This window comes from Lentilactobacillus sp. Marseille-Q4993, assembly GCF_951230165.1.
Lineage (GTDB): Bacteria > Bacillota > Bacilli > Lactobacillales > Lactobacillaceae > Lentilactobacillus.
The window spans coordinates 1-57,671 of record NZ_CATNVB010000004.1 but is presented as its reverse complement, the minus strand read 5'-3'; the positions used below and the strand labels follow the sequence as shown (position 1 = coordinate 57,671).

Below are 57,671 nucleotides of genomic sequence, written 5' to 3'. Positions count from 1 at the left end.
GACCTTCACGCCCAATAATTCTCCCCTTCATATCTTCACTGGGGAGACTTACGACCGTAACAGTTGTTTCAGAAACAACATCTGCAGAACTTTGTTGAATAGCCTCGATTATTAAGTTTTTAGCGTTTTTGTCAGCTTCGACCCTAGCCAATTCGTAACTCTCCTTGACCATCCGGGCTCTTTCATCTGCTAACTTTTCACTGGTTTCTTGTAATATCGTTTGTCTGGCTTCTTCTTGACTCAAGCCAGCGACTCTTTCAATTTCAGTTTGTCTTTTTTCAATAAGTGAGTTTACTTCCGTTTGTTGCCTTTGAATCACTTTTTGCTCTTGGTCTAACTTATGTTCCTTCCGATTCAAGCTACTCTCGCGTTTTTCAAACGAGGCATCTTTCCGATCCAGTGCTTCTTCACGTTGCAACAGCCTATCTTCTTGCTTTTGAATTTCCGATCTGCGTTGCTTAAGTTCTTTTTCAACACCACTTCGGTACTTGTGAGTTTCTTCTTGTGCAGTTAAGTTTGTTTCCTTCACAAGAGTTTCCGCTTTTTTCCGAGCCTCTGATATGATTCCGGCTGCAGAATTCTTCGCAGAATCAACTTCACGTTCATGAATCTTCCGTTGAGAAATTTTACCAATAATAAAACTAAGTGTTCCAACAACAACGATAGCAACGATAGCGATGATTGCGAGGATTATTCCAGCCATGTTCATGGCCCCACCTCCAAATCATCATAAAATGATTATAATTTAAACCAATAATAAGATGTTATTTGATTATTGACACAACCTTAATTTTAATGTGTCTAAGCAACCGTGTCAACAATGTTATCACACCAATGATAAACATTTAACACAAAAAAAGGAAAGTCCTTATCCCGCCAATCTAAAATTAGATTTTAGGCACCGAAAACTTTCCTTTAATCGCTATTTATTGTCAATTCCAAGGTCAAGGGTTTCCTCGTCTTCAGATTTACCCTTTGCTTTTGAATCTTTATCCTCAGTCTTGTCTGCACTATCATCAGGAATATCATAAGCATCCCTAACTTTAGCTTCAACTTCTGAATACATATCTTTATGCTCTTCCAGATAAGCCTTGGCGTTTTCACGACCCTGACCTATTCGCTCATCACCATATGAATACCAAGATCCGGATTTATTGATGATGTCTTTTTCGACAGCCATATCAACAAGTTCTCCTGATTGAGAAATTCCTTGGCCATACATAATATCGACTTCAGCTCGTCTAAATGGTGGAGCAACTTTGTTTTTAACAACTTTAATTCGAACACGGTTTCCGATAATATCAGTTCCGTCTTTGATTTGCTCTGCCCGTCTAACTTCAAGTCTAACGGTTGAGTAGAATTTAAGAGCGCGGCCACCAGGAGTGGTTTCAGGGTTTCCAAACATAACCCCAACTTTTTCACGGATTTGATTGATAAACAGTGCAATCGTTTTTGTCTTATTAATTGTTCCTGATAATTTTCTAAGTGCCTGAGACATCAACCGAGCTTGGAGTCCAACGTGTTGATCACCCATTTCACCTTCAATTTCTGCCCTTGGAACCAGTGCTGCAACTGAATCAATAACAACAATATCAATTGCTCCACTTGTAACCAATGCATCAGCAATCTGCAATCCTTGCTCACCAGTATCTGGTTGTGACAACAACAAGTCGTCGATGTTAACACCAAGGTGAGTTGCATAAACTGGATCCAAAGCATTTTCAGCATCAATATACGCTGCTGTACCACCACGCTTTTGAACTTCAGCAACCGCATGAAGAGCCACAGTAGTCTTACCAGAACTTTCAGGTCCATAGATTTCCACGATTCTTCCTCGTGGGTATCCACCTACTCCAAGTGCTTCATCCAGAGCAAGTGAACCGGAAGGAATTGTTGAGATTTGGGTATCTGCTTTATCCCCCATCCGCATAATAGATCCCTTACCGAATTCTTTTTCAATATTTTTAAGGGCTTTATCTAAAGCCGCTTTTCTTTGGTCAGCCATTTGCTACCTCCATTTCATAATGGAAAAGTTTACTAATTTACTATACTAATGATTTTACAAAAAATCAACAAAAACACGAACAAAAGTTCCCTTTTTATTTTATCATTTCAATCGCCATTTGTAAGCCCGCTTCAACGGCCTCTTTACGGACCTGATTACGGTCACCTTTAAATTCAAACCGCTTGGCATAGGTGTTATCCATTCCATATGCAATTCCAATGTATGTTACGCCTGCCTCATTGCCTTCAAGGGAATCGGGGCCAGCAACCCCAGTGAAAGAAACTGCCAAGTCCTTATGCAGTATGTCTTTAGCCTGATTTGCCATCCAAATTGCCGTTGGTTCACTAACCACCCCATGCTCAATGATTACCTCTTCAGGGATTCCAAGTAACTGTTCCTTAACCTTATTAGAATATGTTACGAATCCTCCTTCAAACACTTCAGACACACCGGGAACATCTCCTAATGTGCTTTGAAACTTACCTGCCGTTAAACTTTCAGCAGCCGTAATTGTTATATGCTTTTCAATCAATAACTTAACTAATTCCTCTGCTAACATTATTTACCCTCCAAGTTTTAATTACGAAAAAAGAAGATAAACTTATTTATCTTCTTTAGAAAAAATCATTTAAAATGAATCAGCAAATATTGAACCGTTCTTCACAAAATAATCAATTCCAGAATAGACTGTAAAGAACAGGCAAATATAGAGCATGATTTGTCCCAGTGGTAGGCTGATCGCATCAAATAGGATGTTATTCAACAGTAAGATAATGATTGCCAACATCTGGGTCGTAGTTTTAATTTTACCAGGCCAAGCCGCGGCAATTACCTCACCATCATTTTCAACAACAATCAATCGTAGCCCAGTTACGGCTAACTCGCGACAAATGATAATGGCAATTACCCAAGCGGGCGCCATGTTTAATTCAACTAAAAACACAAAAGCAGTAATTACAAGCATCTTGTCAGCCAACGGATCCGCAAATTTACCAAAGTTGGTGACTAGATGATTTCTTCTAGCAATCTGGCCATCAAGAAAATCAGTTAATGATGCAACCACAAAAATGATTGCTGCAATCAATCTTTGAGTGGTTAAAACCGTACCAGCCACAGTAAAGCTACCCAACATAGATGGTAATGCCAAAACAAGAATAAAGAACGGAATCAAAATAATTCTGAAAATGGTTAATTTATTTGGTAAGTTCATTTAATCGCCCCGTTATCTTAGTACCCGGTACCAGTGTCAGTACCCTGAGTATTACTTTGATCAGTCCCAGTAGTACCCGTGGTGGTATCCGTTGTTCCAGTTTGGTCATTAGTACTTTGAGTTGTGGTATTTGTTGATGCTGAATTTGACGAAGAACTATTAGTATTTGCAGAATTACCACCAAGTTGTAACGTTACATTTCTAACTTGATTTGAGGAACCATCCGTAGGTTCTGGAAGATTCAGCTTCTTATTGCCAACATAAATTTGAGTTGCTGTAGCGTTCCCAGTGTTAATTACAACAGAAGAAGTTCCACTAGGAATCTTCACAGTTTGAACTTTGGTCCCGCTAATTGATTGTTGGAAGAGACTACTTCCATCTGCTGTAACGGAAACCCAGGCACTAGCATCACCAGTACCTCTTAGCTTAATTACCCGGTTCGTTTTGAATCCAGTAACGTTGTATGTTACATCGCTACCTGAAGTACTTGCCTGCTTAATTTTAAGCGTATCATTCTTCTTAGCAGCTGGTTTAGATTCTTTCTTTGAACTAGAATTTTTATCCTTGCTACTTGAACTTGAAACGGAAACCTTGCTAGTTTGAATATCTGTGTTTGACTGGTTGTTAGCACTTCTTGACGCAGCCACCCAAATAGCAATCAAAATAATCAATACCACGACCGAAACGGTAGCGATCGGAATGTACCGACGAAATTTATCACTCCGCTCACTGGCTTTACGTTGAACAGATCTTGTTTGGGGATTATCGCTATTTACTCTATCGACATACTCAGGATCCTCAGTGTCTGGCAACTTATTATCAAATTCAGACATCAATTCAGAACCGTCTAGACCAACTGAATCAGCGTATTGCTTAACAAATGCCCTAACATAAAACTCACCTGGCAAGGCATCAAAATCATTATCCTCAATCGCAATTAAATAGCGTTTTTGAATTTTAGTGTTTTTTTGTAAGTCGTCGAGTGTATATCCTTTTGCCACTCTGGCGTCATGTAATTTTTGTCCAATTGTTAATGTTTGGTTTTCGTCATTCATACTAACTCTCCATCATCTAATAAATTCACTACTTCAAGTATATCATAGTATTACCTTGGATTTTTTAAGACATTTATTAAGATGTTACGGTTTGCTTTCCATAACCACAGTAACCGTTTCAAAGTTGGAAATCAGTTGCTTGCTGGCATTGATAACATCATCAAGGGTCAACTCTCCCATGACTCTTAGCTCATCAAAAATTGAAAACACCGGACTGGTAGAGCCACTAAACTGATTAGCAATAGCATCAACCGAATCCATCGACCTGACGTATTCGCCCAGCATTTCTCTCTTTTGAAGTTCAAATTCCTCATTCTTATCCGTTATGGTTTCTGTTACACTATTCAGAATGTTCATTAACTCAGTTTTAAGCACTATAGGGTCAGTGGTATCACCAGCTAAAATTACATAGTGAAAACTACGTTCATTTTCAAACTCAAACGAAAAAGAATCATCAATCAGACCTTCATGGTAAAGTTGATCATATTCTGGTGCGTTTTCAGAAAAATAGAGATTGAGCATAACTGTAATCGCTAACTCGTACTTCAATTCATCCTCACCCGCTGGAATATCATCATTTCCTTTTAGTCCAAGAGCTAGTTTGGAATGGGAAACCTCCATATCCGATTTAGTGATTGTGTCGAGAACAGTGCCACTTGTAAATTTTCTTTGAACATCGATATCCCGCCTAGGATACTGAGCCTGATTTTTCCGGATCCACGCGATGGTTGTATCTGGATCAAGGTTGCCCGATACAAATAACGTCATGTTATCAGGACGGTAGAAAGTGTCGTAGGCAAGGTTAACGTCATCAACTGTAATTGAGTTCAACGAATCAATTGATCCGGCAATATCAGACCCAAGTGGTGACTTTTGATACATCCCTTGAATTGCTGAAAAATAAAGCTGGTTATCAGGGTCATTTTTGTACATGTTTATCTCTTGACCAATAATGCCCTTTTCTTTTTCAACCTTCTGCTTTGTAAAGTATGGTTGCATAACAAAGTTAAGTAAGATATCTAAATTTTCATGGGCATTGCTTGTGGCAGTGAATAAATAATTGGTTTTTGTAAACGAAGTAAAAGCATTAGCCCTAGCACCAGTCTGATTAAAAAGCTCAAAAACATCATAATCTTTCTTATCAAACATCTTGTGTTCTAGAAAGTGAGCAATGCCCTCTGGTTGGCTATAACTCTGTCCATTAACTTCAAATTTAGTATCAATTGATCCGTAATTTACGCTTAGCACCGCCGAAGTCTTTGAGAATCCAGGCATCGGGTACATATAAACTCTCAACCCATTTGGCAATGTTTCGTAATACAACTTCTCATTAAATTGAGGATACTTGATTATGTCCATTTGTCTAATCCTCTCCAGTTAGGGCAAATGTTGCCCGTAATTTTAACTTACCTGCAACTCTCGAAATAGCTGCTTTATCAACTTGGTTGATCATCTTAGCATATTCTTCACTCGAAACTGAATAGTTAGTTAATTCTTCGATGAATTGACGTTCCATAACACTGGAAAGAAAGTCACTTTCTGATTTTCGTTGGTCTAAGACAGATGTCTTAATTCCAGCCAAGATTTTATCTGAAAAATCGCCATTAATTATTTTCTGGATTTGATCCTCAATGCTTCGCTTGACTTTTTCTTTGTTTTGCTTGTCAATCCCAGTAGCTATCGTTAACATTCCAGTTAATGAGTTGTAGGTTGAAGAAATATCGTACGCTAAGCTTTGTTTTTCTCTCACATCATTAAAAAGTAACGACTGAGTGGAACCACCTAAAACCTGATTCATTACAATCGCTGCGGCGTAATCTTCATCAGGGTAGTAAACTGGGAATTCATATCCCAACATGTAAACTGATTGACTGGCATGAACCTGTTGTTCCTTATTGATTATTGAGTCAACGGAAGTAACCGTTACATATGGTTTGTTAATTTCAGCTTGATGACCACGACCAGCAAAAATTCTTTTAACCTGGTCAAACGTACTATCGTCATCAAAATCTCCCGCCGCAACAACCGTTACAGCGGCATTTTTCATCAAAAAATCATAAGTGTCTGCCAAACTTTTTGCAGTCAACTTTTGCAAATCACTCACTGTTCCGTACAAAAAAGTACCATGATTCTTATCGTCTTGGTAGTACGTTTCTTGTAATTTAATTGTCGAATAATAATCCTTATTATCCTTGATTGAATCCATGTAGTTTAACAAATTCTTTTTATGCAAATCGAAAAACGATTGGTCAAACTGCCCATTTGTAATTAGTGGCCGATTGATAACCTCATTTAAGAATTCAAAAACTAATTCATTCAGACTTGCTTGGGTCGGTAAATAATCATCGTTGGCAAACGTAATTCTCACCCGCAATGTGTGAACATCACCATACCGTAACACCGTTACACCAAAACTTGCACCATACAATTCAGATAGTTTTCGGGAAACTTTCATCTCTGAATCATACTGTTTAGTTCCATTGCCGATTAACTCAGCTAAAAGTGCAAGTTCAGAATATCTTGATGAATCGGATTTGGTATTAAAATAAATCGATACTTTAGAATTCTTAAACTTTTCTGTTTTGTGGGTAATTAACTTTACGCCATCAACTATATTAATGTTCACGCTAATCCTCCTATTTTAAAACACAAACTTCATACTAAAGGACAATGCCAAAAATCTCAATAGATTATTTACAATGAGCCCCAAATGTAAACCAAGATACTCATTTTCTGATAACTAAAGTTTCTCCGATTCAGAGTAAGCCTTAAAACAAAAAATAAGCTAAAAAATGCAACGAGAATTATTTATTAGAAATTCTCATTGCATTAATACGATTTACCAAGACGTTATTTAGTTATCTTTTCACTTATTCACTTCGTTTACCAATGGTGATGAGACTTTATTGCCAAACCACTTCTGATCGATCTTTTTCAGCTGACCATTTTTCGCTAATTTGGTGAGGCCCTCATCAATTTTCTGCTTCAACTTGGTATCACCTTTTCTCATTCCGACTGCATATTTTTCCTTTGGAAATTCACTGGGAATCGTTTGATAACTCCCTTCATTGGCTTGGTGCGCAATATAATAATCTGCATATATGCTATCTATCAACAATCCCTGAATTCGATTTGAATTCAAATCAATAAATGCGTCTGTGAACGAGTCGTAAAGCACCGGACTGTGATCCTTGATTCTATTCTTCAAAACCTTTGGTTGATTATCGATATCCATTGCCCCGGCGGACCCAGCTTGAACTCCAGCAACTTTCCCCTTCATATCAGCAAAACTACTAATGTTCTGACTTTTTTTAGTGACCAGAATTTGATCATTTACTAGATATGGTTTACTAAACAGAACTGATTTTTCGCGCTCTGGAGTCATTGAAAAACCATTCCAAATTAAATCAATCGTCCCATTTCTTAGTTCAGTAACGTTCATTGACCAATCAATCGGCTGAAAGTCAACCTTGATTCCATATTGTTTAAATACCGCTTTCGCAAGGTCAACATCGTACCCAACAATCGACCCCTTTTTAGTTTGAAAGCCCATTGGGACAAAACTATCATCCAGCCCAATCACAATTTTTTTACTCTTCGTTACCTGCTGCCAAGTGTCAGGATTACTTGCCATTTTTTTAGGGGACTCTATTCGACAACCAGATAGAATTACTGTAAAGGCGATAAGAACGATAATTCCAAAGAATCTGTTTACTTTTTGATTCATAAATTATCCCTCCTAGCTTAATTGTTCAACCTTTAAGATATTATCAGCAATCTTTTCAGCAAACTCCATGTCATGAGTAACTACAATTTGTGTCATCTGCAATTCACGTGACTTAAGGTCAACAATGATCTTTGCAACTTCATCACGTAATTCGGGATCCAGAGCAGATGTTGGTTCATCATAACAAAGAACTTTCGGATCCATAGCCAATGCTCTTACTAACGCTACTCGCTGCTTCTGACCACCGGATAGTTGGTACGGATAAAGGGTTTCTTTTCCTTCCAGTCCCAGTCGAGATAGCAAGTCTAGAGCCGTTTTTTTAATTACCTCATTATCCATTTTTTTAACCAATTTTGGGGCTAACATAATGTTATCCAAAACCGTCAAATTAGGAAATAATTGGTAGTCTTGAAACACAACTCCGACCAACGAATTTTTTTGGTCCATTTTAGAAGGATCAAATTCCTCACCATTCCAGAAAAACTTTCCAGAATTAACTTTTTCAAGGCCAGTGATACACCTCAGTAGGGTCGTTTTCCCGGCTCCAGAAGGTCCAACAACCGCTAAAATTTCATTATCTTCTACCCGAACAGACAAGTTATTGATAATCGTTCTATCATCAAATTTTTTAACAAGATTCTTAATTTCTAGCATTGAATTTCCTCCTAACGCCAAACGCTTGAACGTTTTTCAAGCACTTTTAACACAATCGTACATACCGCAGTAAGAATTAGGTAAATTGCACCAACCATAATTAATGGCACCAACGTTACGTCTCTTGCAGTGGCAACATTTCCGGCTCTCAGTAAATCACCCAGACCGATAACGTAAACCAATGATGAATCCTTGATCAAGTTGATAACTTCGTTTCCAATTGATGGCAAAACGATTTTAAACACCTGAGGAATAACGATGTAACGAATTGTTTGAGGATAACTTAGTCGAAGAACCCGAGCACTCTCAAACTGACCATTTGGTACTGATTGAAATCCACCTCTAAATATTTCGGCGAAGTATGCCGTGTAATTTAAAATAAAAGCAAACAAGGCTGCGTCATACCTTTGGAAGATAATCCCAACAATTGGTAATCCATAAAATACGAAAATTAATTGCAACAACAATGGCGTTCCACGCATTAACCAGACATATAGATTAATGATCCACACTAGTGGTTTGAACTTACTTATTAATCCCAATCCAACAATCGCTCCAAGTGGAATGGAAATAATCAATGTCCAAAAGAAAATTGATAACGTCATTTTTGTTCCCGACAAAAGCGCTGGTAAAATTTGACTCATATAATCTAACATTTTAATATTCCTCCATAAAAAAAGTCCCCTTGAGAAAAAACTCAAGAGGACGATGGTTTTCGCGGTGCCACCTCAATTTTTCATCAACTCACATTGACGAACTCATGAAGTTTAGCTACAAAAAAATCCCCTTAGGCCAAAAGCCTAAGAGGACGACTTTTCAGTCGTGGTTCCACCTCATGTTTGTTTTTCACTTGCGTAAAAAACCTCATCGAGTTTAGTAACTAAACTTCAGCAATAACGTGCTAACCGCTTTTTCTTACTCTAACGTTCAGAAAAATGACTCCCGGATGTGAATCAATAATAACGACTGCCCTATTTCCACCAACTAGAGCTCTCTGTAAATCATTAACTATTGAACTTCCGTTCTTCGTCTTTATTCGTATCAAATTTATATGAACATACTACTCGACACGCCGAATCCTGTCAAGAATTATTTATTCTTAAACCAACCACTAACTTTTTCCCAGAACGTTGGTTTGGATTCATCCTTCATCTCCATCAACGGAACAGACTCACCAGTAATTCTTCTGGCAATATCTCGATAACCCTGACCAGCAGGATTATCAGTATCAAGAACTATCGGTTCTCCTTGGTTGGACGTTGAAATAACCTTATCATCGTCAAACACGATTCCCAATAATTCTACACCGAGATGATGAGTAATTTCGTCAATATCCATGACGGTACCATCCTTCATCATGTGCGTCCGAATCCGGTTGATAATCAAATGGGGTTCTTCTTTTAGCGGATGTTGTTCCAAAATACCAACCACCCGGTCAGCGTCCCTAACTGCAGAAATCTCTGGCGTTGTCACAATAATAGCACTGTCAGCGCCTGCGATTGCGTTCAAGAATCCCTGTTCAATCCCAGCTGGACAATCAATCAAAACATAATCAAAATCAGGCTTCAATTCGTCCACAATTTCAACAACTTGGCCTTCATTAAGAGCGGTTTTGTCTGTATTTTGAGCTGCTGGTAGCAAATATAGGAGATCATCAAATCTCTTGTCCTTTACTAAAGCTTGGGCCAATTTAGCCTTTCCCGTAGCAACGTCAACGATGTCATACATGATTCGGTTATCAAGGCCTAAGACAACATCTAAGTTTCTAAGACCAATATCTAAATCTAATAAACACACCTTTTTACCCATCATTGCAAGTGCGGTACCAATATTAGCTGATGATGTTGTTTTACCAACACCACCCTTACCCGAGGTAATAACGTAAGCCTTACCCATTAATTATTCCTCCAATCTGATTAAAGAACTTTGGGTTGATTTGATTCAAATCTTCAACATTCCCATAGTCCAATACATGTAGAGCATTAACATAAGCAATTGAACTACTGTTGATTTTGTCAGCGCTTTTTGTATCATCCAAGATTTCAAACTGCTCGCCAATTCGAATTTGTTGAGCGTTATGTACATCCCCAAAAATCATTTTATCTTCGACATTTGGGAATCCTGCCTGAATAATTCCTTTAACCTCACCAATTACGTAAAGATTACCAGTTACTAGAAGTTTGCCACCCTCGTGGACCTTCCCTAAGAACAAAACGTCGCCAGTAACGTTAACCTCCTGGCCATTTCTAATCACCCGATCAATTACATGAACTGTTTTTTGATCAATAATTTGCGCAGATTCTTCCTTTGTCACTACATCAGAATTAATCTTATGGATTGAAAAGTCAGAATATTTTGAAAATATTTGTTCAATTTCCGAACGTTCCTGGGCATTGAATAATCGTCTTTGCGTTTGAATTTCAAACGCGATTTTTTGTGGCGTCGTTGACGCTGTCTGCGTCTTCAAATTATCCAGTAATTTTGTTAATGATTTAAAAATTTCATCATACTCCGCTTTATCATTCAGTATGATTTCATACCCATCTTTTGTCCCTTTTAGTACAGCTGCTTCAGGCATTAGCCCTACCCCCTTCGCCGATATTTAAGATATAGCGATTCGATTGGAAAATACAAAACAGCAAAGAATAGCAAATTGATTGCCAACGTCGGTGCTAAGGTATTTACCAAGAAGATAGTAGCTGATGGTTCAACCTGGCCGATAAAAACGTTTGCTAGAAAATCTAACCCAATCGTTAGTGTGATATCAATAAAGTAAACTAAAAAACCACTTAAAAAGTTTCTGGGCATTGTTTCATAAATTCCCTGTCCTAAATATATCACTAATGGGAACACAAAAACATAAACCCCTAAAATTCCAACATAGTACATATCAAAGATGAATCCAATAACAGCAGCCCACATTAACAGATGAAGCTTGCGACTGTTGGTGAAAAAGTCTGTCAAAACTAACCAAAGTACAGTCAGGTATGGAACAAGTGAGTTTGGTGCTGCATACAGCAATCCGGAGCAGACCTGGCTAATTGATCCATCCAAGAAAAAGAAAATAAACAGACCAATTGCAAACACGGCCGCAACGGGAATTCTTCTTCTCATCAAAATTCCCCCTTATTATTGCCTAACAGCGACTGATACGGCTTCAATATCATGCAGATCAGCGGCCGGCTTAACATAAACTTTTTTAGCGAGACCATAATCGTCTTGGGCAACTTTAGCAACTTTACCAATGTAAATTCCCTTAGGAATAACCCCACCAAGACCAGAAGTGGTTACTTTATCACCTTTTTTAATACTCATTTTAGCCGTAATGTTTCCCATGACAACTTCATTGGCATTTTCATCATAAGACGTAATGATTCCGTTAACGGTTTTGTTTTGAGAATTTATTAATTGCACCGCAAACCGATTTGAATTTTCTGAAGTGTTTGAAATCAAAACAACTTTACTATTCGTTTTGTTGACCTCAACAACAGAACCAATTAAACCAGCTCCAGCTATTACCGGCATGTTTTTCTTGATCCCAGCAGCAGACCCCTTGTTAATGATAATCTGACTTGTCCAAGACGAAGGCGTTCTGGTAATAACTGCGGCGTTAATTTTGTCATAACTGGTCAAAGTGTTTCCAATCTGTAACTGTCGTTTTAACTGACTGTTTTCTTTCTCAAGCACTTGATCCTTAACTTGAGTCTGGGTTAGTTGCTCAACCTTTGACTTCAGTTTCTCATTCTCTTGATAAGTATTTACAAGATTTTTTACAGCTACAAACCCACCAGAAATTCCATTCATCGGTACAGAAACAACTCGGTCCGCGAACCCAGTGATATCGTTGCCAAATTGTTGTATCAGATTAGGTGATCCCTTTCGATTGCGAACTGTAACGGAAAGGGTCATCAACCCCAGACTAATTATCAAACAAACAACGATGATAACTAGCTTCCGATTTGAGAAGAATTTTTGCATACTAGCCTCCATTCGCAAATTTCAATCAATAAATAAGCCCAAGGGATTACCTAAGGCTTACTATTGGTGCTTATTTTTTCTTGATAACGTTAATACTCTTAAGCGACTCACCGGTTCCAATGGCAACACAGTCAAGTGGGTCTGGAGCAATCGTAACGGGAACTTGGGTAGCGTCAGCAATTACTTCAGTAATGTTTCTTAGTAATGCCCCACCGCCGGTAATTACAATACCGTGATCGATAACATCAGCAGCAATTTCTGGTGATGTTTCTTCCAACGTCTCCTTGATAGTAGCAATGATTTCTGCCACTGACTCACTGATTGCTTCGTTAACGTCTGAGCCACTAACATCAACAGTGGTTGGTAGGCCCGTAACTAAATCACGACCCCGAACGGGAACTGGATCGATGTTTTTAGCAGCTTTCTTTGAGGCTGAACCGATGTCCCACTTTAACTGTTCAGCGGTTCTCTCACCAATCAACAAGTTGTACTTTTGGCGAACAAAAGCAACAATGGCATCATTTAACTTGTCTCCTGCCATTCTAACTGAACGACTTGATACGATTCCACCAAGTGAAATAGTAGCAACGTCAGTAGTTCCACCACCTATATCAACAACCATGCTACCAGTTGGATCCATAACAGGAAGGCCGGCACCGATTGCAGCAGCGAAAGGTTCTTCGATAACGTATGCATCACGGGCACCAGCTACTCTCGTAGCATCAATAACGGCCCGTTTTTCAACTGCAGTAATCCCAGTAGGAACGCAAACCATAACATATGGTTTGCCGGATGAATGACCCAATGCTTTTTCAATAAAATACTTCATCATTGCAACGGTAGTATCGTAATCAGCGATAACCCCGTCCTTCATTGGCCGAACTGCAGAGATGCTTCCAGGGGTTCTACCCACCATATCCCTTGCTTCAGTACCAACGGCGATTATTGAACCATCTTTGGTGCTCTTGGCAACGACAGAAGGCTCTCTAAGAACAATCCCCTTGCCCTCCACGTATACGATCGAGTTGGCCGTTCCCAGGTCAATCCCGATGTTCTTTTCTCCTAATCCAAACACTACATTCATCCCTTCAATTTGTGTATTACAATTTTTAATTTTTATTTATCGTTTAACGAAACAAGTATAGCATACCAACGGAAAAAATAAATTACTTCTCAACAAATCTAACCTTGATTTAAGAGATTATTTGAAAACTATTTTTGATTACCCAAAATCACAGGTCTAATTTCCGAAATAAAATACAGAGACCCCGTAATTAACAGCATATCGTCATTACCCATTTTAGCAGTTATTGTACTTAAAGCTTTTCGATAATCTTCAATAATATCAACCTGCTCATGCTCTATTCTTATTTTTTCTCTAATTGAGTTAAAATCAAACAATTTCCTGTTTCCCGGAGTATCAAACCCAGTTAAAACAATTCGAGCGTTGCTGACCTGTTCTAAAATTTCTACAATTTGAAGCGCCTGCTTATCCGCCAAAATAGAAAGTAAGATATAGGTCGTCCCAGTTTTAAAGCTCGTCTTCAACAGACTCGCGATTTGCGTAGCAGCGGGAACGTTATGGGCCCCATCAATGTAAATTTTTGGTTGTTGACTTAATTGCTCAAATCGCCCTGGCCATTTTGTGCTGGCAATTCCATCAATAACATTCTGTAGCACAACTGGTTCTTGTCGCACTTCTTTAAATGTTAGGTACGTTTGGATAGCAACAGCCGCATTACTTGCCTGATATTTTCCGATTAACGTTGATTCAATTTCATTTATTTCAATTAAGTTATTAGAAAAATCAAGCTTTTGATTAGTTTGCGTTGTCGACAACCTTCTGTAATTAAAATCATTCGGTTCGATGGAGATTGGAGCATGTTTCTTACTAGCTGTTTCTCGAATCACGGCAAGCGGCCCAGGCTTAACCTCACCCACGACTATCGGCACTCCTTCTTTAATGATTCCAGCCTTTTGAGCCGCAATTTTTTCAAGAGTGTCCCCAAGGATATGCATGTGATCCATCCCAATAGACGTAATCGCTCCAACTACTGGAGTGACGACATTAGTCGAATCAAGCAAACCACCGAGGCCTACTTCAACAATCACAACGTCTGCATGACCCTCCGCAAAATACGAGAACATCATGGCGGTAATGATTCCAAACTCCGTTGGTCCACCTTCAGGTAGCTCTTTATCAAGTTTAGCAACGATTGGATAAACCTTATTAGCCAGTCTCAAAATTTCATCATCGCTAATTGGTTGCCCATCAACACTGATTCGTTCATTAAACTTGATCAGAAAGGGAGAGGTAAACGTACCAACATGCTTACCTTCCGCCATAAACATCCCTCTTAAATAAGCAACGGTAGATCCCTTACCGTTTGTACCTGCAACGTGAATCGCCGTAATTTTTTTGTGGGGATTACCCAATTCACTAAGAAATCTTTCCATCCGTTTAAGGGTTGGAATCTTTTTAAACTTAGTGCGTCCGTGAATAAACTGTAATGCCTCGTCGTATGTTTCCAAAAATATCCCTTCCATTTCAAAATAAAAACGTGGGCTGTTCATACGCCACACGTCTTTACGTTCACTAATTAAAGTTGTGATTCAATTTCTGAAAGTCGTTCCTTAGCAGCTGCCAACTTGGTTTCGTAATCAGCTTGCTTTTCCTTCTCTTTAGCCACCACATCATCAGGCGCGTTATCAACGAACTTCTTATTAGATAACTTCTTCTCAGAGCGGGTAACTTCAGATTCGAACTTAGAAACTTCCTTCTCAATTCTGGATTTTTCTTCGTTTAAGTCAACCAATTCAGCAAGTGGCACATAGATAGTTGCATCCGTGATCACAGCTGACATTGACAGTTTAGGTGCTGTAATGTTTGATTCTATCGTCAGTTCTTGAGCATGAGTGAACCGATCAATATAACTACGATTAGATTCAAAAATAGCTTTTAATTCATCATTGCTAGTATCAATCATCATGTTGATTGGTGATGAAAGTGGAGCATTTGCCTCTGATCTAATATTTCTAACTGCCTTAATCAAATCAATCAATGACTTCATTGAGTTTTCAGCTTTTGGATTGTCGAATGCTTCGTTGGTCGTTGGATATTCAGCGTTTACCAAAGAGTCACCAGTATGTGGCATTTGCTTCCAAATATATTCAGTTACAAATGGCATAATTGGGTGAAGTAATCTTAAGGTCTGGTCAAGGACGTAAGCCAATATGTTTTGGGTGTTCTTCTTTAGTTGGTCATTGTCGCTTGAAAGAGCTTCCTTACTCATTTCAATGTACCAATCACAGAAATCATTCCAAATGAAATCGTAAAGGGCCCGACCAGCCTCACCAAAGTTATACTTTTCAAACTCGCGAGAAACGTGATCGATCGTTTCGTTTAAACGACTCATGATCCACTTGTCTGATAGTTCCCATTCACTTTGATCTGGGAGCTCAGGCTTTGAAATGCCATCCAAATTCATGATTACGTATCGACTAGCATTCCAAATCTTGTTAATGAAGTTCCAAGCAGAATCCATTTTGTCATAGCTGAACCGAATATCTTGACCAGGCGTAGTTCCAGTTGATAGGAACCATCTCAATGCATCAGCACCATACTTGTCAATAACATCCATTGGGTCGATTCCGTTTCCAAGAGACTTCGACATTTTACGGCCTTGCTCATCACGAATCAATCCGTGGAGAAGGACATCCTTAAATGGTCGTCTTTGAGTAAATTCAAGACTTTGGAAAATCATCCGTGATACCCAGAAGAAGATGATGTCATAGCCCGTTACCAACGTATCAGTAGGGAAATAGCGATCATAGTCTTCAGTGCTTTCAGGCCAACCCATTGTTGAAAATGGCCATAGAGCTGATGAGAACCATGTATCAAGAACGTCTGGATCTTGTTCCCAGTTTTCAGGATCCTTAGGTGCATCCACCCCAACGTAGGTTTCACCGGTCTTCTTGTTGTACCACGCAGGGATTTGGTGGCCCCACCAAAGTTGTCGTGAGATAACCCAGTCGTGAACGTTATCCATCCATTGTTCAAACGTTCCTTCAAACCGTTCGGGGAAGAAACTAACTTTATCATCAGTACTTTGGTTTTTGATTGCCTGCTCTGCAAGTGGCTTCATCTTAACGAACCACTGAGTCGATAACCGGGCTTCAACTTGTACCCCAGTTCTTTCAGAGTGACCAACACTGTGGACGATTGGATCAATGCTTAGCATCAGTCCCTCATCTTCAAGGTCTTTAACCATTGCTTTTCTGGCATCAAATCTATCCATTCCTGCATACTTGCCGGCGTTTTCATTCATGCTGGCATCCTCATTCATGGTATTGATTCTTTCCAAGTCGTGACGGTTACCCACCTTAAAGTCATTAGGGTCATGGGCTGGTGTAATTTTCACCATACCAGTTCCAAACTCAGGATCAACGTACTGATCAGCGATAATTGGAACTTCTCTGTTGATAAGTGGTACCAATACCTTCTTACCAACTAACTCCTTATATCTTTCATCACTTGGATTAACGGCAACCGCAGTATCACCCATCATAGTTTCAGGTCGAGTAGTTGCAATTTCAATGTAATCCTTACCGTTAAATGTCGTTCCATCAGTGAATGGATACTTAACGTGGTAGAAGGCACCCTTATCATCTTTATGAATAACTTCAATATCAGAAAGAGCTGTTCTAGCTTGTGGGTCCCAGTTAATAATATATTCACCACGGTAAATCAAGCCCTTATTGTAAAGGTCAACAAAGACTTTTCTAACAGCCTTAGATAGCCCTTCGTCAAGGGTGAATCGTTCCCGAGAATAATCTAAAGAAAGTCCAAGCTTGCCCCATTGTTTCTTGATAGTGGCAGCAAAGTCATCCTTCCATTCCCAAACCTTTTCGATAAACTTCTCACGACCAAGATCGTAACGAGAGATTCCTTGATCACGAAGTTTAGCTTCAACCTTAGCTTGAGTAGCAATTCCGGCGTGATCCATTCCTGGTAACCAGAGAGTGTCGTACCCTTGCATTCTCTTTCTTCTGATAATCATATCTTGGAGCGTTGTATCCCAGGCGTGACCTAAATGCAACTTACCAGTAACATTAGGTGGTGGTAAAACAATTGAAAACGGTTTGGCTTTCTTATCCCCACTTGGTTTGAAAACTCCAGCATCAAGCCACTTATCATATTGGCCAGCTTCAACTGCCGAAGGATCGTATTTGGTCGACATTTCTTCAGACATCTAATCAATCTCCTTTTTCTCCGGGTACAAAAAAGCACCCCGTCCATAAATTAGGACGAAGTGCTCGCGGTACCACCTAAATTGGGCCCCTAAAAAGAGACTCCACTTAAATACTTTGATAACGGTTATTACTAACCGACCCACTCTCATCGAATAGGCTGCTCCCAAGCTACCTTCACAACTTAAAGCGTAGGTTCTTTCACTTTACCGAACCCTCTCTGAAACTCTTTAAGAAGCTACTCTCTTGTTCATAGCAATTTGATACATTTAATATTAATCGCTTAATTTCTAATCGTCAATACGTTTTGTAATTTTATTTAAAGCTTCAATGGCCTTGTCGTAATCTGGCTCGTCAGTTAATTCGTCGACGATTTGCCGGTAAACGATTTTGCCGACTGGGTCTACAAGAAAAATCGTTCTTGCCAACGCACCAAAGTTTGGCATGTAAACTCCCATAGCATAACCTAGAGAAAGTTGTTCGTCTGACAGCATTTCAATGTTTTCAACACCCTCAGCTGCACACCAATCTTTTTGTTGATCAATCGTATTGTTGGAAATGGCTAGAAAACGAGCATCGGAATATTTATCAGCTTGTTGATTAAACTTTCTAGTTTCAAGCGAACAGACTGAGGTGTTAATATCCGGAATGGTTGAAATCAAAGTAACCTTACCGATAATGTCAGCGGTCTTAACTTTGTTACCATCTTTATCTTCTAACTTAAATTTAGGCAACTTATCACCAATTACTGGTGGTTCACCGTATAACTGTTCTTCTTTTCCTTCGATTGTAACTTGCATATCCAGCACTCCTTTGTACTTGAAAGGTTACTTATACTTTAAAATAAAATGACCAAAACTGCTAGTCTAAACCCTAAAGTAATTCAGCAAAAATATCAGCATCGGCGTTCATATAGTCTTCGTTTGGCTTGATATCAGTAATCTTGATGCCCTCAATTGACCGCTTCATCAATCCCTCAACATCGATATATTGTTCGAACTTACGCGTCTTCTCCAAGTCAGGTCTCGTTTTGGGCGAAGGTGGCGTGAAGATAGTACAACAGTCTTCAAATGGCATAATTGATAGGTCATAAGTCCCAATCTTTTTTGCAATTTCAATAATATCGGTCTTGTCCATTGAAATTAATGGTCGTAAAATTGGCAACTCAGTAACGTCGTTGATTGCCATCATACTTTCAAGGGTCTGGGAAGCAACTTGACCAAGGGCCTCACCATTGAAGATTCCCTTACAATGACGAGATTTGGTGATTTCAGCAGCGATTCTCAGCATCATTCGTCTTTGAATCGTCATCAAATAGCCTTCAGGAACCTTTTCCTTGATGGTTTCTTGGACCTCGGTGAATGGAACGGCAATAAATTGAATTCCACCAGAGTACTTTGCCAAAACAGAAGTCAGTTGTTTGGCCTTAGAAAGAGCCTGAACACTAGTGTATGGAGGACTGTAAAAATGAATCATATCAATTTTCACTCCCCGCTTCATCCCCATGTATGAGGCAACCGGCGAGTCGATTCCACCAGATAACATCATTGTTGCCCGACCACCAGTTCCAACTGGTAATCCACCGGCACCCTTGATTGTTTCAGATGAAAGAAAGACTCCGTTCATTCGAATTTCAACTCTGATCTCAATATCAGGATGCTTAACGTCGACGGTAATTCCCTCGACGTTTTCCAAGATATGGTCACCCAAAATATTGTTGATTTGATCAGTATGATATTCAAAATTTTTATCCTGACGCTTTGTTTGAATTTTGAACGTCATTCCCGGTTTAAACTGTTCCTGAACCATCGTCAGAGCAGTGTCTTTGATACTCTCGATGTCCTTTTCAACTTGAACTGATGGTGAAAAGTTTTCAATCCCAAAAACACGCTGCAAATCATCCATAACTGGCTTATCATCAGCACCGTTCAATGTAACGTGAAGGCGATCCCGTTGAGCTTTAACCCCAACTTCAGGATATTCAGAAAGAACCGCCCGAACGTTCTTACCAAGCTGCTTGATAAAATCTTTTCGGTTCTTTCCCTTCGTCGACAGCTCGCCGTAGCGAACCATTATTTCACTGTATCTCATTAAATAGCTCCTTAACTTAACTTATCAAATTCCTTGTATAATTCATCAAACACACTGATAAACTCGTGAGCTTCAGCAACCGTGTTTTGATCACCTAGTGAAATTCTAACAGCACTAGTTGAGACGTTTTCAGGCACATTCATCGCCGTCAACGTACTAGATGCTAGATGCTTCTTAGATGAGCAAGCACTAGTTGTTGAAATATAGATTCCATGTTCTTCAAACGCATGAACGATGGTCTCACCACGAACCCCAGTGATTGCAAAACACAGAATGTGGGGGGCGAAGCCATCAGTATTCTTAGAAAACGGTACGATTTTATCAAACTTCTGAATATGATCACTGATCAACTGCTTGATTTCCCGCTCCATTTGGTTTGCTTTAGATTCCTTGTCTAATAACAACCGAAGGGCTTTTGCCATAGCTGCAATTGCCGGAACATTCTCAGTTCCAGACCGTTGATTCTTTTCCTGACCACCGCCATTCATCAGTGGTGCGATTCGTCTGCCTCGTTTGGCATAAATAAAACCAGTCCCGCGAGGAGCATGGAATTTATGGCCAGAAAAAGTAACAAAATCAACCCGATCATTCATGATCAAGTCTTGGATTCCCTTTCCAATTCCTTGGACGGCATCAACATGAAAATGAATTTTAGGATGATCCCGTAAAATATCGGCCACTTCTTTAAGTGGTTGAATCGTCCCAATTTCATTGTTAACAGCCATAACTGAAACTAATGTTGTATCAGGCCTAATTGCCTGTTTCAACTCTTCAGGGTCAATTCTACCCTCATCATCAACCGATAAGTAGGTAACATCAAACCCAAGTTGCTTCAGCTGCTCCATTGAGTTGTGGATTGCTGGATGTTCAACGGAAGTCGTAATCAAATGCTTCCCGTACTCCCGCTTTTCGATTGCGGTTCCCTTGAGGACCCAGTTGTCCCCTTCGGTTCCGCCACTCGTAAAGTAGATTTCATCAGCATTAACGTGCAGTAAGTCAGCTATTTGCTTTCTTGACTGCTCTAAAAGATTAAATGCCTTCTCACCAAAATTGTGCAAACTCGATGGGTTACCCCAAATACTCTTACTAACTTTATCGTAAGTATCAACTACTTCAGGTAACGCCTGTGTCGTTGCGCTATTATCAAAATAAATCATCTGAAACCTTCTTCTCTGAATTTATTGGTTCGACTCCAATAAACTAACTCCAATGATAATACAACAAATGGCCAAAAATAAAAAGCCGGTTAACCACCGACTTTTATCTTTTTATTGAAGTTTCTTTATCTTGTCAATTTCTTGGTTGAGCTTATCAACGGCCTGACCATATTCATCAATCTGGTCACCATATTTATCGTTGAATCCATCCAGGCCATTTTCCGCAAACTCAGATTCAAATTTGAATACATCATCGTAAGCACTGGTAAAATCTGCCAATAATTGATGATTCTCGTCCCCAGACAATTGGAGTGCCATCTGAATCACCCGAAAGTCAGTATAAGCTAATTCAAATTGAATCGCGATGCGTCTCATAAATTCATGTTGATTCTTCACGTGAAGATAATGGTGGTTAACATCCCACGAAAGTTTTTCAATCGAGTCCTTAACATCCAACATGATACGTCCTCCTCGTTGTTTCTAGCTAAGTTTTAAGAAGATACCGGCATCAAGCATTGTCTGAACAAAGGCCGGCACAGTTTCCTTCCGGTTCCAGTCTCGCTGAAGCTCACATGCTAATTGGGCAATCGTTGTTAATTGAGCCCCCGCATTTTCCACCCTTCTTAATGCTGTTTCATGAGCAATCGTGGACGTCCCCCCAACTGCATCTACAACGGGGAATACTTGATAGCCTTCCTTCAGAGCATCTAGAGTTGGAAATGTTAAGCAGGCTTCTGTCCACAAGGCGGCAATAATTAGCTTGTGTCGTTTTGTATCCTTTACTGCTTGAAGGAAATCCTTGTCTTCCCAGGCATTGATCGAGGTTCTATCATAACTTTTAACCCCGGGTAAAACTTCTTTCAACTGAGGCACAGTATCTTGGTTTTGACCCGAAGCAACGTTAACCGTCGATAAAATAATCGGAATATCATAAGCTGCCACTAACTTTGTAGTCAGCACAATGTTCTTTACTAACTGAGCTCTATCCATTGAGTTGATTGAATTGATCTGCGTTGGTTGGTAATCAATAAGTAAAAACGCAGTATCGTCCGGGCTCATTAGTTCATCGGTTGTTCCTATCCGTTTGTCTAAACTAGTCATCGTATTATCCCCCGTTTACTTTAGATATCATGAACACCTATAAGTTACTTGAATTTACTATTCAATGCAATGAAAACGATTACCAGGCGTGATACCAACACTTTGAGTCAACAAAAAAAGGCCATCATCGGCTTAGCTGACGAATGGTCTTAGTCTTTATTAAATAGTTTATCTAAACTACCGGGCTTTTCTTCATCTAGTGCTGCTGTTATCACTTCTAGGCTTTTTTGATAATCATATTCATGATCAAACAAGTTTATAGCTTTCGCACTTGCTGTGGCAATCGCTTCATTACTTGCAACGTATCGATTCGAAAACTGCATCGCCTGTTCAGCCTCGGTTGCACTCCTAATCAAACTGGAAGTTGATTCCTCCAAGCTATCCATATCAGATTGAATCATAATTACTTGTTTAGTAATGTCATCCACGTTGACCTTTGGCAAGTTGATTGAATCATCTAATCGTTCGACTTCGCGAACAACAGCTGAAAATTCATTTCTGTAATCATCAGGAAGTCCAGGCAAATTTAAATTATCTACTCGGCGCTTCTTGTTTCTAAGCTCCAAGTCGAACTTCATTAAAGCCTCACGAGCAACTCTTTCTTTTTCCGGAATGCCAACTACTGATTCAAATAGTTGAGTTTGGGAAGATTCGATTTGTGACAAATCCTTTTTGGTTTGATCCTGTTTAACCGCAATTTCGGAGTAAACCGCCTGGCCGTTCTTAATGGCTTCGCTGTCCTGGTCATATTGTTTTTTAATCGAAACGACTTGTGTTTCGTACTGACGAGCATTCTCAATTTCCGAATGGTTAAGGTCAAAAGTAATTGATAGTTTCTTTAGTTTTTCATCCAAATCACTGCTTTGGCGGTTAACATGGTCAATGTACTCAGCCATAACTTTACGACGCTTCTCAACCTTTTTCCGGCTGTTTAACTCCAGCTCAAGTCGATCGTATAACTTATCGATTTCCGCTTCCATATCGTTGATGTTCTTTTGAGTTAAGCCGGTATCTAGCTTATTAAGAATTTCTAGATTGTCTTGGCGCTGATCCCGCAATTTGGCAACTCGTTGTAAGATATCATCCGGTTTGAAATTATAATGATCAGTTTTCATCTGACGGTAACCAGATTCAATTTCATTTAGCTGTTCAACCATTTCAGTGTTAAGGGTACTCATTAAAGATGGTACTTTATCCAAATACCCCTCAAGCTTGTTGGAATCGTCTTTTAACTGGGCAAGAACTTGCTCAGCACTATCAGGATCACCATTTTCGGTTAATTCCGTAAACTTATCATACTTGGTTTCAATACTATCAAGGACTTTCTCAAGCTCATCGATGCTGTCACCAAACTTGTCATTATCCTCAAGTAAAGTTTTCCTAAATTGTTGATTCTTATCTTCAATTTCCTTAACGGCCTGCTGATGTTGTTTATTTAAGTCATGTAACTGAGCAAGCTCGGCTTGAATTTCCTTCACTTCATCGCTAGCACTGTTAATCGCCTGATTAGCTGATTTCCAATCAGCATTGGTCCTAAAATAGTTGTATCCTTCGCTGTCTGTCTTAACACCGTCAACTTCAGCGTCAATGTTTGGTAACGTCCGATTTTTAAACACCTGATATTTACTCTTTAACTGGTCGTACTTCTTTTGAGATTCCCCGCTCAAATTCATCTTTCCAGCCAACCTAAATTTGTCATCAAGCGGGATCTCATTCAGTGTTTTTCGATTGTCGGCAACCTCCTGAGCCATCTTTACGCTCTTATTCTTGTATACCGCAAACAAAATATATGCAATTGCTACTACTATGACAATTCCTAAAAGAAGAAATACCATTAGCTCCCCATCCTCCAACAATTTTTTTAAATAAAATGCACAAAAAGATAGTAAAATTTGCGCAAACACTTTATTATGTATAAATAAATTAAAACCGCTCTAATGTGAATTATATCATAGTAGAACGTTAGCACCATAAAATTTTTAAAGCGAGGTTCTCTTATGCAAGAAGTTAAAAACTTAGTTAACCAGCAACTTGATGCTCTGTTAACTGACGAAACCGATTTAACTGCCAATATGGCCAATGCGTCCGCACTACTCAACCAATCCCTATCTGATATTAACTGGGTTGGTTTCTACAACTACTCAGAGGCCAATGATGAATTGATTTTGGGACCCTTTCAAGGAAATGTGGCATGTATGCACATCAAACCAGGTGATGGTGTTTGTGGCACTTCATTTGTAAACCAAAAGCCACTTCGAGTGCCAGATGTTAACCAATTCGCCGGTCATATCGCCTGTGATGCAAACTCAAAATCAGAAATTGTTGTTCCTATCTATAAAGACGGCAAGGGAATCGGGGTTTTGGATATCGATTCACCTTCACTTGATCGCTTCTCAGCAGATGACGAAAAGCAATTGGTTGAATTCGTAGAAGTATTTACTAGCCACATTGACTAATCAGTTTATTTTAGGTACAATGTTATTTGTGTAAAATAACGCAGCAGTAGACGGTAAGCTCGTCAACATGTTGGTGCCTTTATGGTTCTATTAGTAACCCATTCGGCTGCTTGGGCGAAAGTTGCAAAGCAACATGCACGAATACTAAATCTACATGGCTTATTTTACTCCAAAACAAAATTGGAGGATTTTATTTATGTCTAGATATACAGGCCCAAGTTGGAGAATCTCACGTCGTTTAGGAATTTCTTTATCAGGTACTGGTAAGGAATTAGCTCGTCGCCCATACGCACCTGGTGATCATGGTCAAGGTCGTCGCGGTAAGCTTTCTGAATACGGTTTGCAGCTCCACGAAAAGCAAAAGCTTCGTTTCATGTACGGTTTAAGCGAACGTCAATTCTCAAACTTGTTCGTTCGTGCCGGCAAGATTCGTGAAGGTAAGCATGGTGTTAACTTCATGATTTTACTTGAAAGACGTTTGGATAACATGGTTTACCGTTTAGGTTTAGCCACTACTCGTCGTCAAGCACGTCAATTAGTTAACCATGGTCACATCACCGTTGATGGTCAACGTGTTGATATTCCTTCATACGAAGTTAAAGAAGGCCAAGTTATCTCTGTTCGTGAAAAGTCCAAAGATCTTCAAGTTATCAAGGATGCTGTTGAAGCTGTTGTGGGTCGTCCACAATACGTTGAATTTGACGCTGACAAGCTTGAAGGTTCATTGGTTCGCCTTCCACAACGTGAAGAACTTGATGCTGATATCGATGAATCATTAATCGTTGAATACTACAACAAACTTTAATAATTCATTTAGAGAAGTCTTGCTTTTGCAAGGCTTTTTTATTTTACATATCAAGATTCTACCGTTTTTCCAACCATTGTTAAATGTTATAATTGGTTCAGACTTTTTAAGCGAGGAAGAATTATTTTGCAACAACCATTAGCATATAGAATGCGTCCCAAAAAAATTGAAGAAATCGTGGGTCAACAAGATCTTGTTGGCGAAGGCAAGATCATTAGTCGAATGGTCAAGGCAAAAATGCTATCGTCCATGATTCTATATGGTCCCCCCGGAACTGGTAAAACTAGCATTGCTAGCGCAATTGCGGGATCCACAAAATACGCATTTAGAATTCTAAATGCAGCTACTGACACCAAAAAAGATCTTCAAATTGTAGCAGAAGAAGCCAAAATGAGCGGAACTGTGGTGCTACTGCTTGATGAAATTCATAGACTTGATAAAACTAAACAGGATTTCTTGCTGCCCTTGCTAGAAAATGGGTCAATCATCTTGATTGGGGCAACCACTGAGAACCCGTACATCAATATCAATCCAGCCATTAGAAGTAGAACTCAAATTTTTGAAGTCCATCCCCTTCAGCCAGAAGATATTGTGACGGCCATCAATCGCGCCCTAGCAGACACCGAAAATGGTCTGGGTGCCTATCCTGTTGATCTTGCACCAGACGCACTTGACTTGTTATCAAAAGCAACTAACGGGGATTTACGGACAGCACTTAACGCGTTAGAGCTAGCAGTCCGGTCAACCGAATCAGATACGGATGGCAACATCAAGGTTACCCTACCAATTATCGAAGAATGTCTTCAGCGTAAGGCTCTCGTGTCAGATAAAGACGGCGACGCCCATTATGACGTTATTTCTGCCTTTCAAAAATCAATTCGTGGTTCAGACGTTGATGCTGCTCTTCATTACGCAGCTCGATTGATTGAATCAGGTGATTTGAATAGTTTGATGAGACGCTTGATGGTTATTGCATACGAGGATATCGGTCTTGCTAATCCAAGTGCCTGTTCACGAACAGTAGAAGCCGTGGCTGCTGCCAAGCAACTCGGGCTCCCTGAAGGCAGAATTCCACTAGCGGATTCCATTATCGAGCTGTGTTTAAGCCCTAAATCAAATTCGGGCTACTCAGCAATGGATGCTGCAATTGCTGACGTTAAATCTGGTAACTATGGTGATATTCCCAATCATCTTAAGGACGCTCACTATAAAGGAGCCTCCAAGCTAGGCCACGGGAATGATTATAAGTACCCTCACGACTTTAAAAATGACTGGGTAGAGCAACAGTATTTACCCAATAAAATCAAAAACGCTCAGTATTACCTACCAAAGGAAAATGGTAAGTTTGAAAAACAATTCAAGGAGCAGTACGAAAAACTCCGTCGCTCATCTCACAAACCAATTAAGGAGCTTCCTAATGATAATTAATATTCTAGTCATGATTCTGATCTTCATTGCATTCTTCATCGGTAGTTATTTACTGTCAAACTTGCGCGGTAAAATTTTCAACGTTGATATGAATGAAAGTGCTGGCTTTAGAAAGTACATTCAGTTTACTGCCTTCGCCTTCTTTGCTCTTGGCCTGATTGGCGTTATAACTGTGTTTATGGCTAACCAGATTTTAATGCTGATCGATATCATGTTGATTGTGATACTTGGTTCAGTTACCCAAGCAATTTTAGTCTTCAAAGTTACAAAACGTTAATTTATCAAGCACTATTCCTTTTTATTTTTTGAGAAGTAAAGTACAATTAAGGTAAATAAAGGAATTCGGGGTGATTTTCATGTTACAACAATACAAACAGATTCTAGTTCCAGTTGACGGCTCATATGAAGCAGAACTTGCTTACAAAAAAGGGGTTGCCGTTGCTTTAAGGAACAACGCTACTTTACATTTAGTCCATGTCGTTGATACACGGGCATTCCAAAACATTTCAAGTTTTGATACTTCAATGGTTGAACAAGTTACGGAAACCGCTAAAAAAACATTGGACAAATATATTACCGACGCTAAGGCAGCCGGATTAAATGATATTGACTACTCTATCGAGTACGGTGCACCTAAATCAGTTATCGCTAAGGATATTCCTGAAAACTTAAATATCGATTTAATCATGATTGGTGCAACTGGTCTTAACGCCGTTGAAAGATTACTTATTGGTTCAGTTACTGAATACGTGACAAGAACCGCTGTCTGTGACGTTCTTGTTGTTCGGACTGATTTGGAAAACAAACCAGCTGTGAACCCAAAGAAAAAAGCAGATAAATAACATATAGTTAGTAAAAAGCTAGTCGCAATCAAATGCGACTAGCTTTTTCTTATATAGTCATCGTTGGGTTTCCTTCCAACGGTTTCAAGTACTCCTTAACCAATTCAATGACTGTCTGTTGATCTTTACCCTTTATTCGTTCTTCAAGGTCACGATTCTTGTTAAACCCAGCAAAACACATAGCATACATCTGCTTCTCAGTTGCTGAAAATTGATTCCCTAATGCAAAATAACATTGTCCCTGCACCTGGTAGATTCAATCAACTCCGTAACAGTTACCTCCACCAGCAACCTTTTCCAAAACAAAGTCGCCTAAATCAATTCCCAACTGATATTCACCAAGCTCATAGTAAACACTAAGGGTATCAATAAAAATATCCATTTCGAGTTCTGTATCCGTTGATTCAGACTGTGAAGCCGACTTTAGAATCTTAGTTGCCTCATCCGCAAACAATAGTGATTGCTTCTTATCCCCTTTTGACTTATAAGCTAATCCTAATCCCAGATTTGACCAAGCACGATACGCCACTTCATCATCTGGCAAATACTGCATCAGACTAAGGTTAAAATTAAAAATTGCCTCATCAATCTCATCAGCAACAAATAAATTGCAGAATCCTGAATAACAATGATACATTCCCAGTTTTTCTTTAGGACTTTTTATATCAATACTAACTTTTTCCATTCTCTCAACAGCTCGGCGATAACAGTGATTCCTCATATCTCGTTCGAGGCACTTAAAAACATTACCCCCAAAGTTTGAATTAGACACAGCTTCGTTAACTTGCATATCAAGTCGCTTACAAATTTCTACAATTACATCAAAGCTAACTTTTTGATTTCTGCTTTCAATACCGCTTATCGTGGCTTGCGTACATATTCCCTTTGCCAATTCCGTCTGTGATAATCCTAACTCTTTTCAGCGTTTCCGAATTGTCTTGCCAGAAATAGTAGTAGTCATGGTAATATTCCCTTTCGTTTCTCGATTCAAAAATCATAGTAAACCGTTAATCATATGAAACAGAATTTATCATATATTCTAAAATTAATCAACCCACGCACTCTATTTTTTAAAATCTAACGAAATTCACAATCGATAATATGATCATTTACCACCCCAATAGCTTGTAAATAGCTATACAGTGTCGTTTTACCAACCCGCTTAAATCCTGACGCCTTAAATTCCTTCAAATATGGAGAAACAAATTCAGTAAAATTCACTGGAGCTGCCGTATCTTTAAGCAAATGATCAATGGTTTCAAAATTGGTCCGTTTCCAAGTTAAGTCGGTAAGTAGCTCCGGCTTCTGCCAAACAAGCTTAGCATTTGCGACAATTGCTTCCACCTTAGCTCGATTGCGGATAATCCTTGAATCTGTCAAGAAATTATCGATTTGATTCTCGTTACAGTTTGCCAAAAATTCTGGATCAAATCCATGAAACACTTCGTTCATCCCGTCTGCAAACTTAAGAACGGTCTGAAATGTAAGTCCAGCCTGCATTATTTCCAAACACAGTGCAATAAACTCCTTATCTTCTGATTTTTCTGGTTTTCCCCAAACGGTATCATGGTAAACCATAAGCTCAGGGCTCTTTGTTGCCCAATCACATCTTTTCATATTTTTCACCTCAGTTACTAACTCCGCAAATTAAATGTAATCCCACGCATTATTTATAATTAATATCCAACCGTTATCAGTTATATTTGGAGTGTATTGCTTGGCAAAGCTAGCTTTGTCAGTGACCAGGCCTTGAACCCCCATCACCTTCGACTTGAGCATTGCGACCCGAGAGTTATCCGTCCAGGTGTAGATTGGCTTACCTGCAGTTCTCACCTGTCTCACATAGGCATTTGATAGTGTTATATGCTGTAAAGTATAAAAATCAACGTGATACCTATTAATCGGCAAACCGTTCAGCATTGTCACTAATCCAACCTTTACCTTAGGAAAATGCGCATCAATTTGTCTTAAAGCGGGGTAGTCAACCGAATGAACTAGATGATGATTTTTCTGCACTCGGTTACCAAATTGGCGGGCAAAGTCCGTTCCAATCGCTGGATTAGTCTTAGTTGTGGCTTTAATTTCAATAATCAACTTCTGATTAAGTTTATCCGCCTCGTTCAAATAATCGCTAAACATATCAACATGAGTTGCTCTTTTTATTCTGCTTAATGGGGCTTTATTGATCAACACTTTCTTATCACCAATCTTAATGTAATCATCGTGAGCACAGATAAATTGGTGATCCTTGGTCTCCTGAATATCCATTTCTATGAATGGATAACCAAGATTACCATTTTTCTTTAAGGATTCAATCGAGTTTGGATGAGAGTTGTTATTGATTGCTCCTCTGTGAACAATTACCTGTTGATGGTTGTTAGCATAACTAGTAGCTGGAACCAAAATCCCCGCGCTGATACAAACAATAAGCCCAACCAGCACCGGTAAACTCTTCGGATAATTCAATTTGCCACTAAGAATAGCCTTTACAAACGTCAACTGAACAAACACCATCAGTAACCCGGTAATTGAGTCTAATCCATTTATCGCCCAAATCAATGGCAACAATTTAGCAACTAGTCCCAAACAAGCAATTACAATCAGTTCAACAACCAGCATCCCAAAAATTGTGACCAGCCCATGAATAATAAACTTTTTCAGGTTAGCGGCCCGACTAACCTTTTTCGCCCACCAAATCAAAAACAAAATTAGTACAAGTATGTATAAAATGCCCAGCGTAATCAACAGCTGATAACGAATAATCGTCAGAGCCGTAAACTGACCACCATTTAACGGGAAAAAGTCCTTCAAATTTGCGGCCAGACCAAATAATCCGAGTGGAAGGAAAACGCCAAACGCAATAACAGCTTGAAATCCCTGCTGAACTTTATTCCCCTTCCCCAAATTGCCAACAATAAATAGCGTAATAAACCCCGCAAATAGAAGAACAAATTTAAATAGCGTCAGCCCACCAAAATCAGGAGCTTTTCGCCACCACAGGTTGAAAGCAACAACGATAATTCCCAATACCAATCCTAACCAATCGTTTCTTGTATTTCTTTTCATTTCAATCTCCGCTCCAAATCTAATAACTTAATTGTACCAATTTTTAAACAAAAAAGCCGACAAGCTAAAATTCAGTTACCTGAATCAGCTTCTCGACTTAACCTCGTTAAATATCTTGGTCCTTTGGATCAAGCGGTTTAAAATCATATAAAATCTTTGATTGGTATTCATGTTCATCAATCGCCAATTCGATCAACCTATCAATCAAATCAGTGTATGAAATACCAGATGCTTCAAATAATTGTGGATACAAACTAATGTTAGTAAAACCAGGCAAGGTATTAACTTCACCAACGTATGGCTTATCATCCTTTGAAACTAAGAAATCGATTCGAGCCATTCCCTTTAGCCCAAGTGCTTCATAAGCATCTAGAGCCATCTTGGTGATTTCATCTGCCAATTGGGTAGAAATCGCTACCGGAATATCAAACTTGACTGCGCTGGCATCAACGAACTTGTTATCGTAAGTGTAAAATTCGTCTGAGGCAGGCACTTGAATTGAACCAATTTTTGAGGCAATAGGTTGTCTATTTCCTAAAATTGAAATTTCCAATTCACGTGGGCCTTCAATTGCTTCTTCGACCAGGACTTTATCATCGTATCTGAATGCATCTCTTAAGCCTTCATTGAATTCTTCGGCATTTTCAGCCTTGTGGATTCCAACTGACGACCCCTGGTTTGCCGGTTTGATAAACAAGGTGCTACCAAGTTCCTTGGCAAGAGCATCATAAGAATAACGTTCTTGAGTTCTAGGTGTCAACAACTCATAACGAGTATTTGCCACGTTGGCAAGCGTTAAAATCTTTTTAGTGATGTCCTTATCAAATGACATTGAGGAACCAAGCACCGCACTACCAACATATGGCTTATTAAGTAATCTTAGCAATCCCTGAATCGTTCCATCTTCACCAAGATTACCGTGAATAATTGGGAAGAACACGTCCACATTATCCGCATGTTGTAAGTTGAAGATTGGTGCAATTGGATTGGCCATATCAAGCTTGGCCATTTCGTCCTTTTCAACAACTTCTTCTGGTTCCCCATCGAATACCCGCTTCGATCCTTCATGACTCATGAAGTAGCCTTCCTTAGTCATCAAGAATAGGCTAACGTCGTACTTGTCCTTATCCATAGCGTCATAAATATTATGTGCTGACCGCTTGGAAACATCGTGTTCAGATGAGTTGCCACCAAACAATAACGCAACGTGTTGTTTTCCATTATTTTTCATGATTATTCATCCCATTCGTATATATTTCAGAAACTTAAGTATACCATTAAAACTAGTTTCCCGCATGCTTGAAAACCGGTAAATGGCTTTTTTAGTCAATATCGTCGGTATTAATAACATTTTGAGTACCATGATCATTAATAATCGAAACAAACACATTATTGATCAACTTAAGTTTTTGATCTTGGGACACATCTAATTTCAAATCATCTTGCAACTGAGAAACGGCATCCTCTGATATTGATACAGCTCCATTTACGATTGTCTTTCGAGCGGACAAGATAGCAGTTGCCTGTTGTCGTTGTAACATTGCATTAGCAATTTCGGTGGCGTAAGCCAAGTGAGTTAACCTAGTTTCAACAACTTCAATTCCGGCTACTTCTAAGCGTTCCTGCAATTCACCCTTTAGGGCTTCCGAAACTTCAGTTGAATTACCACGAAGGGTCATCTCCTCAGTATCTTCATCAAAACTATCGTATGGATACTGACTAGCTATATGTCTGATTGCAGATTCACTCTGAATCTCCACAAACTGTTCATAGGCATCCACATTAAATAACGCCTTCGAAGAATCAACTACCTTATAAACAATCACAGCCGCAATTTCCACCGGATTACTTTTCAAATCATTAACCTTAATAATAGAACTGTTGAAGTTCCTCACTCTCAAGGACACTGATTGCTTATTGGTTAGCGGAACCGTCATATACAGTCCCGAATTTTTAATTGTACCGGAATACTTACCAAAAAAAGTTAAGACTTTTGATTCGTTTGGAGAAATAATTGTCAGTGAACTGGCAAAAACTAAGTCCAAAATAATGACAACAATGCCTAAGATGACTAATCCCACTGAATTGGCATTTGCTCCTTGCCATAAGATGTAGCCACCAATTATCAATACAAGAATTGCTCCTAGTAATCCAATATAACCATTTACGTGAAACGCATTTTTCTCTTTCATCTACAATGCCACCTTTCCTCATCATTATACCGCCTATCCTGTAATATTTAGGATTCAAAATTTAATAGGGCCAGAATTACCCTACAAAAAAGTCATCAATGGTAAAACTACCACCGATGACTTTTATGCTAATTTTCACTTAATGTGATTTTGTGAGAATTATTTGACGTTTTTTACAGGTAACACAGCACCCTTATAGTGAGTATCAATCCACTTTTGAGTACTCTTTGATTGAAGAGCCTTAACAAGTTTCTTGATTGCGGGTTTGTTTTGGTCACCCTTTCTAGTTGCAATAATATTTACATATGGTGATGACTTCTTTTCAAGGGCAATAGCATCCTTACGAGGATCAAGGCCAGCTTGAACAGCATAGTTAGCGTTGATAACGACAGCGTCGCCTTCCTTGTTATCATAAATCTGAGTCATCAATTTTGGTTCATAACTGTGCTTAAATTTAAGATTTCTTGGGTTTGAAGCAATATCATCAAACGTTGCAGTTGTGATATCGATTCCCTTCTTAACCTTGATCAAACCAGCGTCTTGGAGGATTTGTAGTACCCGACCATAATCAGCAGTGTTATTACTTACTAAAATTGTAGCACCCTTCTTAAGGTCCTTTAAGCTCTTAACTTTCTTTGAGTAAAAGCCAATTGGCTCCAAGTGAACGCCGCCAGCATTTACTAACGAACCATGATTTTCTTTATTCCAGTTCTTCAAAAATGGAACGTGTTGGAAGTAGTTAGCATCTAGTTCTTTGTCAGCAAGCGCCTTGTTAGGCAAAACGTAATCTTGGAAAGTGATGATTTTAAGGTTAACGCCTTCCTTTTTCAACTCAGGCGCCACATGACGCAGGATTTGAGCATGGGGTACGTTCGAAGCTCCAATCTTTAACGTAGTTGTTTTGTTGCTGCTGTTAGAAGATGATGAGCACCCAGCTAGAATAAAGATTCCAAACACTAATGCGAATAATCCCAAAATTCTTTTTTTCATTTTAATTTCCTCCAAATTTACTCAAATAAATTACAGTGTCCGTTTGTCTGTCCGTTTGACCAAGAAGTCACCCACCCCTTGAACGATAAAGACAAATAAGGTAATAATCACAACCGCCACTAACGTGATGGTATTATTGTTTGACTGGAAACCATCAAGATAAGCTAAGTTTCCAAGGCCCCCAGCTCCGATTGCACCAGCCATTGCGGTATAAGAAATAAGTGAAATAGCAGTTACAGTTGCCCCAGCAATCAATGCTGGCTTGCTTTCGGGGAGTAGAACCTTGTATATAATCTGCCAAGTTGAAGCTCCCATTGACTGAGCCGCCTCAACTACCCCGGAGTCAACTTCACGGAAGTACGACTCTACCATCCGGGCATAAAATGGGGCTGCCGAAATAATTAATGATGGTAAAGCGGCCTTTGGGCCAATAATCGTACCAACGATTGATTTCGTAATCGGTAGCAACAGCACAATCAGGATAATGAATGGTACTGATCTGAAAATGTTGACCAGGAGACCAACCACCCAGTTGAAAACCTTAACTAGTGGATTCTTACTATCCCGAGTTAGGTACAAAATCAATCCAAGTATAATTCCAAATACAATAACCGCAATCATTGAAATCAATGTCATCCAAACTGTTTCCCACGAAGCTGACCACATGTTTGGCCAATCAACATTGTTGAACTGAAAGTAAGACGCAAATCCAGTTGAATTAGTCATTAGAAATCACCTCCGTTTCAACTCTCAACGACTTAAGATAATCAAGAGACTCTTCAATAACTTCTGTTTTGCCAATAAATTGAAGACTAAGCGATCCAATGGCACCTTCCTGGGTTTGTCTCATTGAGCCAGAAATAATATTGACTTCAATATCTGGAAACTTTCGAATTACATTCGAAACAATTGGCAATTCTGATTGCGGGCCATGGAACGTCAACCGAATCAGCTTGCCCTCTGGATACCTGTCTGTCAATTCGGTAACCGTCAAATCGTCCTTTTCTTGTGGGCTTGAGAACTCTTCCGAAACAAACTTTCTAGTTACATCTTGCTTAGGATGCTTAAACACCTCAAAGACTGTACCACTCTCAACAACTGAGCCGCTATCCATAACCGCTACTTCGTCACAAACTTTAGCAATGGCATGCATTTCATGAGTAATAAGCAAAATCGTTAATCCCAGTTGTTTGTTGATCTTAAGTAATAAGTCAAGAACCTCATTAGTGGTATCTGGATCCAGAGCACTAGTTGCTTCATCAGAAATCAATATCTCTGGGTCATTTGAAAGGGCTCTAGCAATTCCAACTCTTTGCTTTTGACCTCCAGACAACTCTGACGGATATGAATTTTCCCGTCCTGATAATCCAACCAAACTAATCAATTCTTGGGCTTTCTTGATCCGCTCTGATTTACTAACCCCAGCAATTTCAAGCGGTAGCATAACATTTTGAATCACCGTCCGTGACCAAAGTAAATTGAAATGCTGAAAAATCATACCAATTTTTTGGCGTTGTTTTCTCAATTGCGAACCAGACAATTTGGCAATATCTGTTCCGTTGATATCAATCTCTCCGGTTGTTGGTGCTTCCAAACCATCAAGCATTCTCACCAATGTACTCTTTCCAGCACCAGAATAACCAACGATTCCAAATATTTGGCCATCCTTAACTTCAATATTGACATCGTTTACGGCAACTAACTCACCGTCCTTGGTGTTGTACTGCTTCGAAACATTGTTAAATCGAATCAATTTTCTTCCTCCTTAAAACAAAAAGCCCTTCGTCCGAATCACTTGGATTCAAAGGACGAAGAGCTTTTTTCGCGGTACCACCTTTACTTCGCTGCAAACTGCAGCCTCAGCGAACGCACAAGTGCGTTCCAACGAAATAATGGACGTTACCCATCGCAAGTTCGATTACTCACCCACGAATGATTTTTTCAAGACCATATTCGATGTCGTCAACCACTTCTTCACACCAACCAGAAGCTCTCTTTGGGTATCTAATCATCTACTCATCTTGTCATTTTGTTTTGATAATTATAGGAATAGTTTACCACATTCCAAATTGACGTCAAGAAAATTATTTTTCAATTCGAGCAATCCAAGATGTACTCTTGTCAGAACCGTTAAGTAAACTAGGATCATTCACTGCATCTGAGTTGATTTCAATAATTGTTCCATCAACTGGGGACTCAATATCAGAAACTGCTTTATCTGCTTCAACATTGAGTAAAGTGTCCTTGGTAGATAATTTATCGCCAACCTTAGGTAGCGAAACGAATGTAATATTACCAAGCTCTGACTTACCTTCTTCAGTAAGTCCAACCGTTACAACGCCGTTATCTTCGTCTAACCAATAATACTTTTCGTTCATATCATTCACTCCTATGAGAATTCTTTGTCGTCACCAAACATATAACTCTTATTATGGTACTGCATTGACATTATTAATCCAATTCCAATCATATTACCAATTAACGCCGAACCACCAGCACTAACAAATGGTAATGGAATTCCTGTCAGCGGAAGCAATCCGATACTCATTCCGACGTTTTCAAATACGTGGAATAAAATCATCATAACTACTCCTGTAGAAATATTAGCATAAAAAACATTACGAGTGTCAAACGTAACCTTGATCATTTGATAAATCAGTAGAAAATAGATAAAAATCAGCAACGCACTACCGATAAAACCAAAATTTTCGCCAATAACTGAGAATATCATATCTGATTCTCGAACCGGAACATAAACGTGTGAGTTGTTAAATCCAGTTCCAAAAATACTTCCCGAACCGATTGCCTTCATACTTTGCCATAGTTGATAACCCTGATTACTAGTATCAGCTGACGGGTGAAGCCAAGTATCTACCCGAGAAAACTGGTAAGCTTTAAACCCAAAATTTTCCAAAATCTTTCGGCCTGCATCCGAAATAACCAGCGTCAACGCAGTTATCCCAATTCCCGAAACGATAATAACCGTTGGCATGATAATTTTCCAAGTAATTCCGGAAACCACAACCATCCCAGCAAGAATCGCAAAGAATACAAGCATAGTACCAAAATCGTTTTGCAATTTAAGTAAAACAGTAACTGGTAAGGTCCACAAGGCCATTTTGCCCAATAAGAGCCAATCGCTCTTCATCGAACGAATTGGATACATATTATTATGGGCGACAATTACCCGGCCCATCATTAAAATGAACGCGGGTTTCATTACCTCAGAAGGCTGGAACGTTAACGGTCCTAACTGGAACCAACTCTTGGCTCCGGTATTAAGGTAATAGGATCGACTATAGAGAACTAACACCGCAGCCAATAGGGCTATCCCTAATCCATAGGCAATTGGTGCCACTTTCCATAGTTGTTCCGAATCAAACTGCATGATGATAACAGCTGCAACAGTTCCAATAGCGTACCACATCAGCTGGGATACTACCTGCTTCATAACACTGCTTCCACCTGTATCATGACTGGCTGCAACGTAAATTGATGCCAGCCCAACCAGAGCTAACAACAACACACAGAGAACAATGCCCCAGTCAATTCTTGATTCTGATTCCTTTGAATTTCTCTTTGTTGATTCCACAATATCCCTCCTCTAATGGTGAAGATGGAAATGCTTGATCAACATTTGGGCACCCTCGTCAAATGACTTGGTATGAAAAACATCATTATCGGTGTTGGTAACCTGGAATTTACCAGCTTCCAATTCAACGATTGTTCCAATCGTATCTTTTCCAATCACAAGCTCTGACACTTCTTGGCCCTCAGAATTTTTATAGTTTTTTGTTTCAACATTTACTGATTGTTTAGCTTTACTCATAAAATCTCCTAAGCTACTTTAAATTCATTTTGTCACGATATTCATCACGAGCCTTTTTGTTACGGAAAATCGTAAAGTGATCCGGAACAGGGTCGTAACCACCCTTAACAAACGGGTGACATCGTAAAATTCTTGCAATTCCCATAACCGCACCAAAAAAAGCACCATGTTTTTTTACGGCAGTAATCATGTATGAGCTGCAAGTTGGATAATATCTGCATGTAGGGGGGAACAGTGGCGAAATAAATCGCTGGTATCCTCTAACTAGCCAAATAACAAATCTTTTCAACCTATCCCTACTTTTCTTGGGTTTCCTTCTTAGGGCTCTTCACATAATGTTCAAGTAAAATTCCCGCTCCCTTTGCAACATTGTCAAGGGGACTCTCTGAGATAATAACGGGAACAGTGAGAGCATCAGCAATAACCGTATCGATATTCTTCAATAAAGCACCACCACCAGTAAGCATAACTCCTCGATCAACGATATCTGAGGCTAATTCAGGTGGAATCGTTTCAAGAACTTCCTTGGCGCCAGAAATAATCAATTGAACTGTGTCACCAATTGCTTCAGCCACTTCATCACTGGTAATGGTTATTGCTCTTGGCATTCCTGTAAGAGCATCGCGGCCCCGGACTTCCGTTTCCTTAAGGTTCTCAGGATCTTTCTTAGCGGTTCCAATTTCAATCTTGATTTTTTCAGCAGTATGTTCACCGATAACCAAGTTGTGTTTTTGCTTAATAAAGGTGGCAATTTCGGTGTTCATCTTATCACCAGCTACTCGGATGGACTTGCTTGCAACAATATCACCAAGCGAAATAACGGCGATATCACTAGTTCCACCACCCATATCAATAACCATATTACCACGGGGCTTCCAAATATCCATTCCAGCACCAACAGCAGCAACTTTTGGCTCTTCTTCTAGATAAACTTGGCCACCACCTGCTTTTTCAGCGGCTTGCATAATAGCATTTCTTTCAATCTCGGTAACGTTAGTTGGGGCACAAATCATAATCTTTGGTTTTGACATAAAGCCCTTAACATCAAGTTTGTTGATGAAGTATGTCAACATTTCTTCAGTAATATCGAAATCAGAAATAACTCCATCTTTTAAAGGTCTAATTGCTCGAATGTTACTTGGTGTCCGACCAACCATTCGGTAGGCATCGGATCCAACGGCTAGTACTTGGTTAGTTCTTGTATCGATTGCAACCACAGATGGTTCGTTTAGCACGATCCCCTTTCCAGCAACGTAAATCAATACGTTTGCGGTTCCTAAATCGATTCCTATGTCTTTTGCCATTATGAACTTCCTTTCGAAAACTTTATCTAATTGTGTATTATACCACACGGTTGAATACAAATTCTTTGGATTTTTCTAACCAAAATCAAAGGGAAGTTGATTTGAAACCAACTCCCCTTTACCGATTTATTTTATTAATGTTTCACTAAATTTTCTGCTAGTACAGTACTAGTTTTTTCAACATTAACTCGCTTAATTTCAGCACCTAACGATGCTAACTTTTTATGAAAATCATGATAGCCACGATCAAGATACTGAAGGTTACTTACTTGGGTATAACCATCAGCGGCTAATCCTGCAATCACAAGAGCAGCGGCTGCTCTTAGGTCAGTAGCAGCAACTTCTGCCCCAGAGAATTGAGTTTTGCCTTCCATAACAGCAGTTCTACCATTGATGGTATATTTTGCGTTCATTCTCCGTAGCTCTTCCATGTGCATAAATCTGTTTTCAAAAACAGTTTCTGTCATTGAGCTACTTCCGTCAGCCAACAATTGTAGAATAGTCATTTGTGGCTGCATATCAGTTGGAAATCCTGGGTGAGGTAGAGTCTTAACATCAACGGGTCTGATTGTATCTGGTCCAATAACTCTAATTCCATCATCCATTTCAACAACAGTAATTCCCATTTCTCTCATTTTTAAAATCAATGGTTGATTATGCTCTGCAATGGCACCATCAATAAAGACATCACCGTGAGTCGCGGCCGCTGCAATCATAAACGTACCAGCTTCAATTCTATCTTGCACAACAGCATGATTAGTACCATGAAGTTTATCGACACCAGTAACCTTGATTTGTTCTGTTCCGGCACCCTTGACAATAGCGCCCATCTTATTCAAGACGTTTGCCAAGTCAACTATTTCTGGTTCACGCGCAGCATTATGAATAACTGTCTTGCCGTCTGCTAATGTTGCAGCCATCATAATGTTCTGAGTTGCACCGACACTAGGGAAATCAAGGTAGATTTCACTACCCTTTAATCCGTCCTCGGCAACTGCTTCAACATAGCCATCGTGTTGGCTAATCTTGGCACCAAGTGCCTCGAAGCCCTTTAAATGCAGATCGATTGGCCGAGAACCAATTGCGCATCCGCCTGGAAGAGCAACTTTTGCCCTACCAAGTCTAGCTAAAAGTGGTCCCATAACAACGATTGATGCTCTCATTTTTGAGACATAATCGAAAGGAGCTTCACTAGAAAGATTTTTAGTGGCGTCGAAATCAATCGTATTGGTCTCTTCGTCAAAATTAACATCAATATTCAAAAAACGTAAAACTTCGTTCATTGTATATACATCAGACAGTAAAGGAACATTAGAAATGGTGGTTACCCCTTCGCTAGCCAGAATTGTGGCTGCTTGAATCGGTAACACGGCATTTTTTGCCCCATCAATATGTACCGTACCTTTTAATGGGTTCCCCCCATGAACAATAATCTTATCCAAAACCGCGACCTCCACTGTAATTAATTTATTTTACTAAGAAAATCAAATTTCTAATATTATCAATAACTGATAAGAAAAAACTACTACATGCCCATCCAATTGATACTGATAATAACACAATCAGTAACTTACCAGGTAATTCCCGGATTGGAATGAACCGTTCAATGTGAATCTGGTTGACAACCCAAAAAGTAAGCCCCACGAAAAATACGTATGTTACTAACGTAAGTAATCCTTGAATACCTATTGTTGTCATCTAGACTCCTCCCCAATATCAAATTCCATCATAACATAAATAGGAATAGAATGCCCGTTTTTTTGGCTTTTGCGGGCCCATCTAGACCATTTTTTAACATTTGCTTAACAAAAAATACACCTAACACTCTAATGTTAGGTGTACCAACGTTTTCTAACTAAATTGCGCCTCATAAAGCTCCTTGTATCTGCCTTCTTGACTAATCAATTGTTCGTGGTTTCCCTGCTGAACTACTTTACCATTGTCAAGGACAACAATGTTATCCGCATTATATATTGTTGATAGTCTGTGTGCAATGACAAGCGAAGTCCTTTCCTCAAGTAGTTGACTCATTGCGTGTTGAATTGCTTTTTCAGATTCATTATCTAAACTAGCCGTTGCTTCATCTAAAATCACAATTTGTGCATCCTTTAGCAATGCTCGGGCTATTGAAATCCTTTGCTTTTGCCCTCCAGACAACTTGATTCCTCTCTCACCAATCTGAGTTTCCATTCCATCCGGTAAGCTAGTGATAAAGCCATCAATGGCTGCTAATTTTGCTACTCGCCAGACTTCATCATTGGTAGCGGTCGGATTACCATAAATGATATTATCTCGAATACTGCCATCAATCATGAAAGTATCCTGAGAAACGATGGCAATGTTTTGCCTTAAGGAATTAATTGAAATTTTTTCAATTGGAACGCCATCAAATAGAATTTCTCCGGACTGCCGGTCGTAAAGTCGATCAATAAGTTTGGTAATCGTTGTCTTACCTGAACCTGAACGCCCTACTAAAGCGGTCATCTTTCCAAACTTAATGTCAAAGCTAACATCCTTGATAGTTGCATCATGAATATCTTCCTTGTGAGTTTCAGAGTATGCAAAAGAGACGTTTTTTAAATTAATGCCAGATTTTATTTTCGGAAATGCAACTGGGTTAATTGCCTCCTTGATTTGAGGAGTTAGTTTCAGAATTTCAGTGATTCGGCCGTATGAAACTAGGGACTGTTGCAATTGATTGAGCAGCATTGTAAATGAGCGAATCGGATCTTGCAACATTGCAACATAACTAATGTAAGCCACTAATTGACCGACCTTTAAGTCGCCCTTAACCACAAAGTATGCCCCAAATGAAAGGACAATTGCCGTCCCTAAATAATTAACAAACATAATGAGTGGTGAAAAAATTGCCTGATTTTTGTTTGCAGCAATCATGTTCTGGCGATTCTTATCTGCAAACGAAGCAAATCGCTCAGACTCAATTCCTTCACTGGTGTAGCTTTTGATTAATGATATTTCAGTTAAAGTGTTTTGCATCTGATTAGACATTTCAGCCTGGCTAAGTCTGGCGCGCCGAAATGCAGATCTGATTCTGGTTCTAAAAATTCGGTAAATCAAGAACATCATTGGAAACGTGACGGTCACCGCAAGTGCCATTTGCCAGTTAACGATAAAAATAAACACATACACTCCAATGAAAGTGAAAATGCCCCCAATCATGGACAGCATATTCGCAGAAATTAAACTTTGCAAGTTTCCAATATCGTTTGTCAGGCGAACCATCAGATCACCAGTCTTACTAGACTCAAAAAAATGAGTATCCAACTTTAAAATATATTGATACAACTGGTTTCTTAAATCGTAAATAGCTTGTTGACTCATAATGCTCATGTAATATGACGACAAAAAATTGAACAATCCAAGCACCACAGCACTCAGCAATAGTCCAACGACAGATTCGATTAATAGGCTCATATTTTTCTGAGGAATTACCGTATCAATAATGAACTGAGTAATTTGAGGAAGCACAAACTGAAGTCCCGTAATAACCAACAAAGCTAAAATGTTCACAATTAGAATTCGTTTATTATTAAGGACCTTACCAAAAACAAATCCAAACATATCAGACATTGAGGCATCAGTGGTTTCAGCCGTAGCAGCTTGCTTATTTTTTTGCAATTGGATCCCCCCTTGATTTAACCCACTTATTCTATTCCGATAATTAAATATCTCAAGCAAAATGCTCAAATAAAAAAAGCCTCAGAATAATCTGAGACTTTTGACGCTGAGAATAGGAAAGCTAAAAAGCTAAACCTATTTATTAGCGATATTAATTCGATTAATTGCCCGACGAAGAGCAACTTGTGCTCTAAGAGCAGAATCTTTATCTTGTTTTTCGCGAGCTTCTTTAAGTCTAATTTCAGCGCGCTTACGTGCACTTTCAGCACGAGCAAGATCAATATCGCTCTGATTTTCAGCACTATCAGCAACGATGGTAGCAACATTGTTTGAGAATTCAATAAAACCACCATTAACAGCGATTCTATCCTCTTCTCCGTCATGTTTAACTCGAGTTTCATCCACCGCAAGTGTCGCAATAACGGGTAAGTGATTTGCCATAATACCAAGTTGTCCGCCTTTAGTTGAAACAACTAGCATATCTGCAGAATGCTCATAAACTTTTCCATCAGGAGTAACGATACTAACGGTGATAACTGAATCATCAGCCATTTAGAACCCCTCCTTAGTTATTAGCAGCCTGCTTCATCTTGTTGGCATTCTCAACAACGTCTTCGATTGGGCCACAATTACGGAATGCATCTTCTGGTACATCATCGTACTTACCTTCCAAAATTTCCTTGAAACCGCGAACAGTTTCAGAAACAGGAACGTACTTACCTGGTAAACCAGTAAATTGTTCAGCAACCGCAAAACTTTGTGACAAGAAGAATTGGATCCGACGAGCACGGTTAACGATCGTCTTTTCCTCATCTGACAATTCGTCCATACCAAGAATTGAGATAATATCTTGCAATTCACGGTAACGTTGAAGAACGTGTTGTACTTCAGTAGCAACTTCATAATGTTCTTCACCAACAATGTTTGGATCCAAAGCTGATGACGTTGAAGCCAACGGATCAACGGCTGGATAGATACCTTGTTGAGTTAATGAACGTTCCAAGTTGGTTGTTGCATCCAAATGGGCGAAAGTTGTTGCAGGAGCAGGGTCGGTATAATCATCGGCTGGAACGTAAACAGCTTGAATAGAAGTAATGGCACCCTTTTTAGTTGATGTAATTCTTTCTTGAAGTTGTCCCATTTCAGTTGCCAAAGTTGGTTGATAACCAACGGCTGATGGAATCCGGCCAAGCAAAGCAGAAACTTCTGAACCAGCTTGGGTAAATCTGAAGATGTTATCGATAAATAACAGCACATCTTGACCTGCTTCATCACGGAAGTATTCCGCAATTGTAAGTCCTGTCAAGGCAACACGCATACGAGCTCCAGGAGGTTCGTTCATCTGACCATAAACCATGGCCGTCTTTTCAAGAACGCCAGATCCCTTCATTTCGAAGTACATATCGTTACCTTCACGGGTCCGTTCACCAACACCGGTAAATACAGAGATACCGTTATGACCTTGAGCGATATTATGAATCAACTCTTGAATCAAAACAGTCTTTCCAACACCGGCACCACCGAACAAACCAACCTTTCCACCACGAATGTAAGGTTCCAACAAATCGATAACCTTAATTCCAGTTTCAAGGATTTCAGTTGATGGGTTCAATTCTTCGTATGATGGGGCATCACGGTGAATTGGCCAACGTTCAGCATCTTTACTGAACTCTGGGCCACCATCGATTGGGTCACCAAGAACGTTAAATACTCGACCAAGAGTATCTTTACCAACAGGAACACTGATAGAAGCACCGGTATTGGTAACTTCCATTCCACGGCGAAGGCCGTCTGTTCCGTCCATCGCGATGGTTCTAACGACACCGTCACCTAAATCAAGGGCAACTTCGACAACAAGAGTCTTGTCATCGTCTTCGTTAATATCCAAAGCGGTGTTAATTTCAGGTAGTTTATCGTCCAAGGAGAACTCAACGTCAACAACTGGTCCAATAACTTGTAAAACTTTACCAGTACTCATGTTAGTTAACTCCTCCATTTATTGTTTATTGACTAAGTGCTTCCTGACCACCAGTAATTTCGGTGATTTCAGTAGTGATTGCGGCTTGACGAGCACGGTTGTATTGAAGTTCAAGACTTGAAATCAAATCATCCGCATTATCGGAAGCAGACTTCATAGCTGTTGAACTTGATGCATGTTCAGACGTCTTAGCATCCAAAATAGCACCATAAACCAAACTCTCAGAATATTGAGGCAAAATAACATCTAGAACATCTGATTCTGATGGTTCAACATCATAAGCAGCTGTAAGTTCTTTGGTTTCAATATCCTGACTAGCTTCAGATTCAAACGCTTCACTATCGATTGGGAGCATCTTTTCAGCTCTAAATCTAGATGTTAGTCGGTTAACAAAGTGTTCGTAACAAACGTACAGTTCATCAAACGCACCATTATCAAACATCTTAGTAGCAGTTTTAACGATTTCGCCAACTTCAACGAAAGTTGGAACATCGCTAACTCCACGGTATTCGTAAGAAACATTAACGCCTCGCTTCTTGTAGAAGTCGGCTCCGTTTCCACCAATTGCTAAAACTTGATAGTCGCTTGAATCTCCTGAATGTTTTTCGATGAACTCATTAGTTTCCCGAATAACATTACTATTATAACTTCCAACCATACCGCGATCAGAAGTAATTATCATATACGCAGTTCTCTTTGTCGATGATTCATTTTTAGCTGAATTACCGGAAGGTTTAGTCAATCCATCCAAAAAATGGGATTGAGCTAAGTGCAAAACTACAGCTTTTACCTGGCTTGCATATTGATCATAACTTGTCGTATGCTTTTGGATTTGGTTCAATTTTGCTTGAGAAACCATTTCCATGGCATTTGTAATCTGACGTGTCTTCTTAGTAGAAGTGATCCGATGTTTAACATCGTTTAGCGAAGCACCCATGTAAATTCACCCTCCTTAACTACTCGTTTGATGCAGCTTGTGTTTGACCATCTTTTTGAGTTGGTTGAAAAATCTTATCGAATTCATCAATTGCTGAATTCAAAACAGAGTCATCAGGAAGTTGACCAGTCTTAGCGATACTATCAAGGATATCTTTGTGTGATTGGTCAAAGAAATCGAATAATTCTTGTTCATAACGAAGAATATCTTCAACTTCAATCTTGTCCAAATGACCATGAGTCAAGCAGTAAAGAATAACAACTTGCTTTTCAACCGGAATTGGAGAATGAAGTGGTTGTTTCAAAACTTCCACAGTTCTAGCACCACGATCAAGTTTTGACTTAGTAGCCTCATCAAGATCTGAACCGAACTGTGCGAATGACTCTAGTTCATGATATGAAGCAAGGTCAAGACGTAAAGTACCTGAAACCTTCTTCATAGCTTTAACCTGCGCATCTCCACCAACCCGAGAAACAGAAGTACCAGCGTCAACGGCTGGACGAACACCTGAATAGAAACTATCGGCGTCCAAGAAAATCTGTCCATCAGTGATAGAAATAACGTTAGTTGGAATATATGCAGAAACGTCACCAGCTTGAGTTTCAACGATAGGAAGAGCGGTCATTGAACCACCACCCAATTCGTCTGACAACTTAGCAGCCCGTTCCAACAGACGTGAGTGAGTATAGAAGATATCACCAGGATATGCTTCACGTCCAGGAGGACGACGAAGAATAAGTGATAACTCACGATATGCATCGGCTTGCTTTGAAAGATCATCGTAGACGATCAATACGTGCTTGCCTTTGTGCATAAAGTACTCACCCATAGTTGCACCAGCATATGGTGCTAAGTATAGAAGTGAGGCTGGTTCAGAAGGACCAGCTGACACAACGATTGTGTAATCCATTGCGCCATACTTTTCAAGGGTACTTACAGATGAACGAACAGTTGATGCTTTTTGTCCGATAGCAACGTAAATACAAATCATATCTTGATCTTTTTGATTCAAGATTGTATCAATGGCAATAGAAGTCTTACCAGTTTTACGGTCACCAATAATCAACTCACGTTGACCACGTCCGATTGGAATAAGTGAATCAATTGCCTTAATACCAGTTTGAAGTGGTTCTGAAACTGATTGTCGTTCCATAACACCTGGAGCCTTACGCTCTACTGGCATGTGATCATCGGCAGTGATGTCACCCTTACCATCGATTGGTTGACCGATTGAATTAACAACCCGACCAACTAAGTTTTCCCCAACGGGAACTTCCATAATTCGACCAGTTCGTTTTACTGAATCGCCTTCACGGATACCTGTGTCATCACCTAAAACCATGATACCAACATCATTAGCTTCCAAGTTTTGAACCATTCCGTAAATGCCGTGGCCGAAGTCGAGCAACTCTCCAGACAACGCGTTATTTAGTCCATGAGCACGAGCAATACCATCACCAACATAGGTAACGATACCTGTTTCCTCAACATCGAGCTCATTTTGATAACCTTGTAACTGTTGCTTAATGAGAGCACTGATTTCCTCAGCTTTAATGCTCATAAATTTCACCTCTTTAAATAGATATCGTTAGTTCAATAACATTTCTTTTACTTTTTCAATACGAGTCTTAACACTACCATCGATAATAACATCCTCTGAACGAAGAATAACTCCACCCATCAAACTTTTATCGGTTTTAGTGGTCAAAACTACTTTCTTAGCTCCAACTCGGTTAGCAAAAGCATCTGCAATCCGACTTTGTTGGTCATCAGTCAACTCAGTAGCAGAAATAACATCTGCCTTAACGATAGACTTTTGATCATCATAGAGTGATTCAAATTGGTCAACGATTGGAACCAATTGATCATATCTATGGTAGTCATTGATTACATTAAACAAATTAACCAAAAACTCTGAACCATTCTCAAGAATGGGTTTCAATAGGTTTTGTCTTTGTTCGTCTGTTGTTCTACTACTCTGAAGAGTGTCAGCTAGAGTTGGATTATCATTGAAGATTTGTCTTAATTGGACAAGTTCTTCGTAACCGTCATCAAGCTGATCCTTCTCAGCGAGAACTTCAATCATTGCTCTTGCGTATTTTTTTGCAGCAGTAATATCACTTTGTGTCATTTTGCTTTCCCAACCCTTCGATATAAGAATCAACGAGTGCTTTTTGATCATCTTCCTTTAATTGCTTGGAGATAATCTTGGAAGCAATTTCGACTGATAAACTGGCTACGTCTTTTCGAGAATTTGCCAATGCTTCTTGTCGTTGTCGCTCGATATCTTTTTCCGCGGCGCTCTTTAAGTTAGAAGCATCTTGTCGAGCATCATCAATAATCTGATCGCGTTGTTTTTGGCCGGAGTCTTTTGCTTGGCTGATAATGCCACTTGCTTCTTCACGCGTACTTGCCAATTCAGCTTGGCGTTTACTTGCGAGTTCAGCGGCCTCGGTTCTTGATTGTTCAGCAGAATCGATGTCATTAGCAATCTTATCAGACCGGTCTTGCATCATCTTAACAATTGGCTTGTAAGCAATCTTACCAACCAAGAACATTAAGATAATGAAACTGATCATAACAAAGAGCATGTCACCAGTATAAAGTTCGGCCCCAACTACAGAATATGAAAACATTTATTGGCACCTCCTTCTCAAAAATTGATAGTCATTACTTGTTCATTACCAACAAAGCAACAACGAAGGCGATGATTGGCATAGCTTCAACAAGACCAACACCAATAAACATGTTTGTCCGTAATTGTCCTGAAAGTTCTGGTTGACGTGCCATACCTTCCAACATCTTAGAAATAATTAAACCGTTACCAACACCGGCACCAATAGCGGCACCAGCCATAGCTACACCTGCAGCAATTGCACCCATAATTAATAATCCTCCTTAAGTACATTATTCCTCGATTTCAATTTTTCGAGAAATGTAAACTGATGATAATGTTACGAAAATAAAGGCTTGAATACATCCAATAAACACTGAGAAACCTTGCCAAGCCAATTCCAATGGTAAACTAACAACCCACATTAGCGGACCGCCTTTTACAGCCATTCCGGAAATAAGGGTAAGCAGCATTTCACCTGCGTAGATATTACCGAATAGACGGAGTCCTAACGTTAAGAAATTGGTGAATTCCTCAAAGATATTAACGATAATAAATATACTAAATGGTTTGAGATAGTTCTCAAAGTGACGCTTATAACCCAAAGTCCTGACACCAAGATATTGAGCGAACGTCAACGTCATCAATGAAAGTGTCAGCGTGATTACTGGATCAGCAGTTGGACTCTTTACATATGATACTCCCGAGACATCCACGTGAAGGAAAAGTCCGAGTTGGTTAGCAATTAAGATAAATAGGAATAACGTGAAAGCCCATAGGCCTAAGTTCTTTCCCATTTCACCAGAAACGGATCCCTTCACAATACCATTCGTAAAATCGATAGCATATTCAAGAAGATTTTGGCCCTTACCTGGTTTCATTGTGATGTGCCGAGATAATCCCCAGACAAGCAATAGAACCAAACAAGCGGAAATCAAGATGGAAATCATGTTACCAACATTAAACGTCAATCCCAGGAATTGAAAGGTTGTAGTAGGTTGTTGCACACATTCTCACCTCTTTTCTGACAAAGTATACGCAATGTTAATCTATCTGGCTATTGGTCGGGAAGACATATATACCAAAAGAAATTTGCGATGGTAATGGACGCATGAATATGCGTTCAAATACAATTGAAATCATACCACCAAACAAAACAAATATCAAAACAATATTTTAATGTAACACTTGGTCTGAGTTACTGATATGTAGACATTTTGGCGTGTTTGCACATTTGGTTTCTAATAAAAAACAGCTTCCCAAAATCGTTAATCTAAATAACGTTTTGAAAAACTGAAAAATGAAAATTATTTTTATTTAGTACCAAACAACCGGTCACCAGCGTCACCAAGTCCTGGCACGATATAACCTTGGTCGTTCAGCTTTTCGTCAAGAGCAGCTGTATAGATATCGATATCTGGGTGCTTTTCTTGTAAGGCTTTTACACCCTCTGGTGCTGAAACTAAGCAGACAAACTTGATATTACTTGCCCCGCGTTTCTTCAATGCATCAATTGCCATGATAGCTGAACCACCAGTAGCAAGCATTGGATCAACAACGAATACTTGACGCTGCTCAATATCAGAAGGCAACTTAACAAAGTATTCGTGTGGTTCAAGTGTCTCTTCGTCACGGTACATCCCAATGTGACCAACCTTAGCGGCTGGAATCAAATCAAGAATCCCATCAACCATTCCAATTCCGGCTCTCAAAATTGGCACGATTGCGACTTTCTTACCTGAAATTTGCTTTGCATGGGCGACAGATACTGGTGTTTGCACATCAACATCCTCTAACGGCATATCTCTTGAAACTTCAAATGCCATTAAAGTAGCAATTTCATCAACAATTTGTCTAAAATCCTTAGTTCCGCAATCTTTATTGCGAATCATCGTAAGTTTATGTTGGATTAACGGATGGTCCATAACTTGAAACTTACCCACTACACTCACTCCTTTTTTCTTCCCAACAATTGTACCACATAAATTGCGTCTTGCCCGGAAAATCTTGACTTAGCATAACGAAACTTCTAGTCTTCTTGGCCCAAAAAAGAAGAGCCTCTCAAAGTAAGGCTCTTCTGTATTATTCAGTATTAATGAAAATTAAATTGGGTATTTTTCAGTTAACTTTTGCACTTCGTTCGCAACGTTCTTTTTGACATCTTCGTCATCTGGATTTTGAATGATTTGCAGGATTAAATCAGCAACCTTTCGGCAGTCATCCTCCTTGAATCCCCGCGTTGTTACTGCAGGAGTTCCAATTCTCAATCCACTAGTTTTCGAAGGTGGCAATGGGTCATTTGGAATTGCTTCTTTATTAGTAGTGATTCTTACTTCATCAAGAGCGTTTTGCAAATCACGGCCATTCATCTCGCAATTCGACAAGTTTACCGTCATCAAATGATTATCAGTCCCGCCTGTTAAGACAGTGACAACGCCAGACTTTTGAAATTCATCTGCCATTGCTTGGGCATTCTTGATGATTTGCTTACTATACTCTTTAAATTCTGGTTGTAAATCTTCGTAAAAGGCAGCGGCCTTACCAGCAATCACGTGTTCCAAAGGACCACCCTGACTACCTGGGAAAACGGCAGAGTTCAATTTTTTAGCAAACTTTTCCTTTGCTAAAATCATTCCGCCCCTAGGTCCGCGGAGTGTTTTATGGGTTGTTGTTGTAACAACATCAGCGTATGGAACTGGGCTTGGGTGTAATCCAGTAGCTACCAAACCAGCAATATGAGCCATATCTACCATGAAGTAAGCACCTACTTCATCCGCAATATCTCTGAACTTTTGCCAATCAATGATCCGACTGTAAGCTGATGCACCAGCGATAATCAATTGCGGTTGAACTTCTTTAGCAATCTTTTCAATTGCATCGTAATCCAATAATTGAGTCTCTGGATCCAATTCATATGAATGTGATTCGTACAGTTTACCTGAAAAGCTGACTTTGGCACCGTGAGTTAAGTGACCGCCGGCATCAAGACCCATTCCAAGAATCTTATCACCAGGCTTCAATAATGCAGCGTATACTGCTTGATTTGCTTGTGAGCCTGAATGTGGTTGAACATTAGCATAATCTGCATCGAACAATTTCTTAGCTCGATCAATTGCTAGTTGTTCAACAACATCAATATACTCACATCCACCATAGTATCGCTTACCAGGATAACCTTCGGCGTACTTGTTGGTTAAAACTGAACCTTGAGCTGCCCTAACCGCGTTTGAAACGATGTTTTCAGATGCAATCAGCTCAATATTATGCTGTTGACGATTCTCTTCGTTACCTATTGCATTCCACAACTCTGTGTCCTGTGCTTTGTAATCGTAATTCAACTGCAACACCCCATAAAAAGTTTTTACAGCCCATTGCCTGAGCCGTATAGCAAAATTATAACTGGTTAAAGTGCATTTGCCCAGCCGATTTGTTCAATCTGTTCATATATGCCTCGCCTAATCCCTCAGATTTGACCCCTTGAGCGAAGATTATTTTGTATTGTGGTTGGTCATCAAAATCGCGCAACTCCTTGAACAGCAAGTGACTAGCGTCCTTCACATTCTCGCCAAGTGAGATTGGTTCGACATTTTCTGGCCAGTCAATTTTTTTTATAATTTTTTTATAAGCCATGACCCCAATTGGATGATTTCGTTCGTTTTTTGCAATCCAATTTGCAACATCTTGCCAATTATCGTTCGGGTCGACAATATAAACTTGAGCATTTGGGGCATAATGTTTGTATTTCATCCCCGGAGCTTTTGGCACTTCATTCGTCCCGACGTGGTGACGCTCATCGTTCACCTCTCGCCCAATAACTTCCTCAATATCAGCCTTTGTGACTGCCCCAGGACGTAAAATAGCGGGAACGTCTCCAGACATATCTAACACCGTTGACTCAACGCCAACTTCAGTAGGTCCATCATCAAGAATGGCTGCGATTTTACCCTTTAAATCATGATAAACGTGCATCGCTGTCGTTGGCGAAGGCTTGCCAGAGGTGTTGGCTGATGGGCCAACCATTGGCACACCGGCCTCCTTAATCAAATCAAGAGTTAATTGATTGTTGGGAAAACGAAAAGCCGCAGTGCTTAGCCCGCCTGTCACTGATTTAGACAGTACATCGGGTTTGAGATTAAAAATCATCGTTAATGATCCTGGCCAGAACTTGTCAATCAGCTTCTTAGCATCCGCAGATAAAGGTTGGGCATACTTTTCAACCGTGGCAACATCAGCAACATGAACGATCAAGGGATTATCACTTGGCCGCCCCTTTGCTTGATACACCTTTTTTACTGCGGTTTCATTAGTAGCATCAGCACCCAGACCGTAGACCGTTTCGGTTGGAAATGATACAAGTTCGCCATCCCTAATGTAATCTGCAGCTTGAGTAAGTTCTTCTCTAGTTAATATTTTTGTTTCCATTAATTATTCACCTTCAAAATGTAACTTTGATCATTCTTTGGTTTCCCGCCATGTCGTGTTTACCAGTTACCTCAGCTTCGGGGTATTTGGTGGTAAATATTTGTTTTACCGAATCCTCTTGATGATAACCAATCTCGAGGTATAGTTTGCCACCAGGATTTAGATAGTCAGCAACGTGCTCAGCTAACCGTTTATATACTTTTAACCCATCGTCATCTGCAAATAAAGCAAGCCTGGGTTCATACTCCTTTACCCGGCTATCCATAACACCCAGTTCCCCGTGGGAAATATAAGGTGGGTTTGAAACAATAACGTCAAATCGGTCATCTAAAGAATCAAATAAGTCACTTTTGATAAAATCGATGGCCAATTTAAGTTTATCAGCATTTCCCATCGCCACATTTAGGGCATCTGCAGAGATATCACTAGCGTTAACCTTTGCTAGTGGACAATTAGCCTTAATAGCTAGCGCAATTGCCCCACTACCTGTACCGACATCTAAAATAGAAGGATTATCGTGACCATGGATATCAGTTAAAACCCACTCCACCAGCTCCTCAGTTTCCACTCTAGGAATCAGGACTCGAGAGTCGACTAATAGTTCCAGGCCGTAAAAATCCGCCTCGCCAACAACGTACTGAGGTGGCTCACCAGCTACTAACCGTCGAACGTTATTCTGAAATGTCTCCAGATCATCAGACTTCACAGAATCCCGCAGATGAATCAGCAAATCTGTATTCGAAAATCCAAACTGCTTTTTCAGTAAGAATTCAACATCCGCTTCAGTAACTTCTTTATTTTCATTAATAATAGAAAAAGCCCACTTTCGGGCTTCAAAGTAAGTCATATTATTCATTACTCAAATTTTCTAGTTTCTTTGCTTGATCAGAAACAATCAGGGCATCAATAACTTCACCAAGTTCACCATTCATAACTCGATCAAGTTTGTTCAATGTTAAACCAATTCGATGATCAGTTACCCGATTTTGAGGGTAATTGTATGTTCGAATTCGTTCAGATCGATCACCGGTACCGATTGCTGATTTCCGTTCAGCATTATATTGATCCTGTTCTTTTTGTGAATAGTAGTCATAAACCCGTGCTTTAAGAATCGTCATTGCCTTTGCCCGGTTTTGCTGCTGTGAACGTTCATCCTGCATTGCAACCACGATACCGGTTGGTAAGTGGGTCATCCGAACGGCAGATGATGTCTTGTTGATATGCTGGCCACCAGCACCAGAAGACCGGTAAACGTCAGTCCGAATATCCTTAGGATCGATGTCAATGTCAACGTCCTCTTCTTCAGGCATTACCCCAACCGTTGCAGTTGACGTATGAACCCGACCCTGAGATTCAGTTACTGGGATTCTTTGAACCCGATGCGCACCGTTTTCGTACTTGAGTTTTGAATACACATTATTACCAGTGATCATCAAAACGATTTCCTTAAAGCCACCAACTTCAGTATCAGTCTTATCAACGACCTCAACTTGCCAGCCTTGCTTTTCAGCGTACTTAGAATACATGCTAAATAAATCAGCCGCGAATAGGCTTCCTTCATCCCCACCAGCTGCTCCATGGATTTCCATGATAATGTTTTTATCATCATTAGGATCTTTAGGTAAAAGAAGGATTTTTAGCTGATCTTCCAACTTTTCTTTTTGATCTCGTAAGTCTGAGATTTCATCCTTCACCATCGACTCTAATTCGGAGTCATCGATTTTTCCGCGAAGCATCTCTTCATCGTCATCTAGTTGACTAGTAACGCTCTTATACTTATTATAAGTCGCCACAGTATCACGAAGGTCTGCTTCTTCTTTCGATAGCTTCATGAATTTTTGAGTATCAGCAATCACTTCAGGATCACTGATCAGTTCGTTGAGTTCGTCATACCGGTCAACGACTGATTGTAATTTATCGAATATTTCGTCCATTTAGAATAAATCCTCACTTTTGTTACTTTATCGGTGGATTGTAATAATGCTTTCTGCATACCGGATAGTATGACTCATTACCGCCCATTTGAATCTGCTCGCCCTCATACACTGGTTTACCGTCATGAAAACGCAAATTCATAATTGCTTTTTTGCCACAGAACCAGCAAATCGTCTTCATTTCCTCGATCTTATCAGCGTATAGTAATAAGTTCTCTGAGCCCTCAAACAGATGATTTTGAAAATCATTCTTTAGCCCAAAAGCAATAACGGGAATGTTCAATTCGTCAACGATTCTAGCAAGCTGAAATACGTGTTTTTTCTTCAAAAACTGAGCTTCATCAATCAAAATACAGCTGGCTTTTGAATCCAATTGGCTAACCGCTTCAAAAACGTCTGTATCATCTGTAATTGGGTAGGCAGGCCTTTCCAAACCAATTCGTGATTCAATCATCCCGTGCTTTTCTCTAGTATCAAGTGCACTTGTCATAATGACAACACTTTTATCTTGTTCCTCATAATTATGGGCAACCTTGATTATTTCAATTGTTTTGCCACTATTCATTGCTCCGTACCGAAAGAACAGTTGAGCCAAATTTTCCACCTTATTTCCGACAGTTTCTATTCCATTATACAGAATTTTATCTAAAATTTCGACCTGTTATTGTAAATGATTTGGTAAAACAGTTAGAAATAGCTTAAACGAAATGAATATCAAAGACTATCCATTCTTAATATGGTAAAATTAGTTTTTGAATTAATACGATAGCTTACTTAAGTGAGGAGCAAAAAACATGTCATTAAGAAGCACGATTGCAAAGACGGCTGGAAAATCATCATACTGGTTTTTGCACACATTCATGAAGGGCGGTAGTTCCCTTCCAGGTAAAATCACTACTAAAATCGACCCTGAAATCTTGGCCACCCTAGGCCGGGATTACGATGTGATCGTGATTACCGGAACCAACGGGAAAACCCTCACAACAGCGTTGACCGTTCAAGTTTTAAAGCAAAAATACGAAAATATTTTGACTAATCCCTCTGGATCAAACATGGAACAGGGAATTGTTACTACATTTTTAAAGGCTAAAAAATCAAGAAACAAGCGACCATTAGCCGTTCTTGAAGTTGATGAAGCCAACATCATCAAAATTACTAAGTACATTAAACCCAAAGCGTTTGTCTTCACGAATATCTTTAGGGATCAAATGGATAGATATGGTGAAATTTACACAACCTACCAAAAGATTTTGGATGGGGTTGCTTTAGCCCCTAACGCCACCATCATTGCGAACGGCGACGCTCCTATCTTCCATTCAAAACAACTACCAAACCCAATGATTTATTACGGATTCAATGATCAACCAGAATCAGATATCAAGGCATCCCCCAATACGGATGGTGTGTTGTGCCCTAATTGCCAACACATCCTTCATTATAATTTCATTAGTTACGCTAACTTAGGTAAATACTTCTGTCCTAACTGTGGATACTCACGGCCAGAACTTAACTTCCAGTTAAACAAACGAATTGAACTTACACCCAAGTCATCCACGTTTGAAATCGACGGCGAACAAATCAAAATTGGGATTGGCGGTGTTTATAACATCTATAACGCTTTAGCCGCATACTCAGTTGGCCGGTTCATGGGGGTTTCTCCAGACCAAATTCGCAAAGCGTTTGAGCAAGATGAACGAATCTTTGGTCGTCAGGAAGAAATCAACGTTAATGGTAAGAAAGTTACTTTAATTCTAGTCAAGAACCCAGTAGGTCTTAACCAAGTTATCGATATGATTTCAACTGATAAGGATCCATTCACATTCATCGGTCTGCTTAACGCCAATTACGCGGACGGTATCGACACCAGTTGGATTTGGGACGGCGATTTTGAACGCTTGAATGACATGAACATCAAACAATTCATTACTGGTGGCGAGCGGTATAAGGATATTACCTACCGGCTCCAAGTTGCTGAAATTGACGAAAGCAAACACCTCGTGGAACCCAATCTAGACAAGGTTGTAGAGATGATTGATGACGTGCCAACAGAAAAGGTGTATATTCTAGCAACGTACACAGCAATGTTGAGTTTAAGAAAGACATTTGCTTCCAAAGGATTTATTGATGGAGGAATGGGATAATGAGTTATTCTTTAAAAGTTTGTCACCTATACGGCGATTTAATGAACACCTATGGTGATATCGGTAATATTCTCGTTTTAAAACATCTTGCAAACCAAATGGGCGTTGACCTTGATTCTGAAGTAATCAGCTTGGATCAAGAATTCGAGGCAGACAAATATGACATCGTCATTTTCGGCGGTGGTCAGGACTTTGAGCAATCAATCATTTCAAAAGATATTCAAAGTAAAAAAGAAGCCCTCACGAACTTCATTGAAGATGACGGTTCAGTAGTTGCCATCTGTGGTGGTTACCAACTACTAGGTCACTATTACATCGGTGCCAATGGTGAAAAGCTCCAAGGCATTTCAGCTCTCGACCACTACACTGAAAAGCAACATGATAATCGGTTCATCGGTGATGTTCTAATTGAAAACAAGGAAACCGGCGAAAAATACCGCGGGTTTGAAAATCATCAGGGAATTACATTCCTAGGCAAAGACGAACGACCTTTAGGTAACGTTATTGAAGGCTACGGTAACAACGGCCAGGATAAGACCGAAGGTGCAATTTACAAAAATGTTTACTGCACGTACTTCCACGGCCCAATTTTGGCCAGAAATAACCAAATTGCAAAACACGTATTAATGAATGCACTAAAGAGAAAGTACCCGGATGCTGACTTATCAACTCAAGACGCCGTTTCGGTATCAGAAACATTCTAGAAAAAGAGGCTGGGACATAAGTCCCAGCTAACGCAAAAAAACTTCGGAAATTAATTTTTCCGAAGCTTTTTTGAATTCTATGTAGCACAGAGAATTCAACTCTGCTATTCTTAAATCGACGAAAACCCAAGGATAGGAGCGAATCTCTATGTATAGACATTA

61 protein-coding genes, 1 pseudogene and 3 other annotated features (1 of these 65 running past the window's edge) are annotated in these 57,671 nt (G+C 39.6%); of the genes and pseudogenes, 7 read left to right on the top strand and 55 right to left on the bottom strand.

Annotated elements, in window-relative coordinates; genetic code table 11:
- The 23 genes from rny to QOW94_RS02605 all read right to left on the bottom strand — a co-directional run.
- Positions 1-709, bottom strand: partial view of a ribonuclease Y gene (rny, locus tag QOW94_RS02715; RefSeq protein WP_283678617.1) — the 5' end (the start) only. It extends 872 nt beyond the left edge of the window; 709 of the gene's 1,581 nt are visible here — the first part of the coding sequence; the start codon lies at positions 707-709; its stop codon lies beyond the left edge, outside the window.
- 213 nt (positions 710-922) lie between these two features.
- The gene (gene recA / locus QOW94_RS02710) at positions 923-2,005 is read right to left on the bottom strand and encodes a recombinase RecA (protein WP_283678616.1); all 1,083 of its coding nucleotides are present in this window, start codon (positions 2,003-2,005) and stop codon (positions 923-925) included.
- A 94-nt stretch (positions 2,006-2,099) separates the two neighbouring features.
- Positions 2,100-2,564, bottom strand: a complete 465-nt coding sequence (locus tag QOW94_RS02705) for a CinA family protein (RefSeq protein WP_283678615.1) — start codon at positions 2,562-2,564, stop codon at positions 2,100-2,102.
- A 69-nt stretch (positions 2,565-2,633) separates the two neighbouring features.
- Complete coding sequence (gene pgsA / locus QOW94_RS02700) at positions 2,634-3,215, bottom strand: CDP-diacylglycerol--glycerol-3-phosphate 3-phosphatidyltransferase (protein WP_283678613.1); 582 nt, start codon at positions 3,213-3,215, stop codon at positions 2,634-2,636.
- Positions 3,216-3,232: 17 nt separating this feature from the next.
- Positions 3,233-4,270 carry a helix-turn-helix domain-containing protein gene (locus QOW94_RS02695; protein WP_283678612.1) on the bottom strand — a complete coding sequence of 346 codons (1,038 nt, stop codon included), beginning with the start codon at positions 4,268-4,270 and terminating at the stop codon, positions 3,233-3,235.
- An 84-nt stretch (positions 4,271-4,354) separates the two neighbouring features.
- On the bottom strand, positions 4,355-5,629 hold the full coding sequence (gene yfmH, locus QOW94_RS02690; RefSeq protein WP_283678611.1) for an EF-P 5-aminopentanol modification-associated protein YfmH: 1,275 nt from the start codon (positions 5,627-5,629) through the stop codon (positions 4,355-4,357).
- A 4-nt stretch (positions 5,630-5,633) separates the two neighbouring features.
- On the bottom strand, positions 5,634-6,896 hold the full coding sequence (gene yfmF / locus QOW94_RS02685) for an EF-P 5-aminopentanol modification-associated protein YfmF (protein ID WP_283678610.1): 1,263 nt from the start codon (positions 6,894-6,896) through the stop codon (positions 5,634-5,636).
- Between the two features lie 240 nt (positions 6,897-7,136).
- A complete protein-coding gene (locus QOW94_RS02680; protein ID WP_283678609.1) occupies positions 7,137-7,997 on the bottom strand; it encodes an amino acid ABC transporter substrate-binding protein in 861 nt (286 codons plus the stop codon).
- Between the two features lie 12 nt (positions 7,998-8,009).
- Complete coding sequence (locus tag QOW94_RS02675) at positions 8,010-8,651, bottom strand: amino acid ABC transporter ATP-binding protein (RefSeq protein ID WP_283678608.1); 642 nt, start codon at positions 8,649-8,651, stop codon at positions 8,010-8,012.
- 11 nt (positions 8,652-8,662) lie between these two features.
- The gene (locus tag QOW94_RS02670) at positions 8,663-9,307 is read right to left on the bottom strand and encodes an amino acid ABC transporter permease (protein ID WP_283678606.1); all 645 of its coding nucleotides are present in this window, start codon (positions 9,305-9,307) and stop codon (positions 8,663-8,665) included.
- Between the two features lie 145 nt (positions 9,308-9,452).
- Positions 9,453-9,687, bottom strand: a binding site (T-box leader).
- A gap of 53 nt (positions 9,688-9,740) precedes the next feature.
- Positions 9,741-10,547: a septum site-determining protein MinD gene (gene minD, locus QOW94_RS02665; protein WP_283678605.1), complete on the bottom strand. Its 807-nt coding sequence runs from the start codon at positions 10,545-10,547 to the stop codon at positions 9,741-9,743.
- On the bottom strand, positions 10,540-11,229 hold the full coding sequence (locus QOW94_RS02660) for a septum site-determining protein MinC (protein WP_283678604.1): 690 nt from the start codon (positions 11,227-11,229) through the stop codon (positions 10,540-10,542). Before QOW94_RS02660 ends, minD begins: the two co-directional genes overlap by 8 nt.
- 5 nt (positions 11,230-11,234) lie before the next feature.
- Entirely contained in the window at positions 11,235-11,765 is a 531-nt protein-coding gene (gene mreD / locus QOW94_RS02655; RefSeq protein ID WP_283678603.1) for a rod shape-determining protein MreD, read from the bottom strand.
- A 15-nt stretch (positions 11,766-11,780) separates the two neighbouring features.
- Entirely contained in the window at positions 11,781-12,629 is an 849-nt protein-coding gene (gene mreC, locus QOW94_RS02650) for a rod shape-determining protein MreC (RefSeq protein WP_283678601.1), read from the bottom strand.
- A 70-nt stretch (positions 12,630-12,699) separates the two neighbouring features.
- On the bottom strand, positions 12,700-13,713 hold the full coding sequence (locus QOW94_RS02645; RefSeq protein WP_502867227.1) for a rod shape-determining protein: 1,014 nt from the start codon (positions 13,711-13,713) through the stop codon (positions 12,700-12,702).
- A 128-nt stretch (positions 13,714-13,841) separates the two neighbouring features.
- Positions 13,842-15,203, bottom strand: a complete 1,362-nt coding sequence (locus QOW94_RS02640; protein ID WP_502867226.1) for a bifunctional folylpolyglutamate synthase/dihydrofolate synthase — start codon at positions 15,201-15,203, stop codon at positions 13,842-13,844.
- 26 nt (positions 15,204-15,229) lie between these two features.
- Complete coding sequence (locus QOW94_RS02635) at positions 15,230-17,881, bottom strand: valine--tRNA ligase (RefSeq protein ID WP_283678599.1); 2,652 nt, start codon at positions 17,879-17,881, stop codon at positions 15,230-15,232.
- Positions 17,882-17,929: 48 nt separating this feature from the next.
- Positions 17,930-18,142 (bottom strand) — a binding site (T-box leader).
- 27 nt (positions 18,143-18,169) lie between these two features.
- Complete coding sequence (tpx, locus tag QOW94_RS02630; protein WP_283678598.1) at positions 18,170-18,679, bottom strand: thiol peroxidase; 510 nt, start codon at positions 18,677-18,679, stop codon at positions 18,170-18,172.
- A 73-nt stretch (positions 18,680-18,752) separates the two neighbouring features.
- Complete coding sequence (thiI, locus tag QOW94_RS02625; RefSeq protein ID WP_283678597.1) at positions 18,753-19,970, bottom strand: tRNA uracil 4-sulfurtransferase ThiI; 1,218 nt, start codon at positions 19,968-19,970, stop codon at positions 18,753-18,755.
- 11 nt (positions 19,971-19,981) lie between these two features.
- Positions 19,982-21,127, bottom strand: coding sequence for a cysteine desulfurase family protein (locus QOW94_RS02620; RefSeq protein WP_283678596.1), 1,146 nt, complete (start codon positions 21,125-21,127; stop codon positions 19,982-19,984).
- 111 nt (positions 21,128-21,238) lie between these two features.
- A complete protein-coding gene (locus QOW94_RS02615; protein ID WP_283678595.1) occupies positions 21,239-21,586 on the bottom strand; it encodes a hypothetical protein in 348 nt (115 codons plus the stop codon).
- A gap of 21 nt (positions 21,587-21,607) precedes the next feature.
- Positions 21,608-22,228, bottom strand: coding sequence for a hydrolase (locus QOW94_RS02610; RefSeq protein ID WP_283678594.1), 621 nt, complete (start codon positions 22,226-22,228; stop codon positions 21,608-21,610).
- A gap of 149 nt (positions 22,229-22,377) precedes the next feature.
- A complete protein-coding gene (locus QOW94_RS02605) occupies positions 22,378-24,063 on the bottom strand; it encodes a septation ring formation regulator EzrA (protein ID WP_283678592.1) in 1,686 nt (561 codons plus the stop codon).
- Between the two features lie 162 nt (positions 24,064-24,225).
- On the opposite strand from QOW94_RS02605, the gene msrC reads away from it, so the two are divergent.
- The 5 genes from msrC to QOW94_RS02580 all read left to right on the top strand — a co-directional run bounded on the left by msrC (position 24,226) and on the right by QOW94_RS02580 (position 27,759).
- Positions 24,226-24,684 (top strand): free L-methionine (R)-S-oxide reductase MsrC, encoded by a 459-nt coding sequence (gene msrC / locus QOW94_RS02600; RefSeq protein ID WP_283678591.1) that lies wholly within the window; start codon positions 24,226-24,228, stop codon positions 24,682-24,684.
- 196 nt (positions 24,685-24,880) lie between these two features.
- On the top strand, positions 24,881-25,489 hold the full coding sequence (rpsD, locus tag QOW94_RS02595; RefSeq protein ID WP_283678590.1) for a 30S ribosomal protein S4: 609 nt from the start codon (positions 24,881-24,883) through the stop codon (positions 25,487-25,489).
- A gap of 126 nt (positions 25,490-25,615) precedes the next feature.
- On the top strand, positions 25,616-26,917 hold the full coding sequence (locus QOW94_RS02590) for a replication-associated recombination protein A (RefSeq protein ID WP_283678589.1): 1,302 nt from the start codon (positions 25,616-25,618) through the stop codon (positions 26,915-26,917).
- Complete coding sequence (locus tag QOW94_RS02585; RefSeq protein WP_283678587.1) at positions 26,907-27,194, top strand: hypothetical protein; 288 nt, start codon at positions 26,907-26,909, stop codon at positions 27,192-27,194. The genes QOW94_RS02590 and QOW94_RS02585 overlap by 11 nt, the downstream gene beginning before the upstream one ends.
- Before the next feature lie 79 nt (positions 27,195-27,273).
- Entirely contained in the window at positions 27,274-27,759 is a 486-nt protein-coding gene (locus QOW94_RS02580) for a universal stress protein (RefSeq protein WP_283678586.1), read from the top strand.
- Between the two features lie 49 nt (positions 27,760-27,808).
- Here QOW94_RS02580 and QOW94_RS02575 read toward each other — a convergent pair whose 3' ends face one another.
- The 32 genes and pseudogenes from QOW94_RS02575 to QOW94_RS02425 all read right to left on the bottom strand — a co-directional run bounded on the left by QOW94_RS02575 (position 27,809) and on the right by QOW94_RS02425 (position 55,259).
- Positions 27,809-27,949 (bottom strand): hypothetical protein, encoded by a 141-nt coding sequence (locus QOW94_RS02575; protein WP_283678585.1) that lies wholly within the window; start codon positions 27,947-27,949, stop codon positions 27,809-27,811.
- Positions 27,950-28,015: 66 nt separating this feature from the next.
- A complete protein-coding gene (locus QOW94_RS02570) occupies positions 28,016-28,549 on the bottom strand; it encodes a DUF2225 domain-containing protein (RefSeq protein ID WP_502867225.1) in 534 nt (177 codons plus the stop codon).
- Between the two features lie 9 nt (positions 28,550-28,558).
- Positions 28,559-28,666 (bottom strand): annotated as a pseudogene (locus QOW94_RS11095) (helix-turn-helix domain-containing protein); the annotation flags it as partial.
- Between the two features lie 170 nt (positions 28,667-28,836).
- A complete protein-coding gene (locus QOW94_RS02565) occupies positions 28,837-29,376 on the bottom strand; it encodes a DNA-3-methyladenine glycosylase I (protein ID WP_283678583.1) in 540 nt (179 codons plus the stop codon).
- 30 nt (positions 29,377-29,406) lie between these two features.
- Positions 29,407-30,825 (bottom strand): glycerophosphodiester phosphodiesterase family protein, encoded by a 1,419-nt coding sequence (locus QOW94_RS02560; protein WP_283678582.1) that lies wholly within the window; start codon positions 30,823-30,825, stop codon positions 29,407-29,409.
- 106 nt (positions 30,826-30,931) lie between these two features.
- Positions 30,932-32,056, bottom strand: a complete 1,125-nt coding sequence (locus QOW94_RS02555; RefSeq protein ID WP_283678581.1) for a D-alanine--D-alanine ligase family protein — start codon at positions 32,054-32,056, stop codon at positions 30,932-30,934.
- Between the two features lie 91 nt (positions 32,057-32,147).
- Positions 32,148-33,017 carry an SPFH domain-containing protein gene (locus QOW94_RS02550; RefSeq protein ID WP_283678579.1) on the bottom strand — a complete coding sequence of 290 codons (870 nt, stop codon included), beginning with the start codon at positions 33,015-33,017 and terminating at the stop codon, positions 32,148-32,150.
- Positions 33,018-33,176: 159 nt separating this feature from the next.
- Positions 33,177-34,007 carry a MetQ/NlpA family ABC transporter substrate-binding protein gene (locus tag QOW94_RS02545; protein ID WP_283678578.1) on the bottom strand — a complete coding sequence of 277 codons (831 nt, stop codon included), beginning with the start codon at positions 34,005-34,007 and terminating at the stop codon, positions 33,177-33,179.
- Between the two features lie 30 nt (positions 34,008-34,037).
- The gene (locus QOW94_RS02540) at positions 34,038-34,733 is read right to left on the bottom strand and encodes a methionine ABC transporter permease (protein ID WP_283678577.1); all 696 of its coding nucleotides are present in this window, start codon (positions 34,731-34,733) and stop codon (positions 34,038-34,040) included.
- On the bottom strand, positions 34,726-35,760 hold the full coding sequence (locus QOW94_RS02535) for a methionine ABC transporter ATP-binding protein (protein WP_283678575.1): 1,035 nt from the start codon (positions 35,758-35,760) through the stop codon (positions 34,726-34,728). The genes QOW94_RS02540 and QOW94_RS02535 overlap by 8 nt, the downstream gene beginning before the upstream one ends.
- 48 nt (positions 35,761-35,808) lie before the next feature.
- Positions 35,809-36,044 (bottom strand) — a binding site (T-box leader).
- Positions 36,045-36,091: 47 nt separating this feature from the next.
- Positions 36,092-36,385, bottom strand: coding sequence for a glycine cleavage system H family protein (locus QOW94_RS02530; protein ID WP_283678574.1), 294 nt, complete (start codon positions 36,383-36,385; stop codon positions 36,092-36,094).
- 11 nt (positions 36,386-36,396) lie between these two features.
- On the bottom strand, positions 36,397-37,599 hold the full coding sequence (locus QOW94_RS02525) for an FtsW/RodA/SpoVE family cell cycle protein (protein WP_283678573.1): 1,203 nt from the start codon (positions 37,597-37,599) through the stop codon (positions 36,397-36,399).
- Between the two features lie 12 nt (positions 37,600-37,611).
- Positions 37,612-37,836, bottom strand: a complete 225-nt coding sequence (locus tag QOW94_RS02520) for a DUF2969 domain-containing protein (protein ID WP_283678572.1) — start codon at positions 37,834-37,836, stop codon at positions 37,612-37,614.
- Between the two features lie 13 nt (positions 37,837-37,849).
- Complete coding sequence (gene yidD / locus QOW94_RS02515) at positions 37,850-38,125, bottom strand: membrane protein insertion efficiency factor YidD (protein WP_283678571.1); 276 nt, start codon at positions 38,123-38,125, stop codon at positions 37,850-37,852.
- A gap of 7 nt (positions 38,126-38,132) precedes the next feature.
- Entirely contained in the window at positions 38,133-39,140 is a 1,008-nt protein-coding gene (locus QOW94_RS02510) for a rod shape-determining protein (protein WP_283678570.1), read from the bottom strand.
- Positions 39,141-39,274: 134 nt separating this feature from the next.
- The gene (murA, locus tag QOW94_RS02505) at positions 39,275-40,582 is read right to left on the bottom strand and encodes a UDP-N-acetylglucosamine 1-carboxyvinyltransferase (protein ID WP_283678569.1); all 1,308 of its coding nucleotides are present in this window, start codon (positions 40,580-40,582) and stop codon (positions 39,275-39,277) included.
- Between the two features lie 25 nt (positions 40,583-40,607).
- Complete coding sequence (locus QOW94_RS02500; RefSeq protein WP_283678568.1) at positions 40,608-40,838, bottom strand: DUF1146 family protein; 231 nt, start codon at positions 40,836-40,838, stop codon at positions 40,608-40,610.
- A 153-nt stretch (positions 40,839-40,991) separates the two neighbouring features.
- On the bottom strand, positions 40,992-42,731 hold the full coding sequence (locus QOW94_RS02495; RefSeq protein ID WP_283678719.1) for an ABC transporter ATP-binding protein: 1,740 nt from the start codon (positions 42,729-42,731) through the stop codon (positions 40,992-40,994).
- A gap of 183 nt (positions 42,732-42,914) precedes the next feature.
- A complete protein-coding gene (locus QOW94_RS02490; protein WP_283678567.1) occupies positions 42,915-43,331 on the bottom strand; it encodes a F0F1 ATP synthase subunit epsilon in 417 nt (138 codons plus the stop codon).
- Positions 43,332-43,344: 13 nt separating this feature from the next.
- A complete protein-coding gene (gene atpD, locus QOW94_RS02485) occupies positions 43,345-44,757 on the bottom strand; it encodes a F0F1 ATP synthase subunit beta (RefSeq protein WP_283678566.1) in 1,413 nt (470 codons plus the stop codon).
- 25 nt (positions 44,758-44,782) lie between these two features.
- Positions 44,783-45,694 (bottom strand): F0F1 ATP synthase subunit gamma, encoded by a 912-nt coding sequence (locus QOW94_RS02480; RefSeq protein ID WP_283678565.1) that lies wholly within the window; start codon positions 45,692-45,694, stop codon positions 44,783-44,785.
- 19 nt (positions 45,695-45,713) lie between these two features.
- Positions 45,714-47,255 carry a F0F1 ATP synthase subunit alpha gene (gene atpA, locus QOW94_RS02475; RefSeq protein WP_283678564.1) on the bottom strand — a complete coding sequence of 514 codons (1,542 nt, stop codon included), beginning with the start codon at positions 47,253-47,255 and terminating at the stop codon, positions 45,714-45,716.
- Between the two features lie 27 nt (positions 47,256-47,282).
- Positions 47,283-47,825: an ATP synthase F1 subunit delta gene (atpH, locus tag QOW94_RS02470; protein WP_283678563.1), complete on the bottom strand. Its 543-nt coding sequence runs from the start codon at positions 47,823-47,825 to the stop codon at positions 47,283-47,285.
- A complete protein-coding gene (atpF, locus tag QOW94_RS02465; RefSeq protein ID WP_283678562.1) occupies positions 47,812-48,330 on the bottom strand; it encodes a F0F1 ATP synthase subunit B in 519 nt (172 codons plus the stop codon). The genes atpH and atpF overlap by 14 nt, the downstream gene beginning before the upstream one ends.
- Positions 48,331-48,364: 34 nt before the next feature.
- A complete protein-coding gene (gene atpE, locus QOW94_RS02460; protein WP_283678561.1) occupies positions 48,365-48,577 on the bottom strand; it encodes a F0F1 ATP synthase subunit C in 213 nt (70 codons plus the stop codon).
- A 24-nt stretch (positions 48,578-48,601) separates the two neighbouring features.
- Positions 48,602-49,315 carry a F0F1 ATP synthase subunit A gene (gene atpB, locus QOW94_RS02455; protein ID WP_283678560.1) on the bottom strand — a complete coding sequence of 238 codons (714 nt, stop codon included), beginning with the start codon at positions 49,313-49,315 and terminating at the stop codon, positions 48,602-48,604.
- Positions 49,316-49,621: 306 nt separating this feature from the next.
- The gene (upp, locus tag QOW94_RS02450) at positions 49,622-50,251 is read right to left on the bottom strand and encodes a uracil phosphoribosyltransferase (RefSeq protein ID WP_283678559.1); all 630 of its coding nucleotides are present in this window, start codon (positions 50,249-50,251) and stop codon (positions 49,622-49,624) included.
- Positions 50,252-50,410: 159 nt separating this feature from the next.
- Positions 50,411-51,655 carry a serine hydroxymethyltransferase gene (gene glyA / locus QOW94_RS02445; RefSeq protein WP_283678557.1) on the bottom strand — a complete coding sequence of 415 codons (1,245 nt, stop codon included), beginning with the start codon at positions 51,653-51,655 and terminating at the stop codon, positions 50,411-50,413.
- Positions 51,656-51,701: 46 nt separating this feature from the next.
- Positions 51,702-52,730, bottom strand: a complete 1,029-nt coding sequence (locus QOW94_RS02440) for an L-threonylcarbamoyladenylate synthase (protein WP_283678556.1) — start codon at positions 52,728-52,730, stop codon at positions 51,702-51,704.
- A gap of 13 nt (positions 52,731-52,743) precedes the next feature.
- Entirely contained in the window at positions 52,744-53,586 is an 843-nt protein-coding gene (gene prmC, locus QOW94_RS02435; RefSeq protein WP_283678555.1) for a peptide chain release factor N(5)-glutamine methyltransferase, read from the bottom strand.
- The gene (gene prfA / locus QOW94_RS02430) at positions 53,579-54,664 is read right to left on the bottom strand and encodes a peptide chain release factor 1 (protein WP_283678554.1); all 1,086 of its coding nucleotides are present in this window, start codon (positions 54,662-54,664) and stop codon (positions 53,579-53,581) included. The genes prmC and prfA overlap by 8 nt, the downstream gene beginning before the upstream one ends.
- A gap of 22 nt (positions 54,665-54,686) precedes the next feature.
- Positions 54,687-55,259 (bottom strand): thymidine kinase, encoded by a 573-nt coding sequence (locus tag QOW94_RS02425; protein ID WP_283678553.1) that lies wholly within the window; start codon positions 55,257-55,259, stop codon positions 54,687-54,689.
- 199 nt (positions 55,260-55,458) lie between these two features.
- Here QOW94_RS02425 and QOW94_RS02420 point away from each other — a divergent pair, with 199 nt between their 5' ends.
- Both QOW94_RS02420 and QOW94_RS02415 read left to right on the top strand, forming a co-directional pair.
- The gene (locus QOW94_RS02420) at positions 55,459-56,805 is read left to right on the top strand and encodes a Mur ligase family protein (RefSeq protein ID WP_283678552.1); all 1,347 of its coding nucleotides are present in this window, start codon (positions 55,459-55,461) and stop codon (positions 56,803-56,805) included.
- Positions 56,805-57,509, top strand: coding sequence for a type 1 glutamine amidotransferase (locus QOW94_RS02415; protein ID WP_283678551.1), 705 nt, complete (start codon positions 56,805-56,807; stop codon positions 57,507-57,509). The genes QOW94_RS02420 and QOW94_RS02415 overlap by 1 nt, the downstream gene beginning before the upstream one ends.
- Positions 57,510-57,671 lie beyond the last annotated feature (162 nt).

Bases quoted from the DNA above. Each gene is read 5' to 3' on its own strand.
- recA (WP_283678616.1), bottom strand. From the start codon at position 2,005: ATGGCTGACCAAAGAAAAGCGGCTTTAGATAAAGCCCTTAAAAATATT.
- QOW94_RS02705 (WP_283678615.1), bottom strand. From the start codon at position 2,564: ATGTTAGCAGAGGAATTAGTTAAGTTATTGATTGAAAAGCATATAACA.
- pgsA (WP_283678613.1), bottom strand. From the start codon at position 3,215: ATGAACTTACCAAATAAATTAACCATTTTCAGAATTATTTTGATTCCG.
- QOW94_RS02695 (WP_283678612.1), bottom strand. From the start codon at position 4,270: ATGAATGACGAAAACCAAACATTAACAATTGGACAAAAATTACATGAC.
- yfmH (WP_283678611.1), bottom strand. From the start codon at position 5,629: ATGGACATAATCAAGTATCCTCAATTTAATGAGAAGTTGTATTACGAA.
- QOW94_RS02680 (WP_283678609.1), bottom strand. From the start codon at position 7,997: ATGAATCAAAAAGTAAACAGATTCTTTGGAATTATCGTTCTTATCGCC.
- QOW94_RS02675 (WP_283678608.1), bottom strand. From the start codon at position 8,651: ATGCTAGAAATTAAGAATCTTGTTAAAAAATTTGATGATAGAACGATT.
- QOW94_RS02670 (WP_283678606.1), bottom strand. From the start codon at position 9,307: ATGTTAGATTATATGAGTCAAATTTTACCAGCGCTTTTGTCGGGAACA.
- minD (WP_283678605.1), bottom strand. From the start codon at position 10,547: ATGGGTAAGGCTTACGTTATTACCTCGGGTAAGGGTGGTGTTGGTAAA.
- QOW94_RS02660 (WP_283678604.1), bottom strand. From the start codon at position 11,229: ATGCCTGAAGCAGCTGTACTAAAAGGGACAAAAGATGGGTATGAAATC.
- mreD (WP_283678603.1), bottom strand. From the start codon at position 11,765: ATGAGAAGAAGAATTCCCGTTGCGGCCGTGTTTGCAATTGGTCTGTTT.
- mreC (WP_283678601.1), bottom strand. From the start codon at position 12,629: ATGCAAAAATTCTTCTCAAATCGGAAGCTAGTTATCATCGTTGTTTGT.
- QOW94_RS02645 (WP_502867227.1), bottom strand. From the start codon at position 13,713: ATGAATGTAGTGTTTGGATTAGGAGAAAAGAACATCGGGATTGACCTG.
- QOW94_RS02640 (WP_502867226.1), bottom strand. From the start codon at position 15,203: ATGAACAGCCCACGTTTTTATTTTGAAATGGAAGGGATATTTTTGGAA.
- QOW94_RS02635 (WP_283678599.1), bottom strand. From the start codon at position 17,881: ATGTCTGAAGAAATGTCGACCAAATACGATCCTTCGGCAGTTGAAGCT.
- tpx (WP_283678598.1), bottom strand. From the start codon at position 18,679: ATGCAAGTTACAATCGAAGGAAAAGAAGAACAGTTATACGGTGAACCA.
- thiI (WP_283678597.1), bottom strand. From the start codon at position 19,970: ATGAGATACAGTGAAATAATGGTTCGCTACGGCGAGCTGTCGACGAAG.
- QOW94_RS02620 (WP_283678596.1), bottom strand. From the start codon at position 21,127: ATGATTTATTTTGATAATAGCGCAACGACACAGGCGTTACCTGAAGTA.
- QOW94_RS02615 (WP_283678595.1), bottom strand. From the start codon at position 21,586: ATGTTGGATGTTAAGGACTCGATTGAAAAACTTTCGTGGGATGTTAAC.
- QOW94_RS02610 (WP_283678594.1), bottom strand. From the start codon at position 22,228: ATGACTAGTTTAGACAAACGGATAGGAACAACCGATGAACTAATGAGC.
- QOW94_RS02605 (WP_283678592.1), bottom strand. From the start codon at position 24,063: ATGGTATTTCTTCTTTTAGGAATTGTCATAGTAGTAGCAATTGCATAT.
- msrC (WP_283678591.1), top strand. From the start codon at position 24,226: ATGCAAGAAGTTAAAAACTTAGTTAACCAGCAACTTGATGCTCTGTTA.
- rpsD (WP_283678590.1), top strand. From the start codon at position 24,881: ATGTCTAGATATACAGGCCCAAGTTGGAGAATCTCACGTCGTTTAGGA.
- QOW94_RS02585 (WP_283678587.1), top strand. From the start codon at position 26,907: ATGATAATTAATATTCTAGTCATGATTCTGATCTTCATTGCATTCTTC.
- QOW94_RS02580 (WP_283678586.1), top strand. From the start codon at position 27,274: ATGTTACAACAATACAAACAGATTCTAGTTCCAGTTGACGGCTCATAT.
- QOW94_RS02575 (WP_283678585.1), bottom strand. From the start codon at position 27,949: ATGTATGCTATGTGTTTTGCTGGGTTTAACAAGAATCGTGACCTTGAA.
- QOW94_RS02570 (WP_502867225.1), bottom strand. From the start codon at position 28,549: ATGCAAGTTAACGAAGCTGTGTCTAATTCAAACTTTGGGGGTAATGTT.
- QOW94_RS02565 (WP_283678583.1), bottom strand. From the start codon at position 29,376: ATGAAAAGATGTGATTGGGCAACAAAGAGCCCTGAGCTTATGGTTTAC.
- QOW94_RS02560 (WP_283678582.1), bottom strand. From the start codon at position 30,825: ATGAAAAGAAATACAAGAAACGATTGGTTAGGATTGGTATTGGGAATT.
- QOW94_RS02555 (WP_283678581.1), bottom strand. From the start codon at position 32,056: ATGAAAAATAATGGAAAACAACACGTTGCGTTATTGTTTGGTGGCAAC.
- QOW94_RS02550 (WP_283678579.1), bottom strand. From the start codon at position 33,017: ATGAAAGAGAAAAATGCGTTTCACGTAAATGGTTATATTGGATTACTA.
- QOW94_RS02545 (WP_283678578.1), bottom strand. From the start codon at position 34,007: ATGAAAAAAAGAATTTTGGGATTATTCGCATTAGTGTTTGGAATCTTT.
- QOW94_RS02540 (WP_283678577.1), bottom strand. From the start codon at position 34,733: ATGACTAATTCAACTGGATTTGCGTCTTACTTTCAGTTCAACAATGTT.
- QOW94_RS02530 (WP_283678574.1), bottom strand. From the start codon at position 36,385: ATGAACGAAAAGTATTATTGGTTAGACGAAGATAACGGCGTTGTAACG.
- QOW94_RS02520 (WP_283678572.1), bottom strand. From the start codon at position 37,836: ATGAGTAAAGCTAAACAATCAGTAAATGTTGAAACAAAAAACTATAAA.
- QOW94_RS02510 (WP_283678570.1), bottom strand. From the start codon at position 39,140: ATGGCAAAAGACATAGGAATCGATTTAGGAACCGCAAACGTATTGATT.
- QOW94_RS02500 (WP_283678568.1), bottom strand. From the start codon at position 40,838: ATGACAACAATAGGTATTCAAGGATTACTTACGTTAGTAACATACGTA.
- QOW94_RS02495 (WP_283678719.1), bottom strand. From the start codon at position 42,731: ATGTCTGATATGTTTGGATTTGTTTTTGGTAAGGTCCTTAATAATAAA.
- QOW94_RS02490 (WP_283678567.1), bottom strand. From the start codon at position 43,331: ATGGCTGATGATTCAGTTATCACCGTTAGTATCGTTACTCCTGATGGA.
- atpD (WP_283678566.1), bottom strand. From the start codon at position 44,757: ATGAGTACTGGTAAAGTTTTACAAGTTATTGGACCAGTTGTTGACGTT.
- QOW94_RS02480 (WP_283678565.1), bottom strand. From the start codon at position 45,694: ATGGGTGCTTCGCTAAACGATGTTAAACATCGGATCACTTCTACTAAG.
- atpA (WP_283678564.1), bottom strand. From the start codon at position 47,255: ATGAGCATTAAAGCTGAGGAAATCAGTGCTCTCATTAAGCAACAGTTA.
- atpH (WP_283678563.1), bottom strand. From the start codon at position 47,825: ATGACACAAAGTGATATTACTGCTGCAAAAAAATACGCAAGAGCAATG.
- atpF (WP_283678562.1), bottom strand. From the start codon at position 48,330: ATGTTTTCATATTCTGTAGTTGGGGCCGAACTTTATACTGGTGACATG.
- atpE (WP_283678561.1), bottom strand. From the start codon at position 48,577: ATGGGTGCAATTGCTGCAGGTGTAGCTATGGCTGGTGCCGCTATTGGT.
- QOW94_RS02440 (WP_283678556.1), bottom strand. From the start codon at position 52,730: ATGGAAACAAAAATATTAACTAGAGAAGAACTTACTCAAGCTGCAGAT.
- prmC (WP_283678555.1), bottom strand. From the start codon at position 53,586: ATGAATAATATGACTTACTTTGAAGCCCGAAAGTGGGCTTTTTCTATT.
- prfA (WP_283678554.1), bottom strand. From the start codon at position 54,664: ATGGACGAAATATTCGATAAATTACAATCAGTCGTTGACCGGTATGAC.
- QOW94_RS02420 (WP_283678552.1), top strand. From the start codon at position 55,459: ATGTCATTAAGAAGCACGATTGCAAAGACGGCTGGAAAATCATCATAC.
- QOW94_RS02415 (WP_283678551.1), top strand. From the start codon at position 56,805: ATGAGTTATTCTTTAAAAGTTTGTCACCTATACGGCGATTTAATGAAC.